Source organism: Streptomyces sp. NPDC029139, from assembly GCF_055564335.1.
Genome location: NZ_JBVHWN010000002.1, coordinates 1 through 54,015 on the forward strand (window position 1 = coordinate 1; position 54,015 = coordinate 54,015).

58 protein-coding genes (1 of these 58 only partly in view) are annotated in these 54,015 nt (G+C 71.5%); 25 read left to right on the plus strand and 33 right to left on the minus strand.

Annotation, left to right across the window (positions count from 1 at the left end):
• Positions 1-202 (plus strand): hypothetical protein (locus tag ACZ4VW_RS04085; protein ID WP_467958188.1); only part of this gene is annotated, 202 nt, incomplete at its 5' end.
• A 183-nt stretch (positions 203-385) separates the two neighbouring features.
• Here ACZ4VW_RS04085 and ACZ4VW_RS04090 read toward each other — a convergent pair.
• Entirely contained in the window at positions 386-1,027 is a 642-nt protein-coding gene (locus tag ACZ4VW_RS04090; protein WP_467958190.1) for a DNA-3-methyladenine glycosylase, read from the minus strand.
• A gap of 102 nt (positions 1,028-1,129) precedes the next feature.
• Between ACZ4VW_RS04090 and ACZ4VW_RS04095 the strand changes: the two genes are divergently transcribed.
• The 3 genes from ACZ4VW_RS04095 to ACZ4VW_RS04105 all read left to right on the plus strand — a co-directional run bounded on the left by ACZ4VW_RS04095 (position 1,130) and on the right by ACZ4VW_RS04105 (position 3,165).
• Complete coding sequence (locus ACZ4VW_RS04095; protein ID WP_467958192.1) at positions 1,130-1,912, plus strand: sporulation protein; 783 nt, start codon at positions 1,130-1,132, stop codon at positions 1,910-1,912.
• 42 nt (positions 1,913-1,954) lie between these two features.
• Entirely contained in the window at positions 1,955-2,494 is a 540-nt protein-coding gene (locus ACZ4VW_RS04100) for a YbhB/YbcL family Raf kinase inhibitor-like protein (protein ID WP_467958194.1), read from the plus strand.
• A gap of 164 nt (positions 2,495-2,658) precedes the next feature.
• On the plus strand, positions 2,659-3,165 hold the full coding sequence (locus tag ACZ4VW_RS04105) for an HNH endonuclease (RefSeq protein WP_467958196.1): 507 nt from the start codon (positions 2,659-2,661) through the stop codon (positions 3,163-3,165).
• A 61-nt stretch (positions 3,166-3,226) separates the two neighbouring features.
• On the opposite strand, the gene ACZ4VW_RS04110 is transcribed toward ACZ4VW_RS04105, so the two are convergent.
• The 4 genes from ACZ4VW_RS04110 to ACZ4VW_RS04125 all read right to left on the minus strand — a co-directional run bounded on the left by ACZ4VW_RS04110 (position 3,227) and on the right by ACZ4VW_RS04125 (position 6,475).
• Entirely contained in the window at positions 3,227-4,000 is a 774-nt protein-coding gene (locus ACZ4VW_RS04110) for a sulfite exporter TauE/SafE family protein (RefSeq protein ID WP_467958198.1), read from the minus strand.
• Between the two features lie 90 nt (positions 4,001-4,090).
• Positions 4,091-5,050 carry an SPFH domain-containing protein gene (locus ACZ4VW_RS04115; RefSeq protein ID WP_467958199.1) on the minus strand — a complete coding sequence of 320 codons (960 nt, stop codon included), beginning with the start codon at positions 5,048-5,050 and terminating at the stop codon, positions 4,091-4,093.
• A 103-nt stretch (positions 5,051-5,153) separates the two neighbouring features.
• Entirely contained in the window at positions 5,154-5,582 is a 429-nt protein-coding gene (locus tag ACZ4VW_RS04120) for an NfeD family protein (protein WP_467958201.1), read from the minus strand.
• Between the two features lie 95 nt (positions 5,583-5,677).
• Complete coding sequence (locus tag ACZ4VW_RS04125) at positions 5,678-6,475, minus strand: ABC transporter ATP-binding protein (protein WP_467958203.1); 798 nt, start codon at positions 6,473-6,475, stop codon at positions 5,678-5,680.
• 163 nt (positions 6,476-6,638) lie between these two features.
• Between ACZ4VW_RS04125 and ACZ4VW_RS04130 the strand changes: the two genes are divergently transcribed.
• A complete protein-coding gene (locus ACZ4VW_RS04130) occupies positions 6,639-7,424 on the plus strand; it encodes a hypothetical protein (protein ID WP_467958205.1) in 786 nt (261 codons plus the stop codon).
• A gap of 134 nt (positions 7,425-7,558) precedes the next feature.
• Here the strand turns inward: ACZ4VW_RS04130 and ACZ4VW_RS04135 are convergent, their stop codons facing one another.
• The 3 genes from ACZ4VW_RS04135 to ACZ4VW_RS04145 form a co-directional block, all read right to left on the minus strand.
• Entirely contained in the window at positions 7,559-7,801 is a 243-nt protein-coding gene (locus ACZ4VW_RS04135) for a chaplin (RefSeq protein ID WP_467958207.1), read from the minus strand.
• A gap of 148 nt (positions 7,802-7,949) precedes the next feature.
• Positions 7,950-8,594, minus strand: a complete 645-nt coding sequence (locus tag ACZ4VW_RS04140) for a response regulator (RefSeq protein WP_467958209.1) — start codon at positions 8,592-8,594, stop codon at positions 7,950-7,952.
• Positions 8,587-9,732: a GAF domain-containing sensor histidine kinase gene (locus ACZ4VW_RS04145; RefSeq protein WP_467958211.1), complete on the minus strand. Its 1,146-nt coding sequence runs from the start codon at positions 9,730-9,732 to the stop codon at positions 8,587-8,589. Before ACZ4VW_RS04145 ends, ACZ4VW_RS04140 begins: the two co-directional genes overlap by 8 nt.
• A gap of 172 nt (positions 9,733-9,904) precedes the next feature.
• Here ACZ4VW_RS04145 and ACZ4VW_RS04150 point away from each other — a divergent pair, with 172 nt between their 5' ends.
• From ACZ4VW_RS04150 to ACZ4VW_RS04160, 3 genes are all read left to right on the plus strand, one after another.
• The gene (locus ACZ4VW_RS04150; protein ID WP_467958213.1) at positions 9,905-10,603 is read left to right on the plus strand and encodes an SDR family NAD(P)-dependent oxidoreductase; all 699 of its coding nucleotides are present in this window, start codon (positions 9,905-9,907) and stop codon (positions 10,601-10,603) included.
• Complete coding sequence (locus tag ACZ4VW_RS04155) at positions 10,600-11,895, plus strand: S-adenosylmethionine:tRNA ribosyltransferase-isomerase (protein ID WP_467958215.1); 1,296 nt, start codon at positions 10,600-10,602, stop codon at positions 11,893-11,895. The genes ACZ4VW_RS04150 and ACZ4VW_RS04155 overlap by 4 nt, the downstream gene beginning before the upstream one ends.
• Positions 11,896-12,185: 290 nt before the next feature.
• Positions 12,186-12,935, plus strand: a complete 750-nt coding sequence (locus ACZ4VW_RS04160; RefSeq protein ID WP_467958217.1) for a transglycosylase SLT domain-containing protein — start codon at positions 12,186-12,188, stop codon at positions 12,933-12,935.
• Positions 12,936-13,008: 73 nt separating this feature from the next.
• Here ACZ4VW_RS04160 and ACZ4VW_RS04165 read toward each other — a convergent pair whose 3' ends face one another.
• Positions 13,009-15,600 carry an ABC transporter ATP-binding protein/permease gene (locus ACZ4VW_RS04165; RefSeq protein WP_467958219.1) on the minus strand — a complete coding sequence of 864 codons (2,592 nt, stop codon included), beginning with the start codon at positions 15,598-15,600 and terminating at the stop codon, positions 13,009-13,011.
• 506 nt (positions 15,601-16,106) lie between these two features.
• Between ACZ4VW_RS04165 and serB the strand changes: the two genes are divergently transcribed.
• On the plus strand, positions 16,107-17,321 hold the full coding sequence (serB, locus tag ACZ4VW_RS04170) for a phosphoserine phosphatase SerB (RefSeq protein ID WP_467958221.1): 1,215 nt from the start codon (positions 16,107-16,109) through the stop codon (positions 17,319-17,321).
• A 114-nt stretch (positions 17,322-17,435) separates the two neighbouring features.
• On the opposite strand, the gene ACZ4VW_RS04175 is transcribed toward serB, so the two are convergent.
• The 4 genes from ACZ4VW_RS04175 to ACZ4VW_RS04190 form a co-directional block, all read right to left on the minus strand.
• Positions 17,436-17,954 carry a SixA phosphatase family protein gene (locus ACZ4VW_RS04175; RefSeq protein WP_467958223.1) on the minus strand — a complete coding sequence of 173 codons (519 nt, stop codon included), beginning with the start codon at positions 17,952-17,954 and terminating at the stop codon, positions 17,436-17,438.
• Positions 17,955-18,001: 47 nt separating this feature from the next.
• Positions 18,002-18,226: a hypothetical protein gene (locus ACZ4VW_RS04180; RefSeq protein WP_467958225.1), complete on the minus strand. Its 225-nt coding sequence runs from the start codon at positions 18,224-18,226 to the stop codon at positions 18,002-18,004.
• 179 nt (positions 18,227-18,405) lie between these two features.
• On the minus strand, positions 18,406-18,522 hold the full coding sequence (locus tag ACZ4VW_RS04185; protein WP_261992078.1) for an SGM_5486 family transporter-associated protein: 117 nt from the start codon (positions 18,520-18,522) through the stop codon (positions 18,406-18,408).
• A gap of 17 nt (positions 18,523-18,539) precedes the next feature.
• Positions 18,540-19,862, minus strand: a complete 1,323-nt coding sequence (locus ACZ4VW_RS04190) for a CynX/NimT family MFS transporter (RefSeq protein ID WP_467958228.1) — start codon at positions 19,860-19,862, stop codon at positions 18,540-18,542.
• Between the two features lie 64 nt (positions 19,863-19,926).
• Between ACZ4VW_RS04190 and ACZ4VW_RS04195 the strand changes: the two genes are divergently transcribed.
• The gene (locus ACZ4VW_RS04195; RefSeq protein WP_467958230.1) at positions 19,927-20,631 is read left to right on the plus strand and encodes a FadR/GntR family transcriptional regulator; all 705 of its coding nucleotides are present in this window, start codon (positions 19,927-19,929) and stop codon (positions 20,629-20,631) included.
• Here ACZ4VW_RS04195 and ACZ4VW_RS04200 read toward each other — a convergent pair.
• From ACZ4VW_RS04200 to fabG, 3 genes are all read right to left on the minus strand, one after another.
• Positions 20,585-20,980, minus strand: coding sequence for a hypothetical protein (locus ACZ4VW_RS04200; RefSeq protein ID WP_467958232.1), 396 nt, complete (start codon positions 20,978-20,980; stop codon positions 20,585-20,587). The two genes, ACZ4VW_RS04195 and ACZ4VW_RS04200, sit on opposite strands and share 47 nt — an antisense overlap.
• A 207-nt stretch (positions 20,981-21,187) precedes the next feature.
• Entirely contained in the window at positions 21,188-21,973 is a 786-nt protein-coding gene (gene fabI / locus ACZ4VW_RS04205) for an enoyl-ACP reductase FabI (RefSeq protein WP_467958234.1), read from the minus strand.
• 4 nt (positions 21,974-21,977) lie between these two features.
• Complete coding sequence (gene fabG / locus ACZ4VW_RS04210; RefSeq protein WP_467958236.1) at positions 21,978-22,682, minus strand: 3-oxoacyl-[acyl-carrier-protein] reductase; 705 nt, start codon at positions 22,680-22,682, stop codon at positions 21,978-21,980.
• Between the two features lie 186 nt (positions 22,683-22,868).
• Between fabG and ACZ4VW_RS04215 the strand changes: the two genes are divergently transcribed.
• The 3 genes from ACZ4VW_RS04215 to tyrS are packed head-to-tail and all read left to right on the plus strand — an operon-like array spanning position 22,869 to position 27,115.
• Positions 22,869-24,401 (plus strand): TldD/PmbA family protein, encoded by a 1,533-nt coding sequence (locus ACZ4VW_RS04215; protein WP_467958238.1) that lies wholly within the window; start codon positions 22,869-22,871, stop codon positions 24,399-24,401.
• On the plus strand, positions 24,398-25,789 hold the full coding sequence (locus tag ACZ4VW_RS04220) for a metallopeptidase TldD-related protein (protein ID WP_467958240.1): 1,392 nt from the start codon (positions 24,398-24,400) through the stop codon (positions 25,787-25,789). Before ACZ4VW_RS04215 ends, ACZ4VW_RS04220 begins: the two co-directional genes overlap by 4 nt.
• 54 nt (positions 25,790-25,843) lie before the next feature.
• Positions 25,844-27,115 (plus strand): tyrosine--tRNA ligase, encoded by a 1,272-nt coding sequence (gene tyrS, locus ACZ4VW_RS04225; RefSeq protein WP_467958242.1) that lies wholly within the window; start codon positions 25,844-25,846, stop codon positions 27,113-27,115.
• Between the two features lie 120 nt (positions 27,116-27,235).
• Here the strand turns inward: tyrS and ACZ4VW_RS04230 are convergent, their stop codons facing one another.
• Positions 27,236-27,511, minus strand: coding sequence for a GlsB/YeaQ/YmgE family stress response membrane protein (locus ACZ4VW_RS04230; protein WP_467958244.1), 276 nt, complete (start codon positions 27,509-27,511; stop codon positions 27,236-27,238).
• 184 nt (positions 27,512-27,695) lie between these two features.
• Between ACZ4VW_RS04230 and ACZ4VW_RS04235 the strand changes: the two genes are divergently transcribed.
• Entirely contained in the window at positions 27,696-28,088 is a 393-nt protein-coding gene (locus ACZ4VW_RS04235; protein ID WP_467958246.1) for a DUF3099 domain-containing protein, read from the plus strand.
• 181 nt (positions 28,089-28,269) lie between these two features.
• Positions 28,270-28,512, plus strand: a complete 243-nt coding sequence (locus tag ACZ4VW_RS04240; protein WP_467958248.1) for a hypothetical protein — start codon at positions 28,270-28,272, stop codon at positions 28,510-28,512.
• Here the strand turns inward: ACZ4VW_RS04240 and moaA are convergent.
• The 3 genes from moaA to ACZ4VW_RS04255 form a co-directional block, all read right to left on the minus strand.
• On the minus strand, positions 28,495-29,493 hold the full coding sequence (gene moaA / locus ACZ4VW_RS04245; RefSeq protein ID WP_467958250.1) for a GTP 3',8-cyclase MoaA: 999 nt from the start codon (positions 29,491-29,493) through the stop codon (positions 28,495-28,497). The genes ACZ4VW_RS04240 and moaA overlap by 18 nt on opposite strands.
• A 163-nt stretch (positions 29,494-29,656) precedes the next feature.
• Positions 29,657-31,285: a solute symporter family protein gene (locus tag ACZ4VW_RS04250; protein WP_467958252.1), complete on the minus strand. Its 1,629-nt coding sequence runs from the start codon at positions 31,283-31,285 to the stop codon at positions 29,657-29,659.
• The gene (locus ACZ4VW_RS04255) at positions 31,282-31,668 is read right to left on the minus strand and encodes a DUF485 domain-containing protein (protein ID WP_467958254.1); all 387 of its coding nucleotides are present in this window, start codon (positions 31,666-31,668) and stop codon (positions 31,282-31,284) included. Before ACZ4VW_RS04255 ends, ACZ4VW_RS04250 begins: the two co-directional genes overlap by 4 nt.
• A 306-nt stretch (positions 31,669-31,974) precedes the next feature.
• Between ACZ4VW_RS04255 and ACZ4VW_RS04260 the strand changes: the two genes are divergently transcribed.
• Both ACZ4VW_RS04260 and ACZ4VW_RS04265 read left to right on the plus strand, forming a co-directional pair.
• Entirely contained in the window at positions 31,975-33,513 is a 1,539-nt protein-coding gene (locus ACZ4VW_RS04260) for a S8 family peptidase (protein ID WP_467958256.1), read from the plus strand.
• A gap of 79 nt (positions 33,514-33,592) precedes the next feature.
• Entirely contained in the window at positions 33,593-34,894 is a 1,302-nt protein-coding gene (locus ACZ4VW_RS04265) for a CoA transferase (protein ID WP_467958258.1), read from the plus strand.
• Between the two features lie 206 nt (positions 34,895-35,100).
• On the opposite strand, the gene ACZ4VW_RS04270 is transcribed toward ACZ4VW_RS04265, so the two are convergent.
• The 8 genes from ACZ4VW_RS04270 to ACZ4VW_RS04305 all read right to left on the minus strand — a co-directional run bounded on the left by ACZ4VW_RS04270 (position 35,101) and on the right by ACZ4VW_RS04305 (position 42,776).
• Positions 35,101-36,144 (minus strand): zinc-dependent alcohol dehydrogenase family protein, encoded by a 1,044-nt coding sequence (locus ACZ4VW_RS04270; protein WP_467958260.1) that lies wholly within the window; start codon positions 36,142-36,144, stop codon positions 35,101-35,103.
• Positions 36,145-36,162: 18 nt separating this feature from the next.
• Positions 36,163-36,795: a lysoplasmalogenase gene (locus ACZ4VW_RS04275; protein WP_467958262.1), complete on the minus strand. Its 633-nt coding sequence runs from the start codon at positions 36,793-36,795 to the stop codon at positions 36,163-36,165.
• Entirely contained in the window at positions 36,792-37,682 is an 891-nt protein-coding gene (locus ACZ4VW_RS04280) for a sterol desaturase family protein (protein ID WP_467958264.1), read from the minus strand. Before ACZ4VW_RS04280 ends, ACZ4VW_RS04275 begins: the two co-directional genes overlap by 4 nt.
• Positions 37,683-37,826: 144 nt before the next feature.
• On the minus strand, positions 37,827-38,540 hold the full coding sequence (locus ACZ4VW_RS04285) for a VIT1/CCC1 transporter family protein (RefSeq protein ID WP_467958266.1): 714 nt from the start codon (positions 38,538-38,540) through the stop codon (positions 37,827-37,829).
• Between the two features lie 24 nt (positions 38,541-38,564).
• The gene (locus tag ACZ4VW_RS04290; protein ID WP_467958268.1) at positions 38,565-39,791 is read right to left on the minus strand and encodes an amidohydrolase family protein; all 1,227 of its coding nucleotides are present in this window, start codon (positions 39,789-39,791) and stop codon (positions 38,565-38,567) included.
• Positions 39,788-41,071, minus strand: coding sequence for an amidohydrolase family protein (locus ACZ4VW_RS04295; RefSeq protein WP_467958270.1), 1,284 nt, complete (start codon positions 41,069-41,071; stop codon positions 39,788-39,790). The genes ACZ4VW_RS04290 and ACZ4VW_RS04295 overlap by 4 nt, the downstream gene beginning before the upstream one ends.
• A gap of 11 nt (positions 41,072-41,082) precedes the next feature.
• Positions 41,083-41,967: an SDR family NAD(P)-dependent oxidoreductase gene (locus tag ACZ4VW_RS04300; protein ID WP_467958272.1), complete on the minus strand. Its 885-nt coding sequence runs from the start codon at positions 41,965-41,967 to the stop codon at positions 41,083-41,085.
• Complete coding sequence (locus tag ACZ4VW_RS04305; RefSeq protein WP_467958274.1) at positions 41,967-42,776, minus strand: acetoacetate decarboxylase family protein; 810 nt, start codon at positions 42,774-42,776, stop codon at positions 41,967-41,969. The genes ACZ4VW_RS04300 and ACZ4VW_RS04305 overlap by 1 nt, the downstream gene beginning before the upstream one ends.
• A gap of 96 nt (positions 42,777-42,872) precedes the next feature.
• Between ACZ4VW_RS04305 and ACZ4VW_RS04310 the strand changes: the two genes are divergently transcribed.
• The 7 genes from ACZ4VW_RS04310 to ACZ4VW_RS04340 all read left to right on the plus strand — a co-directional run bounded on the left by ACZ4VW_RS04310 (position 42,873) and on the right by ACZ4VW_RS04340 (position 51,149).
• Positions 42,873-43,520, plus strand: a complete 648-nt coding sequence (locus tag ACZ4VW_RS04310) for a TetR/AcrR family transcriptional regulator (RefSeq protein WP_467958276.1) — start codon at positions 42,873-42,875, stop codon at positions 43,518-43,520.
• Positions 43,521-43,674: 154 nt separating this feature from the next.
• Positions 43,675-46,275 carry an MXAN_6230/SCO0854 family RING domain-containing protein gene (locus tag ACZ4VW_RS04315; protein WP_467958278.1) on the plus strand — a complete coding sequence of 867 codons (2,601 nt, stop codon included), beginning with the start codon at positions 43,675-43,677 and terminating at the stop codon, positions 46,273-46,275.
• A gap of 143 nt (positions 46,276-46,418) precedes the next feature.
• Positions 46,419-47,393 carry a DEDDh family exonuclease gene (locus ACZ4VW_RS04320; protein ID WP_467958280.1) on the plus strand — a complete coding sequence of 325 codons (975 nt, stop codon included), beginning with the start codon at positions 46,419-46,421 and terminating at the stop codon, positions 47,391-47,393.
• 54 nt (positions 47,394-47,447) lie between these two features.
• Positions 47,448-47,681, plus strand: coding sequence for a hypothetical protein (locus ACZ4VW_RS04325; protein ID WP_355111499.1), 234 nt, complete (start codon positions 47,448-47,450; stop codon positions 47,679-47,681).
• Positions 47,682-47,751: 70 nt separating this feature from the next.
• On the plus strand, positions 47,752-48,570 hold the full coding sequence (locus ACZ4VW_RS04330) for an SURF1 family cytochrome oxidase biogenesis protein (RefSeq protein WP_467958282.1): 819 nt from the start codon (positions 47,752-47,754) through the stop codon (positions 48,568-48,570).
• A gap of 34 nt (positions 48,571-48,604) precedes the next feature.
• Positions 48,605-50,389, plus strand: a complete 1,785-nt coding sequence (locus tag ACZ4VW_RS04335; RefSeq protein ID WP_467958285.1) for a glycoside hydrolase family 15 protein — start codon at positions 48,605-48,607, stop codon at positions 50,387-50,389.
• A gap of 4 nt (positions 50,390-50,393) precedes the next feature.
• The gene (locus tag ACZ4VW_RS04340) at positions 50,394-51,149 is read left to right on the plus strand and encodes an SDR family oxidoreductase (protein ID WP_467958287.1); all 756 of its coding nucleotides are present in this window, start codon (positions 50,394-50,396) and stop codon (positions 51,147-51,149) included.
• 63 nt (positions 51,150-51,212) lie between these two features.
• Here the strand turns inward: ACZ4VW_RS04340 and amaP are convergent, their stop codons facing one another.
• Genes amaP through ACZ4VW_RS04365 form a run of 5 tightly spaced genes read right to left on the minus strand, consistent with a single transcriptional unit; the run spans position 51,213 to position 53,448 of the window.
• Positions 51,213-51,800 carry an alkaline shock response membrane anchor protein AmaP gene (amaP, locus tag ACZ4VW_RS04345; protein ID WP_467958289.1) on the minus strand — a complete coding sequence of 196 codons (588 nt, stop codon included), beginning with the start codon at positions 51,798-51,800 and terminating at the stop codon, positions 51,213-51,215.
• A gap of 4 nt (positions 51,801-51,804) precedes the next feature.
• Positions 51,805-52,410, minus strand: a complete 606-nt coding sequence (locus ACZ4VW_RS04350; RefSeq protein ID WP_467958291.1) for a DUF6286 domain-containing protein — start codon at positions 52,408-52,410, stop codon at positions 51,805-51,807.
• Complete coding sequence (locus ACZ4VW_RS04355) at positions 52,407-52,757, minus strand: Asp23/Gls24 family envelope stress response protein (protein WP_467958293.1); 351 nt, start codon at positions 52,755-52,757, stop codon at positions 52,407-52,409. The genes ACZ4VW_RS04350 and ACZ4VW_RS04355 overlap by 4 nt, the downstream gene beginning before the upstream one ends.
• A gap of 6 nt (positions 52,758-52,763) precedes the next feature.
• Positions 52,764-52,955, minus strand: coding sequence for a hypothetical protein (locus tag ACZ4VW_RS04360; RefSeq protein WP_467958295.1), 192 nt, complete (start codon positions 52,953-52,955; stop codon positions 52,764-52,766).
• 37 nt (positions 52,956-52,992) lie between these two features.
• Positions 52,993-53,448 (minus strand): Asp23/Gls24 family envelope stress response protein, encoded by a 456-nt coding sequence (locus ACZ4VW_RS04365; RefSeq protein WP_467958297.1) that lies wholly within the window; start codon positions 53,446-53,448, stop codon positions 52,993-52,995.
• Between the two features lie 92 nt (positions 53,449-53,540).
• Here ACZ4VW_RS04365 and ACZ4VW_RS04370 point away from each other — a divergent pair, with 92 nt between their 5' ends.
• A protein-coding gene (locus ACZ4VW_RS04370; RefSeq protein WP_467958299.1) for a hypothetical protein crosses the window boundary here: on the plus strand, positions 53,541-54,015 show its 5' portion. Its footprint extends 221 nt past the window's final position; 475 of the gene's 696 nt are visible here — the first part of the coding sequence; it begins with the start codon at positions 53,541-53,543; the stop codon falls past the right edge of the window.

Here is a 54,015-nt window from a genome sequence, read left to right on the forward strand (position 1 = left end):
GTTGATTTTTGGCACGCTGTTGAGTTCTCAAGGAACGGACGCTTCCTTCGTACTCACCCTCTCGGGCTTTCCTCCGGGCTTTTCCCTTCGGTCTTTCGTGTTTCCAACCTTACCAGATCCGTTTTCCGTTCCGTTTCCGGTTCGGATTTTGTTTCCGGCGGCCGATTGGGGCCTTTGCCTTTCGGCGTGTTCACTACTTTAGCCGAATTCCCCGGCGGCTCATAATCGAGCCATTCGGATCAGCTTTCGGCATGCCGAAAGCCGCACCCTGTGGGGGTTCGTTGTGGGTAGTTTTGGTGGCCGCCCCGGGGTGCTCCAACAAGCACTGCCCGTCTCAAGCGGCTCGGACTACATTAGGCGCCCCCAGCATCTGGGTCAAGTCCCGTCAAGAGGTCCTCCTGCGGGGCACGTGGGCGCGGTACGGGCTCACCGTCGGGTCGGCGTCGATCCAGAAGCGCCAGGGGTGCGGAGCCCCCTCGCCGCCCACGCCCGTGCGTGGACCGCTGCGCACCTGGTCGGACGGGGGCGGGGTGCCGGTGAGGACGGACAGCGGGGCGTCCCCGTCCCCGCAGGTGTCGGTGCCGTTCATGGAGAGGGTGACGTCGAGGGCGGTGGCGAGGCGGGCCGGGCCTTTGGCCAGTTCTGTGTCGTACCGGGCCGAGAGTCGACGGGGACGTGCCTGTTCCGCGCCCACCAGGATCTCCCCCGCGCGCAGCAGGACCCCGCTCGCGTGCCCCTCCGGGCCGCACACCAGGTTGAGGCAGTGCCACATCCCGTAGGTGAAGTAGACGTACGCGTGTCCGGGCGGGCCGAACATCACGGCGTTGCGTGCGGTGCGGCCGCGGAAGGCGTGGGAGCCCGGGTCGATCGCGCCGGCGTACGCCTCCACCTCCGTGAGGCGGAGTTCCATGCGGCCCTCCTTCGAGGTCCGCACGAGCGTGCGGCCGAGCAGATCGGGCGCGACCTCCAGGACGGGGCGGTCGAAGAAGGCCCGCGGGAGCGGCGTACGGTCGGGGCTCTCGCTCATGGCGTCCGAGCGTACTGGGAGCCCCGGGAAGCAAGGGGAACCGGCTACGGTCGTCGCGCGTATGTAGGGGTCGAGATCAAGCGGGATCAAGAGGGAGTGTTCATGGGGTTCAAGAAGCTGCTCGCGAGCCTGGGTGCCGGCGGCGCGTCCGTCGAGACGGTGCTCACCGAGGAGAACGTCGTCCCGGGCGGCGTCGTGCAGGGTGAGGTGCGGATCCAGGGCGGTTCGGTCGACCAGCAGATCGAGGGGCTGTCCGTAGGACTGCAGGCCCGGGTCGAGGTCGAGGGAGCGGACCAGGAGACGAAGCAGGACATCGAGTTCGTCAAGGTCCGGCTCGGCGGCGCCTTCACCGTGCAGGCCGGTGCGGTGCACGTCGTACCGTTCGGGCTCGAGATTCCCTGGGAGACGCCCGTCACCGCCATCGCGGGTCAGCAGCTGCACGGGATGAACATCGGTGTGACCACCGAGCTGGAGATCGCCCGTGCGGTCGACTCCGGCGACCTGGACCCGATCAACGTCCACCCCCTGCCGGCGCAGCAGGCGATCCTGGACGCCTTCCTCCAGCTGGGCTTCCGCTTCAAGAACGCGGACATGGAGCGCGGTCACATCCGGGGCACCCGGCAGAAGCTGCCGTTCTACCAGGAGATCGAGTTCTTCCCGCCGCAGCAGTACCGCGGCCTGAACCAGGTCGAGGTCAGCTTCGTCGCGGACGACCGGGAGATGGACGTCGTCCTGGAGATGGACAAGAAGCCGGGTCTGTTCAGCGAGAGCAGCGACTCGTTCCGCGCGTTCAAGGTCGGTCTGAACGACTTCCACACGACCGACTGGGCGGCTTACCTCAACCAGTGGCTCGCCGACGTCGGTGGCAAGCGCAACTGGCTCTAGGCTCGGCCTCGTACAGCAAGGCAGCGATACGGAGGTACGGACGTGGCCGAGGGGAAGAGGGCACCGCTCCCTCACGACTTCCATCCGCCGGTGCCGGCGTTCACCGTGGTGAGCGACGACATCGTGCCGGACGGTGTGCTGAAGGAAGCGCAGGTGTACGCGGCGGGGAACACCTCGCCCCAGCTGAGCTGGGAGGGTTTCCCGGCGGAGACGAAGAGCTTCGCCGTCACCTGCTTCGACCCCGACGCGCCGACGGGCAGCGGATTCTGGCACTGGGTGCTGTTCGACATCCCGGCGTCGGTGACGGAACTGCCGGTGGGCGCGGGCTCGGGGTCCTTCGAAGGGCTGCCGGCCGGCGCCGTGCACGCGCGGAACGACTACGGGTCCCGGGACTTCGGCGGTGCCGCTCCCCCGGCCGGAGACGGTCCCCACCGCTATGTGTTCACGGTGTACGCCTTGGACCGCGAGAAGCTGGGACCGGATGCCGACGCCTCGCCCGCGGCCGTCGGTTTCCATCTGCGCTTCCACGCGCTGGCGCGTGCCCAGCTGATCGGCGAGTACGAGGTTCCCGCGGACAGCTGAGCGTTCGTTTGTTGTTTGCCCGCTTCTGGTCTTGGAGAGATCAGAAGCGGGCATCTTTCGTTGCGCACGGATATTGCGTTGTCCAACCCGGCGCGCCCGGCCAGAGTTGATCCCAGCCCGGAGCCCTGCCACGGGGCTGGGCCGGCACACGGGAGGTGGGCACAATGCGGGACACGCTGGTACTGAACGCGAGCTTCGAGCCGCTTTCGACGGTCACACTCAACCGTGCGGTGGTGCTTGTCCTGCAGGACAAGGCCGTCGTGGAGCAGGAGCATCCCGATCTTCGCATGCGTGCCGCCGCGGTGGACATTCCGGTGCCCCGGGTGATCAGGCTCTGCCGCTACGTACGGGTGCCGTTCCGAAGACAGGCTCCTTGGTCGAGGCGGGGGGTGCTGATCCGGGACCAGCACCGGTGCGCGTACTGCGGGAGACGCGCGACGACCGTGGACCATGTGGTGCCGCGGGCGCAGGGTGGCGGGGACACCTGGCTGAACACGGTGGCGTCGTGTGCCGAGGACAATCACCGCAAGGCGGACCGTACGCCGGAGCAGGCGGGGATGCCGCTGCTGCGCGAGCCGTTCGTGCCGACGCCGGCGGACGCGATGCTGCTGGCGATGCGGGCCGGTGAGCGGTCCGAGCTGCCGCAGTGGCTGGCCGACTCGGCGGCGTAGGAACGGATTTCGTCGACGGATGCGGGCCCGCCTCCCCGGTCGGGAGGCGGGCCCTGGTCGTTCAGCGGAGCAGCAGTTGCACGATGGCCGCGGTGCCGACCGCCACGATGAAGCCGCGCAGGACGGGTGGCGGAAGGCGGCGGCCGACCTTGGCGCCGATCTGGCCGCCGATCGCCGAGCCGACGGCGATGAGCAGGACGGCCGTCCAGTCGAAGTCGGCGACGAACAGGAAGAAGAGCGCGGCGATGCTGTTGACGATCGCGGCGAGGACGTTCTTGACGGCGTTGAGGCGCTGGAGGGTGTCGGCGAGGAGCACGCCCATGAGGGAGAGGTAGATGATCCCCTGGGCGGCGGTGAAGTAGCCGCCGTAGACGCTGGCGAGGAGCAGTCCGGTCAGGAGGAGGGGGCCGCCGTCGGGGTCTCCGTGCGTGCCGTTGCGGTCGCGGCGGGCCTGGACCGCCTTGGAGAGCCGGGGCTGGAGGACGACCAGGACCAGCGCGAGGGCGACGAGGACGGGGACGATCGTCTCGAACGCCCGGGCCGGGAGCATCAACAGCAGGACGGCTCCGCAGAGTCCGCCGATCGCGGCGACGGTGCCGAGACGCAGGATGCGGCGGCGCTGGCCCCTGAGTTCCTCGCGGTAGCCGATGGCTCCGCTGATGGAGCCGGGGATGAGGCCGAGCGCGTTGGAGACGGTGGCCGTGACCGGGGGCAGTCCGGTCAGGAGGAGGACGGGGAACGTGATCAGCGTTCCCGATCCGACGATGGTGTTGATGGTGCCGGCTCCGACGCCGGCCGCGAAGACGGCCAGGACTTCCCAGATGGACAACGCCATCTCCTCACAGGATCAGTGGCTCGCCTCCCCGCCCTGACGTCCGTCGGGGTCGAGGGGCTCGCACCGATCATGCACGACCGCGTGGATGTGTCAGTCGACCGGGGGCGCTTCGCGGCGCTCGGTCTCGTTGCCCGTACGGCTGCCGGGCACCGCGCCGGTGTTGAAGCCGGGGGCTCCGTTGCCCAGGTTGCCGAAGGCGCCGGAGAGGCCCTTGAGGGCGTCGCCGATCTCGCTGGGCACGATCCAGAGCTTGTTGGCGTCGCCCTCGGCGATCTTCGGGAGCATCTGGAGGTACTGGTACGAGAGGAGCTTCTGGTCCGGGTCTCCGGCGTGGATGGCCTCGAAGACCGTGCGGACGGCCTGGGCCTCGCCCTCGGCCCGCAGGGCGGCGGCCTTGGCCTCACCCTCGGCGCGGAGGATCGCGGACTGCTTCTCGCCCTCGGCGGTGAGGATCTGCGACTGGCGGATGCCCTCGGCGGTGAGGATCGCGGCGCGCTTGTCGCGGTCGGCGCGCATCTGCTTCTCCATCGAGTCCTGGATGGAGGTCGGCGGCTCGATCGCCTTGAGCTCGACGCGGTTGACGCGGATGCCCCACTTGCCGGTGGCCTCGTCGAGGACGCCGCGCAGGGCGGCGTTGATCTCCTCGCGGGAGGTGAGGGTCCGCTCCAGGTCCATGCCGCCGATGATGTTGCGCAGGGTGGTGACGGTGAGCTGCTCGATCGCCTGGATGTAGCTGGCGACTTCGTAGGTCGCGGCCCTGGCGTCGGTCACCTGGTAGTAGATGACGGTGTCGATGTTGACGACCAGGTTGTCCTGGGTGATCACCGGCTGAGGCGGGAACGGGACGACCTGTTCGCGGAGGTCGATACGGTTGCGGATGGAGTCGATGAAGGGGACGACGATGTTCAGACCGGCGTTGAGCGTGCGGGTGTAGCGGCCGAAGCGCTCCACGATCGCGGCGCTCGCCTGCGGGATGACCTGGATCGTCTTGATCAGGGCGATGAAGACAAGCACCACCAGAATGATCAGGACGATGATGACTGCTGACATCGTGTTTCCCCGTGCCCTTCGCTACCGGTTGACTGCCGGGTTGTTTTCGATGATCGAGTTTCCCAGACGGCACGCCGTCGTGTGGGGGGTTCGGGGGGTTCGGTCACATGACCACGGCGGTCGCGCCGTCGATCTCGACGACGTCGACCTGTTCGCCCGGCTCGAAGGACTGCCCGGAGTCGAGCGTACGGGCGGACCAGATCTCCCCGGCGAGCTTGATGCGGCCGCCGGTGCCGTCGACCCGTTCCAGGACGACGGCTTGACGGCCCCTCAGGGCGTCGATCCCGCTGGCGTGCTGGGGCGGGCCGCTGCGGTGGCGGGCCGCGATGGGGCGTACCACCGCGAGGAGCGCGACCGAGACGACGACGAAGACGACCACCTGCGCGACGATGCCGAAGCCGAGACCTGCGGTCACGGCTCCGGCTATCGCGCCGACGGAGAACATGCCGAATTCGGGCATCGCGGTCAGAACCAGCGGAATGCCCAGTCCTACCGCGCCGATCAGCCACCAGACCCATGCGTCGATGTCCACATGGTCATGGTAGGGCGGCGGGGTGGGTCGGGGACAGGGCGCGACTCTGTGCGGAGAAGCGACGCCCGGTGTTCCCGGTTTCCGTACGCCCGCGGCTACTTGAGCGGGAGGCCCTGGGCGGTGTAGCGGTCGCCGACGTGCTCGACGACGAGCGGCAGGCCGAAGCAGAGGGAGAGGTTACGAGAGGTCAGCTCGGTCTCCATCGGGCCGGCCGCGAGCACCTTGCCCTGGCGGATCATCAGGACGTGGGTGAAGCCCGGGGCGATCTCCTCGACATGGTGGGTGACCATGATCATGGAGGGCGCGTACGGGTCACGGGCGAGGCGGCCGAGGCGGCGGACGAGGTCCTCGCGGCCACCGAGGTCGAGTCCGGCGGCGGGCTCGTCGAGGAGGAGGAGCTCGGGGTCGGTCATCATCGCGCGGGCGATCAGGGTGCGCTTGCGCTCGCCCTCGGAGAGGGTGCCGAACCTGCGGTCCAGGTATTCGGTCATGCCGAGGCGGTCGAGGAAGGCGCGGGCGCGCTGCTCGTCGACCTCGTCGTAGTCCTCGTGCCAGGTGGCGGTCATGCCGTACGCGGCGGTGAGGACGGTCTGCAGGACGGTCTGCTTCTTGGGGAGCTTCTCCGCCATGGCGATGCCGGCCATGCCGATGCGGGGGCGGAGGTCGAAGACGTCCGTGCCGACGCCGCCGAGCTGCTCGCCGAGGACGCGGGCGGTGCCGCCGGACGGGAAGAGGTAGCTGGAGGCGATGTTGAGGAGGGTGGTCTTGCCGGCGCCGTTGGGGCCGAGGATCACCCAGCGCTCGCCCTCCTTGACCGACCACGAGACATCGTCCACCAGAGCCCGTCCGTCGCGGACCACGGATACGTCCACCAGCTCCAGTACATCGCTCATGAGCGCGTTGTCTCCCCTTGCGGTCGAGTCGAGTCGTCGCCGTGCGCCTGTGGGCGCGGCGTCCAGGGAAAACCTACGCCACTGTCGGAGCGGGCCGGTCCTTAGGTGGGTCCTTAGTCCGGTGGTTCCCCGCTCGGGTGCGGGGAGTCCCTAGGCTGGGGGCATGCTTTCGGAACCACGCTCAGGACGCCTGGCCGCTTGGGGCAATGCCCTGTTGGCCGGATCGGTATCGCCGGACGACGCGGTGTCGGCCATCGTCGGGGAGGACGCGGCGCACCGCGTCGAGGGACTGCCGGGCGAGGCCGGGCAGGTCGGCCTCACCCTGGCGCTGGGCCGGCTGCGGCGGCTCGGGGTGTCCGGGTGGCGGGTGGCGCTTCCGGCGCCGGGGCATCCGCTGGGTCTGAGCGGGCCGCCGGACTTCAACGCGCGGGCGCTGGAGGCGGAGGAGGCGGTGGTCGGGTTCGGCGCTCCGTACGGTCTGGTGCCGGAGGTCACGGAGGTGGGTCCGCCGGGTGATGTGCACGTGGAGGTCATCTGGCACTGCCTGACGGTGCGGGAGGCACCGCCGGCGGACGTGCCGTCGCTCGGTGAGGCGGAGCGGGAGCTGACGGAGGCGCTGCGCGAGGCGACGGCCGTGCTGACGAGGCTGGACGTGGCGGCTTCGGGGCCGGTGGCGGACGCGGCGCGCGAGGCGTACCGGGCGCGGGCGGAGGTGGGTCGCGAGGTGCTGGCCCCGGGTTACCCGGCGCGGGCGGTGCGGGTGCTGGAGCTGGCCCAGCGGGTGGGGCTGCTGGTCGACCTCGCCTACGACCACGGTCATGGCGGCGCGGTCAGCGCCTCGGAGATGGCGGCGCGAGGCAGTGCGTTGCGGCCGGTGGAGCGGGTGGCCCGGCGGGCGCAGGTGGCGGCGTACAACGCGTATGTGGAGGAGCGCGAACGGGATCGCTGAGTGGCTGGGCGCCGAGCCGTGGGACCGCTCGTTCGTCCCGGCTCGCGGCGGGTGTCGGCCGTCGTGGCGGTGGGAGAAGGGGAAAGCCCGGCCCCCGGGGGTCGTCCGGGGGCCGGGCTGGTCGCGCGGGGGCGTCAGTGGTTGACGGCGTCGTTCCCGAAGGCCGGGTTGAGCAGGCCGATGACGTTGACCGTGTTGCCGGAGACGTTCACGGGGACGTGGACCGGGGCCTGCACCAGGTTGCCGGACACGATGCCCGGCGAACCGATGGCCTTGCCGTGCGCCTCCGCGCCGTGGGCGGAGGCGACACCCGCACCGGCGGCGACGATGCCACCGGCGACCATGGTGAGGGCAGCGGCCTTCTTGAGGTTCTTCACGTTCGGGTTCCTCCTGGTATTCGCCGCGGCCGGCCGCCGCAGCACGCCCTGAAGAACGCCGCCGCACCCGCTGGGTTGCGCCAAATGGGGGACATCCACCCGACGGTATGAAGAAGGGAACGGAGGTGCCCCTTCCGTCTCACGCGTTTCAGGAGGTCAGGCCGTGCCGCACCGCCCAGAGCGCCGCCTGCGTCCGGTCCGCCAGGTCGAGCTTCATCAGGATGTTCGAGACGTGCGTCTTGACCGTCTTCTCCGAGAGGACGAGCGCCCGGGCGATCTCCCGGTTGGACCGGCCGTCCGCGATCAGGCCGAGGACCTCGCGCTCCCGCTCGGTGAGCGTCGAGCCGCGGCCGGTGCCGCCGTGTCCCTCCTCCTGGGAGAGCAGCGCCCCGGCCACCTCCGGCTGGAGCAGCACGTGCCCCGCGTGGACGGAGCGGATGGCGCCGGCCAGGGCGTCCGGGTCGATGTCCTTGTAGACGTACCCCGAGGCGCCCGCGCGCAGGGCGGGGACGACCGTGCGCTGCTCGGTGAAGCTGGTGACGATCAGCACCTTCGCCGGGTTGGCCAGCTCGCGCAGCTTCCGCAGTGCCTCGATGCCGTCCGTGCCGGGCATCTTGACGTCCATCAGCACGACGTCGGGCCGCAGCTCCTCGGCGCGTGCGATGCCCTCGGCGCCGTCGGCCGCCTCCCCCACGACCTCTATGTCGTCCTGGACCTCCAGGAAGGTCCGCAGGCCGCGCCGGACCACCTGGTGGTCGTCGACCAGCAGGACGCGGATGACCTTGTCAGCCACCGGGGACCTCCATCTCGATCGTGGTGCCTCGGCCCGGTGCCGATGTCACGGTGAGTGTGCCGCCGACCCCGCCGGCCCGGTCCCGCATGGAGACGAGGCCGAGGTGCCGGCCCGCCCTGCGGACCGTGCGGGGGTCGAACCCCTTGCCGTCGTCGGTGACGGTCAGCAGCGCGCCCTGACCGCTGCGGACCAGGGAGACGGAGACGAGCTTCGGTTCCGCGTGCCGCAGGGCGTTGTGCAGAGCCTCCTGGGCGACCCGGAGCATGGCCTCCTCCTGCGCGGCGGGCAGCGCGCGGACGCCCGAGCTCTCGAACGTGACCCGGGCGCTGTGGGCCCGGTCGAGGACCTGCACCTGCGTACGGAGGGTGTGGACGAGCCCGTCCTCGTCGAGCGCGGCCGGCCGCAGCTCCACGACGGCGGCGCGCAGCTCGTCCGCGGCCTCGGCGGCGAGGGCCGCGACCTGCTGGAGCTCGCCCTTGGCGCGGGCGGGGTCCCGGTCGACGAGGGCGGCCGCGGCCTGGGCGGTGAGCCGCAGCGAGAAGAGCTTCTGGCTGACGGCGTCGTGCAGCTCGTGGGCGAGGCGCGAGCGCTCCTCGGCGATGGTGAGCTCGCGGCTGCGCTCGTACAGCCTGGCGTTGGTCAGGGCGATGGCGGCGTGCTGGGCGAGGATCGACAGCAGCTCCTCGTCCTCGGCGGTGAAGCCGCAGCCGCCGTCCGGCCTGGGGCAGCGTTTGTTGGCGAGGAAGAGGGCGCCGATGGTCTCCTCGCCGTCCTGGATGGGCAGGCCGAGGAAGTCGGACATCTCCGGGTGGGCGGCGGGCCAGCCCTCGAAGCGGGGGTCCTTGCGGACGTCCGCGAGGCGCTCGGGCTCCGCCTTGTGGAGCATGGCCGCGAGGATGCCGTGCTGGCGTGGCAGGGGGCCGATGGCCCGCCACTGCTCGTCGCTGACGCCGTCGACGACGAACTGGGCGAAGCCGCCGTGGTCGTCGGGGACGCCCAGGGCCGCGTACTCGGCGTCGAGGAGCTCACGGGCGGAGGCCACGATCGTCTTGAGGACGTCGCGCACCTCCAGGTGGCGGCTCATCGCCAGCAGCGCGGTGCTCACGGCGGCCAGCCCCGAGCTCGGTCGATGACTCATGAATTCACCGTACCGGTGGCCGGTGACGGTGCGTATCCGCCTGTGGACGGCCACCGACCGGGACCGCGGGACTAGGTCGAAGTGCCTTGTGCGGTCGGGGCCCGCGGACGAGGCGGCGGGACGGGCCGCGGCCGGAGGGTGGATCCATCGTCAGGAGAAGGGGATGGATGTCATGCCGGTTGCGATCATCACGGGCGCGTCGAAGGGGCTGGGCCGGGCGCTGGCGAGTGCGCTGGCCGGGCGGGGCTGGGATCTGGTGCTGGACGCCCGGACGGCGAAGGTGCTCGAGGAGAGTGCGGAGGCGGCACGCGCGCGTGGCGCACGGGTGGTGGCGCTGCCCGGGGACGTGACGGACGCGGCGCACCGCCGGGAGCTGGTGGCGGCCGCGCGAAAGCTCGGCGGGCTCGATCTGCTGGTGAGCAATGCGAGCGCCCTGGGCGCCGAGCCGCTGGTGCGTGTGGACGCGCTGCCGCTGGACGGTCTGCGGGCGGCGCTGGAGACGAACGTGGTGGCCGCCCTGGGTCTCGTACAGGAGGGGCTGCCGCTGCTCAGAAAGAGCGGGGCGGGGGCGGTTGTCGCGGTGAGCTCGGACGCGGCGGTCGAGGCGTACGAGACGTGGGGCGGCTACGGGGCGTCGAAGGCGGCGCTCGACCTGCTGGCGGCGGTCCTGGCGGTGGAGGAGCCGGGGCTGCGGGTGTGGGCGGTGGATCCGGGTGACATGGCGACGGACCTGTACGCGGCGGCCGTCCCCGAGGACGGCGGTCCGCGGCCGGAGCCGGAGTCGGTGGTGCCGGGGTTCCTCTCGCTGCTCGACCGCAGGCCGGCGAGCGGCCGGTACGCGGCGGCGGAGCTGGTGGAGGCGGCCCGATGAGCGCGGCGACCACCCGGTGGCGGGAGGCCGGGCCCGAGCCTGGGGCCGAGAGGGAGCCGGGAGCCGGGGGTACGGGTCCCCTGGGGGCGTCGGTGGCCGTGGGGGTGCCGGAGGAGCTGTCGGCGCGTGTCCCGGCCGAGCAGCGTGGGCCGGGTCGCGGGCGGGACGACGTGCGGTTGATGGTGTCCCGCGGGTCCGAGGTGTCGCACCACGCGTTCCGGGAGCTGCCGGGGCAGCTGCGGGCCGGAGACGTGCTCGTCGTGAACACGAGTACGACGCTCGCCGCGGCGGTGACCGGGCGGCTGGGGGCGGAGGCCGGCGGGGAGGCGGTCGTCGTGCACTTCTCGACGTGCGGGGACGACGGGCGGTGGGTGGTGGAGCTGCGGGAGCCGGACGGGGCGGGCAGCACCCGCGCGCGGCCGGGCGGTCCGGAGGGCGGGGTGGTCCGGCTGCCCGGAGGGGCCCGTCTCGTGCTGGAGGAGCCTTTGACCGCGCCCCGGGGGCCGGGGGCGTCCCGGCTGTGGTGGGCGCGGGTGGACACCTCCGTACCGGCGCTGCTCGCGCGGCACGGGAGGCCGATCCGGTACGGGTACACGGAGCGGGACCAGCCGCTGGCCGCGTATCAGACGGTCTTCGCGCTGCCCTCCCCCGACGGCGCGGGGTCGGCGGAGATGCCGAGCGCGGGGCGGCCCTTCACGGCGGCGCTCGTGGCGGAGCTGGTGAGCCGGGGTGTGCAGTTCGCTCCCCTCACCCTTCATACGGGAGTGGCGTCGGCGGAGGCCCATGAGCCTCCGTACCCGGAGCGCTTCGAGGTTCCGGCGTCGACGGCATGGCTGGTGAACGCGGCGAGGGCGGGCGGGGGCAGGGTGATCGCCGTCGGGACGACGGCCGTCCGGGCGCTCGAGTCGGCGGTCGTGCCGCGCGGTCCGGGGGCGGACGCGGCGGGCGTGGGTGCTGTGGGGGCGGACGCGGCGGGCGTGGGTGCTGTGGGGGCGGGTGCTGTGGGGGCGGTCCGAGGGGCGGCGCCGGACGCGGCGGGGGTGGTCCGGGCGGCGTCGGGGTGGACCGATCTGGTGGTGACGCCGGCGCGGGGGGTGCGGGTGGTCGACGGGCTGCTGACCGGGCTGCACGAGCCCGAGGCCTCGCATCTGCTGATGCTGGAGGCGATCGCCGGAGGGCCCGCCCTGCGCCGTGCCTATGCCGAAGCCGTACGGGAGCTCTACCTCTGGCACGAGTTCGGCGACGTCCACCTCCTCCTGCCGGACGAAGCCCCTCACCGTGCGCATTGCTGACGCAACTCCTGGTGAGTCGGCCCCGGGGCCGATGTGAGCCCGCGCATAGGACCCACGTCACTTACGAATCCCCCTAGTGGAGGGATAAAGGGCAGATGAGGACGGTGTGAGCGGGTCTCGGGCGGGTGTCCGTGCCTCGTGCACGGGCCCCTGATCCACTACCCGGGGTCGTACGTCACACCTTTGCCACAGCATTTTGCTGCCGCTAAGAATTGCAGCCGTCGCCGCCGAAAGGGCGCAGCGCCGCCCGGCCTGAGCGACCCCCCTGCTATTCGAAGAGGTAGTCCTGCATGTCTGCGAACACTTCTGGTCACAGTCGTCTGAACAAGACCCACAAGGCTTCCATCGCCGGTGTCGCCATGATCGGCGCCGCAGCCCTCGGCTTCACCCTCGTGCCCGCCAACGCCGCCACCGAGACCGAGCCGCAGGCGCTGGCCAACACGCAGCAGGTCGCCTGGGCCTACAACGCGGACAGCGCGCAGGCCAAGGCGCTGCACGCCAGTCTCACCGACCAGCACACGAGCATCGGCCTGAAGGCCAAGCAGGAGGCCGAGGCCAAGGCCAAGGCCGCCGCCGAGGCCGCCGCCAAGGCGAAGGCCGCCGCGAAGGCCAAGGCTGACGCCAAGGCGAAGGCCGAGGCCAAGGTCAAGGCCGAGGCGAAGAAGCGCGCCGAGGCGAAGGCCGCCGCGAGCCGCGCCGCCGCCCGCAAGCCGGTCTTCGCGAACAACCTCGACGGCTGGATCCGCGAGGCGCTGTTCATCATGGACAAGCACAACATCCCGGGCAGCTACGAGGGCATCCACCGCAACATCATGCGGGAGTCCAGCGGTAACCCGCGGGCCATCAACAACTGGGACATCAACGCCATCAACGGTGTCCCGTCGAAGGGCCTGCTCCAGGTCATCTACCCGACCTTCAAGACGTACCACGTGCCGGGCACCAAGTTCGACCAGTACGACCCGGTCGCGAACATCGTCGCGGCGTGCAACTACGCCGCCGACCGCTACGGCTCGATGGACAACGTGAACAGCGCCTACTGACCGTAGGCAGACGCAGACGCCGAAAGGGCGGCACCCGTGCTGGGGTGCCGCCCTTCGGCGCGTCCGGTCGGGCCTACTTGCGCATGACCTCGGGCTCGTGGCGGCGCAGCAGGCGCGCCACCGCGACACCGCAGGCGATGCCGATGAGCAGCAGGATCGTGAGGTTGAAGCCCCACTGGCCGACCGTGTGGTCCCACAGCGGGTCCAGGTTGGTCGGGTCCTTGTGGTCCCACGGGGGCATCAGGTGCGCGAGGTCGAGGGTCGAGCCCGCGGCGGCGATGGCCCAGCGGGACGGCATCAGCCAGGCGAACTGCTCCAGGCCGGGCGATCCGTACACCTGGAAGAGGATGCCGGTGAAGACGACCTGGACGATCGCGAACATGACGAGCAGCGGCATGGTCTTCTCGGCGGTCTTCACCAGCGAGGAGATGACCAGACCGAACATCATCGAGGTGAAGCCGAGCGCGATGATCGTGACGCAGAGCTCGACGGCCGGCGGCATGACCAGGCCCTCCGCGGGCAGCTCGCGGGTGGCGAAGCCGATGCCGCAGATGATCACGCCCTGCAGGGCGGTGATCAGGCCGAGGACGATGACCTTGGACATCAGGTACGCCGAGCGGGACAGGCCGGTGGCCCGCTCCCGTTCGTAGATGACCCGTTCCTTGATCAGCTCTCGTACGGAGTTGGCGGCGCCGGAGAAGCACATGCCGACCGCGAGGATCAGCATGATCGTGCCGGCGTCACCGTTGAAGCGGGACGGAGGCTTCGGCGCCGCGAGGCCGAAGTCGGCCGGGATGACGACCGAGACCAGTCCGAGGACGGCCGGCAGGATCACCATCAGGCCGATGAAGCCCTTGTCGGAGGCGATGACCGAGGAGTAGCGGCGGATCAGGGTCCACAGCTGGGAGCCCCAGCCCTGCGGCTTGGGCTGCCTGGCCATCGCCTGCTGCGGCATGTGGACCGGCTGCGCGGCGACGGCGTCGATGTCCGCGGCGTACATCTGGTAGTGCTGCGAGCCCTTCCAGCGGCCCGCCCAGTCGTAGTCGCGGTAGTTCTCGAAGGCGGAGAACACGTCGGCCCAGGTGCTGTAGCCGAAGAAGTTCAGCGCCTCCTCCGGCGGACCGAAGTAGGCCACGGAGCCACCGGGCGCCATGACGAGCAGCTTGTCGCAGAGGCCCAGCTCGGCCACCGAGTGGGTGACGACGAGGACCGTGCGGCCGTCGTCGGCCAGGCCGCGGAGCAGCTGCATGACGTCGCGGTCCATGCCCGGGTCGAGGCCGGAGGTCGGCTCGTCCAGGAAGATCAGCGAGGGCTTGGTGAGGAGCTCCAGGGCGACGGAGACGCGCTTGCGCTGGCCACCGGAGAGGGAGGTGACCTTCTTCTCCTTGTGGATGTCCAGCTTGAGCTCGCGCAGCACCTCGTCGATGCGGGCCTCGCGCTCGGCCGGGGCGGTGTCGCCGGGGAAGCGGAGCTTGGCGGCGTAGCGGAGAGCCTTCTGGACGGTCAGCTCCTTGTGCAGGATGTCGTCCTGCGGGACCAGACCGATGCGCTGGCGCAGCTCGGCGAACTGCTTGTAGAGGCTCCGGTTGTCGTAGAGGACGTCGCCCTCGTTGGCCGGGCGGTAGCCGGTCAGCGCCTTGAGCAGGGTGGACTTGCCGGAGCCGGAGGGGCCGATGACCCCGATCAGCGACTTCTCGGGGACGCCGAAGGAGACGTCCTTGAGGATCTGCTTGCCGCCGTCGACCGTGACGGTGAGGTGGCGGGCCGAGAAGGAGACCTCACCGGTGTCGACGAACTCCTCGAGCTGGCCGCCGACCATCCGGAAGGTCGAGTGACCGACACCGACGATGTCGTTGGGGCCGATGAGGACGGAGCCGCCCTTGGCGATCGGCTGACCGTTGACGTACGTGCCGTTGTGGGAGCCGAGGTCACGGATCTCGAAGCGGCCGTCGGGCGTGGCGTGGAACTCGGCGTGGTGGCGCGAGACCTGGAGGTCGGAGACGACCAGTTCGTTCTCGAGCGCACGACCGATGCGCATCACGTGGCCGAGGGACAGCTGGTGGAACATCGTCGGGCTGCGGTCGCCGTAGACCGGCGGTGCCCCCGCGGCGCCGCCGCCCTGGCCGGGCACCTTCTGCGCCAACTGCTCGACGGGACCGCCCTGTTGGTGCGGGAACTGCGGCTGACCGTGCCCCTGGGCCTGGGCCGGCTGCTGCCAGCCCTGCTGCGGGGCCTGGTGCTGCGGCGGTGCCTGGTGGGTGGCCCAGTCGGCCTGCACCGCGCCCTGCTGCGCGTTCGGGGCGGCGTGGGCCGCCTGCGCGGCGTGCGGCGCCTGGGCCGGGGCCTGCTGCTGGGCCGGGGCGCCGGCGGCGAGATTCAGCCGCGGGCCGTCGGTGGCGTTGCCGAGGTGCACGGCGGTGCCGGGGCCGATCTCCAACTGGTGGATCCGCTGCCCCTGCACGAAGGTGCCGTTGGTCGAGCCGTGGTCCTCGATGACCCAACTCCGGCCACCCCAGCTGATGGTGGCGTGTCGCCACGAGACCCTGGCGTCGTCGATCACGAGGTCGCCCTGCGGATCACGTCCCAGGGTGTATGACCTGGACGGATCGAGAGTCCAGGTCCTTCCGTTCAATTCCAGTACGAGTTCTGGCACTCCATGCCCCACTACTTGTCCCCCGATGTACCCCCGTCGCAGGGAGTCTAGGGATGGCGAACATCGGGGGGAACTATTTCAGGCCCTGCCCGTACTCCGAAAGTCGGGCGGTGTGAAGACCCCGCAGAGGCGCACGTCGGCTGCCCTGGAAGTGCCTCCGTGTGAACTGTGGAAGCAAGGAGAAACCAGCCTGGAGAGGAGTAAGCACCCATGAGCGCTGACGATCATGTTCTTATCGGGCAACTCGGCACGAACCGGAGGGTTCTGGCGCGCGCGGGCGGCCGGCACGGCCGGACCGTCCCCGTCGATGTGATTCTGGCCTCGATCGCCGGCGCGAGCGGGCGCCGGGCCCGGTCGGGGCCCAGTCGGGGCCCAGTCGGGGCCTCGGCCGGCGCCGGGCGGGCGCCGGGCGGGCGCGTCCGCGGAAGGCTACGGTGGCAGGAGTGCGACCAGTCGGGTGTCCGGTACGCGGGACGGGGGGACTGGTGGCACCCAGTGCCCGATACGGTGGAAGCACCATGAGCGCATCGCAGACCTCAGACGTTCCCACCCTTCTCGTCAAGATCTTCGGGAAGGACCGTCCCGGGATCACCGCCGGGCTCTTCGACACCCTCGCCGCCTACTCCGTCGACGTCGTGGACATCGAGCAGGTCGTGTCCCGCGGCCGTCTCGTCCTGTGCGCGCTCGTCACCGAGCCGACCGTCGCCTCCCAGGGCGAGCTGCGGGCGACCGTCCACAGCTGGGCCGAGTCGCTGAAGCTGCAGGCGGAGATCATCTCCGGCACCGGCGACAATCGTCCGCGCGGCAGTGGCCGCTCGCACGTCACCGTGCTCGGTCACCCGCTGACCGCCGAGCAGACCGCCGCCATAACGGCCAGGATCGCCGAGAACGGCGGCAACATCGACCGCATCTTCCGCCTGGCGAAGTACCCGGTGACGGCGGTCGAGTTCGCCGTGTCCGGCTGCGAGACGGAGCCGCTGCGGACCGCCCTGGCCACCCAGGCGCACGACATCGGTGTGGACGTGGCCGTCGTCTCGGCGGGGCTGCACCGCCGCGCCCAGCGGCTGGTCGTCATGGACGTGGACTCGACGCTGATCCAGGACGAGGTGATCGAGCTCTTCGCGGCGCACGCGGGCTGCGAGGACAAGGTCGCCGAGGTCACGGCGGCGGCGATGCGGGGCGAGCTGGACTTCGAGCAGTCCCTCCACGCGCGCGTGGAGCTGCTGGCCGGGCTCGACGCCTCGGTGGTGGACAAGGTCCGTGCCGAGGTACGGCTCACCCCGGGGGCCCGCACCCTCATCCGTACGCTGAAGCGGCTCGGCTACCAGGTCGGTGTGGTCTCGGGTGGGTTCACGCAGGTCACGGACGATCTCAAGGAGCGGCTGGGGCTGGACTTCGCCTCGGCGAACACCCTGGAGATCGTGGACGGGAAGCTGACCGGCCGGGTCACCGGTGAGATCGTGGACCGGGCGGGCAAGGCGCGGCTGCTGCGCCGGTTCGCGGCGGAGGCCGGGGTGCCGCTCTCCCAGACCGTGGCGATCGGCGACGGCGCCAACGACCTCGACATGCTGAACGCGGCCGGTCTCGGCGTGGCGTTCAACGCCAAACCGGTGGTGCGCAAGGCCGCCCACACCGCCGTCAACGTCCCCTTCCTCGACACCGTCCTCTACCTGCTGGGGATCACCCGCGAGGAGGTCGAGGCGGCGGACGGCGACGAGGAACTGCTGCACTGACGCGCGGCGCCCCTCCGGGCACGGAGCGTCACCGCCACCGCCCGCCGCCCCGGCCGTACGGAGAAGGGCCCGGTCGCCGCACGGCGACCGGGCCCTTCTCCGTAGGAGTACGGATCAGCCGTTCGGGGCCCAGTAGTCGAGCAGCTTGCCCACGCCGTGCTCGACGGACTTCCACGAGCCGTTGAAGCCGACCACGGCGAACGCGGAGGTCGGGAAGCCGGCGCGGTTCATCCGGGTCAGCGCGTCGCCGTCGGCCGAACCCGAAAGGGCGTCGGCGAGTGCGTGCATCCCGGGGTTGTGACCGATGACGAGGAGGTTCTCGACGTCGTCCGAGACCTCGTTCAGCAGGGCGATCAGTTCGCCGAGCGAGGCCTCGTACAGCCGCTCCTCGTAGACGGTCTTGGGCCGGTGCGGCAGCTCCGCGACGGCCAGCTTCCAGGTCTCGCGGGTTCTGACGGCGGACGAGCAGAGGGCCAGGTCGAAGGAGATTCCGGTGTCGGCGAGACGGCGGCCGGCCACGGGGGCGTCGGTGCGCCCTCGCTCGGCGAGCGGTCGCTCGTGGTCGGACACCTGGGGCCAGTCGGCCTTGGCATGCCGGAGCAGCACAATCCTGCGGGGTGTATCGACGCTCATGGGCTCCAGCTTCGCACGAAACGGGCCACCGGGCGCAGGGTGTTGGGTCAGCGGGGCAGCGTCTGCCGGATCTGCTCCAGGAGATGCCCGACCGACGCCTGGCCGCCGGCCGCGTGAGCCCCGCCCTGCCCCGCCATGAGCAGGAAGAGGGCGACGAAGGCGGCCACCGGGAGGACGAGCGCCCACCAGGGAAGCCGGGTGTCGACGCCGTCGGCGGACGGGACGGACGAGGCGGACGGGGTGAGGGTCCGGGTGTGCGTACGGGCCGACATGGCCGCCTCCGTGGGTCGGGGACCTCCGCGGCGGGGCCTGCCGCGATGTCCCCCACGCTACGGAGCGCGGTCCGCCGGTCCCATCCGGTGATCCACCCACTTCACCCTGACACCCGCCCCCTAGGGGACAGGGGGGCAAACCCCACCACGGGGTCGCCGCGCGGGCGGTGCGAGGCGGGTCAGGGTGAGGCGATCGTGGCGATGACGGCGATCACGACCGAGATCCCGAGCATCGCGCCGAGCACGAGCAGGAGCTTCTTCTGGCCGTTCTGGGGGTTCGGGTCGAGCACTGGCATGGGGACAGTCTCGCATCTCAGCATTCGTCCTCGACCGTCCGGTCCCTTCCGGCGAGGCTTCCGACGATCATCTGCGGGATCATCAGCCCGGCCATCAGGGCGATGGGGAGGCCCCAGCCGCCGCTGTGCTGGTAGAGGACGCCCACCAGGAGCGGGCCGGGGATGGAGATGAGGTAGCCGACGCTCTGCGAGAAGGCGGAGAGCCGGACGACACCGGCGGCGCTGCGTGAGCGCATGCCGATCATGGTGAGGGCGAGCGGGAACGCGCAGTTGGAGACGCCGAGGAGCAGGGCCCAGGCCCAGGCTCCGGCGGCGGGCGCGAGGTACAGGCCGGTGTAGCCGGCAAGGCCGCACAGGGCGAGGGCGACGGCGATCGGCCCCTGGTTCGTGAGCCGGGTCGCGAGGCGCGGGATGACGAAGGCGAGCGGCACGCCCATCACCATGGTGACGGCGAGCAGCACACCGGCCGTGCCGGCCGGGACGCCGGCGTCGCGGAAGATCTGCGGCATCCAGCCCATCGTGATGTACGCGCCCGTGGCCTGGAGGCCGAAGAAGACGCCGAGGGCCCAGGCGGTACGGCTGCGGGTGATCCGGAGCGGAGCGGCCGGGGAACCGGCCGAGGGGGCCGTCGCCTGGGCCGGCACGTCGGCGGTGACGGCGGCGCCGCCGGCCGGTCCCGTACCGCGGTCGCGCAGCAGCGGGATCCAGGGCAGGACGGCGAGGGCGGCGAGGATCGCCCAGACGCCGAGGCCGGTGCGCCAGCTGCCGCCGAGGGCGTCCGTCATGGGCACGGTCGCGGCGGCCGCGAGGGAGGTGCCGAGGGCGAGTGCCATGGAGTACAGGCCGGTCACGGAGCCGACGCGGTCGGGGAAGTACCGCTTGACGATGACGGGCATGAGGACGTTGCTCACGGCGATGCCCATGAGGGCGAGGGCGCTGGCGGCGAGGAAGGCGGCGGTGCCCGAGGCGAAGGGGCGGACGGCGAGGCCCGCGAAGATCGCGGCCATTCCGGCGCAGACGACGGCGGCGGGGCCGAAGCGGCGCGCGAGGCGGGGCGCGGTGATGCCGAAGACGGCGAAGCAGAGCGGGGGCACGGAGGTGAGGACGCCGGCGACGCTGCCGCTCATGTGGAGCCCGTCGCGGACCTCCTCGAGGAGGGCGCCGAGGCTGGTGATGGCGGGGCGGAGGTTGAGCGCGGCGAGAACGAGTCCGACGAGGACGACCCGGACGATCCAGGGGGCGGACCGGGCCGGTGCGGAAGACTCTCCCGCAGGGGTGGTCGGCGAGGCGGTACGGGCCGGGGGTGCGGCGGTCTCGAGGGTCTGCGGCTCGTCATGCATGAGGGCCATCATAGAATCATGGGATGATTGATTGTCCAATCCGGAACGAACTGGAAGGTGCACCATGGCGCTCGGCTCTCCCCGGCGTTCCGGGCTCTCCGATCAGGTGATCATCGAGCTGCGGAACCAGATCACCTCCGGCGAGTGGCCGGTCGGGTCGCGGATCCCGACCGAGCCGGAACTGGTCGAGCAGCTGGGCGTGGCCCGCAACACGGTGCGAGAGGCGGTCCGCGCGCTCGCGCACAACGGGCTGCTCGACATCCGGCAGGGCTCGGGCACCTACGTCGTCGCGACCAGCGAGCTCGCCGGCGTCATGCACCGGCGGTTCGCCGGGTCGGACCCTCTCGACATCGCCGAACTGCGCTCGACGCTGGAGTCCTCGGCGGCGCGGCTCGCGGCGCGGCGGCGCACGGAGCGCGATCTGAAGCAGCTCGACGCGCTGCTGGCCGGGCGCGAGGAGGCGTGGGCGTCGGGCGACGCCGAGCGGTTCGTAACGGCGGACGGCGCGTTCCACCACGCGGTGGTGGTCGCCTCACACAACGATGTGCTGACCGAGCTCTACGCCGACCTCGGGCACGTCCTGCGGCAGTGGCTGCGGGACGACGTGGGCCGGGAGCTGCGGCCGGAACACCACATGGACCACGCGCGCCTGGTGGAGGCGATCCGGGCCGGTGACGCGGAGACGGCGGCGGCCGAGGCGGCCGGCTACCCGTTCACGTGTCTCAGGAAGCTGGGGCCGGGGGAGCCGGCTCGACCGGCTGGTGCGTGAGCCAGGCGGAGCGGACCTCCTTCCAGCAGCGGCCGGTCAGCCGGGCGTAGACGGTCGGGCCCACGTCGACGGGGGCGCTGTCGGTGTCCAGGTCCCACCAGCGGTCGCACTCGACGTGCAGCCGGACGCGGTCGGTGCGGAGATAGGGGTTGTGACAGTACGCGGTGACCCGGGAGCCCTCGACGACCGTGCGGCAGGAGGCCCCGAAGTCCTCGGGCTCCTGGGCGGTGGCGGGCGGCGGGTCCTCGGCGGGAGGGGGAGCCGCCCGCACCTCGGCGGCGACGGCGAGCCCGACGAGTAGTGCGGCGGCCGAGGCTAGAGCGGCGGCCCTGCGGTGCGGCGCGCGCATGTCCCCACCTCCTCCCCGCCAGTAGCTGGAATGTCACGCTCCGGTCCAGTGTGAGGTGGTTCGCCCGACTTTTCGACTCGGGAGCGGGCGCGGTACGGCGAAGGCCGGGCGGCCCCTCCGTGGAGGGGCCGCCCGGCCTTCGCCGTGCAAGCCACGAGCTACGAATCACGAGCTGCGAGTTCCGCGCCGCGTGCTTCGTACGAGCGCCTACGCGCCGATCGCGTGCAGACCGCCGTCGACGTGCACGATCTCGCCCGTCGTCTTCGGGAACCAGTCGGACAGCAGCGCCACGATGGCGCGGCCGGCCGGCTCGGGGTCCGCGAGGTCCCACGCGAGCGGGGAACGGTTGTCCCACACACTGGCCAGCTCGGAGAAGCCCGGGATGGACTTGGCGGCCATCGAACCGAGCGGTCCGGCCGAGACCAGGTTGCAGCGGATGTTCTGCTTGCCCAGGTCACGCGCCATGTAGCGGCTCGTGGCCTCCAGTGCCGCCTTGGTCGGGCCCATCCAGTCGTACTGCGGCCAGGCGAACTGCGCGTCGAAGGTGAGGCCGACGACCGAGCCGCCCTCGTTCATCAGCGGCAGCAGCGCCATCGTCAGGGACTTCAGGGAGAAGGCCGAGACGTGCATGGCGGTGGCGACCGACTCGAACGGCGTGTTCAGGAAGTTGCCGCCGAGCGCGTCCTGCGGGGCGAAGCCGATGGAGTGCACGACGCCGTCGATGCGGTCGCCCAGGTGCTCACGGACCTGGCCCTCCAGGCGCGCGAGGTGCTCGTCGTTGGAGACGTCGAGCTCCAGGACCTTCACGTTCTCGGGCTTGGGGAGCTTCTTCGCGATGCGCTCGGTCAGCGTCGGCCGCGGCCAGGCGGTGAGGATGATCTCCGCACCCTGTTCCTGGGCCAGCTTCGCGGCGTGGAAGGCGATGGAGGACTCCATCAGCACACCGGTGATGAGGATGCGCTTGCCCTCGAGGATTCCGCCAGTGTTCGTCATGGTGTCAGTGCCCCATGCCCAATCCGCCGTCAACCGGGATGACGGCTCCAGTGATGTACGAAGCGTCGTCGGAGGCGAGGAAGGTCACCGCGGCGGCGATCTCCTCGGGCTGCGCGTAGCGGCCCAGCGGCACCTGGGACACGATGCCCTTGCGCTGCTCCTCGGTGAGCACCTTGGTCATGTCGGTGTCGACAAACCCGGGCGCGACGACATTGAACGTGATGTTGCGCGAGCCGAGCTCGCGGGCGAGGGACCGGGCGAAGCCGACCAGGCCGGCCTTGGACGCGGCGTAGTTCGCCTGCCCGGCCGAGCCCAGGAGTCCGACGACCGAGGAGATCAGGACGACGCGGCCCTTCTTGGCCCGCAGCATGCCGCGGTTGGCGCGCTTGACGACCCGGAAGGTGCCCGTGAGGTTGGTGTCCAGGACGGAGGTGAAGTCCTCCTCGGACATCCGCATGAGCAGCTGGTCCTTGGTGACGCCGGCGTTGGCCACCAGCACCTCCACCGGACCGTGCTTCTCCTCGATCTCCTTGTACGCCTGCTCCACCTGCTCGGCGTCGGTGATGTCGCACTTGACGGCGAGGAAGCCGGCCGGCGGCTCTCCGGAGCGGTACGTGATCGCGACCTTGTCGCCGGCATCGGCGAACGCGCGGGCGATGGCGAGGCCGATGCCCCGGTTGCCTCCGGTGACGAGAACCGAGCGGCTCAACGGATCACCCTTTCGATAGCGGTCTGATGTACCGAAAACCTATCGGTCCGGCGCCTCCCCCGAGGAATCGACCCCTGACAGTGGCGTACGGATGTCACTGTCGGGTCCCTACATAAAGCTCTGGGCGCGGCGGCCGAAAGCGCGACATGATCGGAGGCGACCGGTCTCACACGACAGGAGACGACTGTGCCCTCTGGGTCTCATTCACTCGACGAAGCCTTCACGGCGCTGCCGCTGCGGGCGCTCGCCGACGCCGCGCTCGCACGCGCGCGTGCCCTCGGCTCCGACCATGCCGACTTCCGTCTGGAGCGGGTGCGCAGCGCCTCATGGCGGCTGCGGGACGCCAAGCCCTCCGGCTCCTCGGACACCACGGACCTCGGGTACGCGGTCCGGGTGGTGCACGGCGGGGCCTGGGGGTTCGCCTCCGGGGTCGATCTGACCATGGACGGGGCCGCCCGAGTCGCCTCCCAGGCGGTCGCGATGGCCAAGCTCTCCGCGAAGGTGATCGCGGCGGCCGGGTCGGACGAGAGGGTGGAGCTGGCCGACGAGCCGGTGCACGCGGAGCGGACCTGGATCTCCTCGTACGAGATCAACCCCTTCGACATCCCCGCCGCGCAGAAGAGCGCGCTGCTCGCCGAGTGGAGCGCGCAGCTGCTGCGGGCGGAGGGCGTGGCGCACGTGGACGCCTCGCTGATGACCGTCCAGGAGAACAAGTTCTACGCGGACACGGCGGGCACCGTCACCACCCAGCAGCGGGTCCGGCTGCACCCGCAGCTCACCGCGGTGGCCGTGGACGAGACGACCGGTGAGTTCGACTCGATGCGGACGATCGCGCCGCCGGTCGGGCGGGGCTGGGAGTATCTGACCGGCACCGGCTGGGACTGGGACGCGGAGCTGGAGCAGATTCCCGGCTTGCTCGCCGAGAAGATGCGGGCGCCGAGCGTGGAGGCGGGGACGTACGACCTGGTGGTCGACCCGTCGAACCTCTGGCTGACGATCCACGAGTCGATCGGTCACGCCACCGAGCTGGACCGGGCGCTGGGGTACGAGGCGGCGTACGCCGGGACCTCCTTCGCCACCTTCGACCAGCTGGGGAAGCTGGCGTACGGGTCGTCGATCATGAACGTGACCGGTGACCGCACCGCCGAGCACGGGCTCGCGACCGTCGGGTACGACGACGAGGGCGTCGAGGCGCAGTCGTGGGACCTGGTCAAGGACGGCACGCTCGTCGGCTACCAGCTGGACCGGCGGATCGCGAAGCTCACGGGCCTGGGCCGGTCGAACGGCTGCGCCTTCGCGGACTCGCCCTCGCACGTTCCGGTGCAGCGGATGGCGAACGTCTCGCTGCAGCCGGATCCGGGCGGTCTCTCCACCGAGGATCTGATCGGCGGGGTCGAGCGGGGCATCTACGTGGTCGGCGACCGGTCCTGGTCGATCGACATGCAGCGCTACAACTTCCAGTTCACCGGGCAGCGCTTCTTCCGCATCGAGAACGGCAAGCTGGCCGGTCAGCTGCGGGACGTCGCGTACCAGGCGACGACGACGGACTTCTGGGGCTCGATGGAGAAGGTCGGCGGCCCGCAGACGTACGTCCTGGGTGGCGCGTTCAACTGCGGCAAGGCCCAGCCCGGCCAGGTCGCGGCGGTCTCCCACGGCTGCCCCTCCGCCCTCTTCAGGGGCGTCAACATTCTGAACACCACGCAGGAGGCCGGTCGATGAGCCGCGTCAGCAAGCCGTACGAGATCGTCGAGCGGGCCCTGGAGCTGTCCCGCGCGGACGGGTGTGTGGTCATCGCGGACGAGGAGTCCTCCGCCAATCTGCGCTGGGCGGGCAACGCGCTGACCACCAACGGCGTCACCCGGGGCAGGACGCTGACCGTCATCGCGACCGTCGACGGCTCGGAGGGCACCGCCACCGGTGTCGTCTCGCGCTCGGCGGTGACCGTGGACGAACTGGAGCCGCTGGTGCGGGCCGCGGAGGCCGCCGCCCGGGCCGCGGGGCCCGCGGAGGACGCGCAGCCGCTGGTCGAAGGCGTCGACGTCTCCCCCGACTTCACGGACGCGCCGGCCGAGACCAGCTCCGCGGTCTTCGCGGACTTCGCGCCCGCGCTCGGTGAGGCATTCGCCCGGGCCCGGGCCGGCGGGCGCGAGCTGTACGGCTTCGCCCACCATGAGCTGACCTCGACGTACCTGGGCACGTCGACGGGGCTGCGGCTGCGGCACGACCAGCCGAACGGCACCCTGGAGCTCAACGCCAAGTCCCCCGACCGTTCGCGCTCCGCGTGGGCCGGGCACTCCACCCGCGACTTCAAGGACGTCGATCCGGCGGCGGTGGACGCCGACCTGGCGCGGCGGCTGGGCTGGGCGGAGCGCCGGATCGAGCTGCCGGCCGGCCGGTACGAGACGCTGCTTCCGCCGACCGCCGTGGCCGACCTGCTGATCTACCAGCTGTGGTCCTCGGCGGCCCGGGACGCGGTGGAGGGCCGCACGGTCTTCTCGAAGCCCGGTGGGGGGACCCGGATCGGCGAGAGGCTGTCCCCGCTGCCGCTGACCCTGCGCAGCGACCCGAACGAGCCCGGCCTGGAGTCCGCGCCGTTCGTGATCGCGCACTCCTCGGGCGACGACTCCTCCGTCTTCGACAACGGTCTGCCGCTGGCGCAGACGGACTGGATGCGCGAGGGGAAGCTGGAGCATCTGATCACGACCCGGCACACGGCGGCGCTCACTCGCCTGCCCGTGGCGCCCGGGGCCGGGAACCTGATCCTGGACGGCGGCGGCGAGCGCTCGCTGGAGGAGATGGTGGCCTCCACGGAACGCGGGCTGCTGCTGACCTGCCTCTGGTACATCCGCGAGGTCGACCCGGCCACCCTGCTGCTGACGGGGCTGACGCGGGACGGCGTCTACCTCGTCGAGAACGGCGAGGTGGTCGGCGAGGTGAACAACTTCCGGTTCAACGAGTCGCCGGTGGATCTGCTGTCGCGGGCCTCGGAGGCGGGACGGACCGAGAAGACGCTGCCGCGCGAGTGGAGCGACTGGTTCACCCGGGCGGCGATGCCGGCTCTGCGGGTGCCGGACTTCAACATGAGCTCGGTCAGCAAGGGTGTCTGACCCCCATAGACTGACTCACGGCGTGACGACCATCAACCAAGGAGACCGAGAATCGTGACGGACATCGTCGACGAGCTCAAGTGGCGCGGGCTGTTCGCCCAGTCCACCGACGAGGACGCACTGCGCAAGGCTCTCGCGGACGGTCCCGTCACGTTCTATTGCGGTTTCGACCCGACCGCGGCCAGTCTCCACGTCGGTCACCTGGTCCAGGTGCTCACGGTCCGCCGGCTCCAGCAGGCCGGTCACCGGCCGCTGGCGCTGGTCGGTGGGGCCACCGGTCAGATCGGTGACCCCCGGCCGACCGCCGAGCGCACCCTGAACGATCCCGAGACGGTCGCGAACTGGGTGAACCGGCTGCGGACGCAGATCGAGCCGTTCCTCTCCTTCGAGGGGGAGAACGCGGCGATCATGGTGAACAACCTGGACTGGACCGCCGGCATGTCGGCGATCGAGTTCCTGCGGGACATCGGCAAGCACTTCCGGGTCAACAAGATGCTGACCAAGGACTCCGTCGCCCGGCGCCTGGAGTCCGAGCAGGGCATCAGCTACACCGAGTTCAGCTACCAGCTGCTCCAGGGCATGGACTTCCTGGAGCTGTACCGCCGCTACGGCTGCACGCTGCAGCAGGGCGGGTCCGACCAGTGGGGCAACCTGGTGGCGGGCCTCGACCTGATCCACAAGCTGGAGCCCGGGGCGGAGGTGCACGCGCTGGCGACCCCGCTGATGGTGAAGGCGGACGGCACCAAGTTCGGCAAGACCGAGAGCGGGGCCGTGTGGCTCGACCCGGAGATGACCACGCCGTACGCGTTCTACCAGTTCTGGCTGAACGTGGACGACCGGGACGTCTCCACGTACATGCGGATCCTGTCCTTCAAGTCCCGTGAGGAGCTCGAGGAGCTGGAGCGGCAGACCGCCGAGCGGCCTCAGGCCCGGGCCGCACAGCGGGCGCTCGCGGAGGAGCTGACGACGCTGGTGCACGGCGCCGAGCAGTGCGCGGCCGTCATCAACGCCTCGAAGGCGCTGTTCGGGCAGGGCGACCTGACCGAGCTGGACGCGCCGACGCTGGCCGCCGCGCTGTCCGAGCTGCCGCACGCACGCGTGGCGGAGCTCGGGCAGGTCGTGGACCTGTTCACCGAGGTCGGTCTGGCGCCGAGCAAGTCGGCGGCGCGCCGGACGGTGAAGGAGGGCGGGGCGTACGTGAACAACGTGAAGGTCACCGCCGAGGACGCCGAGGTGTCGGCGGACGAGCTGCTGCACGGCCGCTGGCTGGTGCTGCGCCGGGGCAAGAAGAACCTGGCGGCGATCGAGGTCGCTTCGGCGGGCTGACGCAGAGCTCGTGGCACCGTCGCCCGGAGTTCGAGACGACGGAGGCCGGTACGCGCTCGACGCGCGTACCGGCCTTCGCCGTGTCCGAGCGCCCTGCGGGCCGTCATGCCCGTCGCCCGGTCACGCCCTGCTTCTGTTGCCCCTGATCGAGGCCCACAGCATGTCGCCCACACCGACCACGGCGACCGCTCCGATGAGTTGGAGCAGGTGGCGGGTCCAGTCGATCCCCTTGGTGTCGTCGACCCCGATCCAGCTCGCGACGGAATTGCCGAGAACGCTGCCGATGATGCCGAACACGGTCGTCAGCCACAGCGGGATCTGCTGCTTTCCCGGAATGATCGCCTTCGCGATCAGACCGAGCACCAAGCCCACGATGATTGCCCACAACCAACTCATGGTCGCCTCGCCTCCTCATGCGGCGCAATCTGCGCATGTGGGCCCAGTCTCGGCCTCCTGGCCATACGGCGCATGTCGGGTGGAGCCATACGGGACCCGGCCTTCGCGGCCTCGATCGTCGGGCGTACCGTGGAGAGAGGTCCGGACCGGGGAGCGTCCGGCGTGACGGTGGCGGTGGAATGCGATGCGGAAGCGCGGCGGAACAGAGGTCTTCCGAATCACCGGAGCTCGTCAGGGCCTGGCCGACGATGTCCGTGGCCGGGAGCGACGCTATGTGATCTCGATGTCGGTGCGGACGCTGTCCGTCATCGCCGCGATCGTGCTGTGGGGCGTCGAGCGGCATGTCGCCATCGCGGCTCTCGTCCTCGGCGCCCTGCTGCCCTACGTCGCGGTGGTCATCGCGAACGCGGGCCGGGAGAAGCCGCCGTCCCTTCCCTCCACGTTCGTGCCGACGCCGTACCGGCCGGAGCTCCCCGTCGGGCACGCCTCCGCGGACGGGTCGGGGGACGATGCGCCCGACGCTTCGGCCGACGATGCGGCGCAGGGGCGTACGGACCGTTCGTTCGGTCAGAGTTGATCAGTACAGCGATTCAAAAGCTCAAGAAAAGCTCAGATCAATCATGAAGTTCCGGTGCACCACACCCCGGTCCCCATGACATACTTCCTACGCGCTCCGCATCCCCCGTCGGAGCGACGGACCGATGCCGGGCAGCTCCCCCCGTGGCTGCTCGGCATCGCCATTGCTGGACAATGATCGTGTGAGTGACGAAACCCCGATCTGTTCCGCCAAGGGCTGCCGCGTCGACGCGGTATGGGTGCTGGCCTGGAACAATCCCAAGCTGCACACGCCCGAGCGCCGCAAGACCTGGCTCGCCTGCGAGGACCACCGCGAGCACCTCTCCCAGTTCCTGGGCGTGCGGGGCTTCCTCAAGGACGTCGTGCCGCTGACGGAGTGGGAACCGCCGGCCGGGGGCCCGGGCGAATCAGCCGCCGATCGCTGACATCGGGCGCTCCGGCTGGAGGAAGCTCGGGTCGTCCAGGCCCGAACCGGCCTTCTTGCCCCACATCGCCAGCTTCCAGATGCGCGCGATCTCGGCGTCCGATCCGTCCTCGCCCTCGGAACGCAGAGCCGCCCGCAGGTCGGTCTCCTCGGTGGCGAACAGGCAGGTGCGCACCTGACCGTCGGCGGTGAGCCGGGTCCGGTCGCAGGCCCGGCAGAACGGGCGGGTGACGGAGGCGATGACGCCGACCGTGTGCGGCCCGCCGTCCACGACCCAGCGCTCGGCGGGGGCCGAGCCCCGCTCGTCCGCGCCTTCGGGGGTCAGGGTGAAGCGGGTGCGCAGGGACTGCAGGATGTCCCCCGCGGTGATCATGCCGTCGCGCTTCCAGCCGTGCTGGGCGTCGAGCGGCATCTGCTCGATGAAGCGCAGCTCGTACTCGTTCTCCATCGCCCAGGCCAGCAGGTCGGGGGCCTCGTCGTCGTTGAGGCCGGGCATCAGGACGGCGTTGACCTTGACCGGGGTGAGACCGGCGTCGCGGGCGGCGGCCATGCCGTCGAGCACGTCGTGGTGGCGGTCGCGGCGCGTGAGGGTCTTGAAGACCTCGGGCCGCAGGGTGTCGAGGGAGACGTTGACCCGGTCCAGGCCCGCGGCCTTCAGGGCGGCGGCCGTGCGCTTGAGCCCGATGCCGTTCGTCGTCAGGGACATCTTGGGGCGGGGCTCCAGGGCCGCGCACCGCTCGACGATGCCGACGAGGCCGGGGCGGAGCAGGGGTTCGCCGCCGGTGAAGCGGACCTCGGTGACGCCGAGATCGGTGACCGCGATCCGTATCAGCCGGACGATCTCGTCGTCGGTCAGCAGGTCGGGCTTGGCCAGCCACTGCAGGCCCTCTTCCGGCATACAGTACGTACACCGCAGATTGCACCTGTCGGTGAGCGAGACACGCAGGTCAGTGGCCACACGGCCGTAGGTGTCGATGAGCACTGTGGGCCCCCTCCCCATCTTTCGGCGATGTATGTCGGCGATATACAGCGAGCCTACGCGAGAGGACCGACAAGCAGCAGGGGCCGATTGGAACGAGGTGCGGAGCGGCCGCGTCGTAGGACTCTACGACGCGGCCGCTCCGTGGTCGCGTACCGTGTGCGGATCAGTGCGCTCCGACACCGGTGAGCGACTTGACCTCCAGTTCCGCGTACTTGCCCTTGTCCGGCTCCTCCTTCGAGAGGAGGGAGCCGAGCCAGCCGAGCAGGAAGCCCAGCGGGATCGAGACGAGGCCCGGGTTCTCGAGCGGGAACCAGTAGAAGTCCACGGTCTTGAACATCGAGGTGGGCTTGCCGGAGACGACCGGCGAGAACAGCACCAGGACGACCGAGGAGATCAGGCCGCCGTAGATCGACCAGAGCGCGCCCTGGGTCGTGAACCGCTTCCAGAAGAGGCTGTAGAGGATCGTCGGCAGGTTGGCGGAGGCCGCCACCGCGAAGGCGAGGGCGACCAGGCCGGCGACGTTGAGGTCGCGGGCGAGCGCGCCGAGCGCGATCGAGACGACACCGATGAGCACGGTCGCCCAGCGGGCGGCGCGGACCTCCTCCTTCTCGGTGGCCTTTCCGCGCCGGATGACGTTGGCGTAGATGTCGTGCGCGAAGGAGGAGGACGAGGCCAGGGTCAGGCCGGCGACGACGGCGAGGATGGTGGCGAAGGCGACGGCGGAGATCACGGCGAGCAGGATCGCGCCGCCGGTGGAACCGGCGCCGCCGCCGATCTCCAGGGCGGCCAGCGGGGCGGCCGTGTTGCCCGCCTTGTTCGAGGCGATGATGTCGCTGTTCTTCAGCAGGGCAGCGGCACCGAAGCCGAGGACGATCGTCATCAGGTAGAAGGCGCCGATGATGCCGATGGCCCAGTTGACCGACTTACGGGCGGCCTGGGCGGTCGGCACCGTGTAGAAGCGGATCAGGATGTGCGGCAGGCCGGCCGTGCCCAGCACGAGCGCGATGCCGAGCGAGATGAAGTCCAGCTTCGAGATGCCGCTGACGCCGTACTTCAGCCCCGGCTCCAGGAAGGCCGATCCCTTGCCGCTGTTGGTGGCGGCCGCCCCCAGCAGGTCGGAGAGGTTGAAGTCGAACTTCAGCAGGATGAGGAAGGTGATCAGGAGTGTGCCGGCGATGAGCAGGACGGCCTTGACCATCTGCACCCAGGTGGTGCCCTTCATGCCGCCGATGGTGACGTACACGATCATCAGCACGCCGACCAGGGCGACGATGGCGACCTTGCCGCCGTCGCTGGTGATGCCGAGGAGCAGCGAGACGAGGACGCCGGCGCCGGCCATCTGGGCGAGCAGGTAGAAGATCGAGACGACGATGGTGGAGGTGCCGGCGGCGGTCCGGACGGGGCGCTGGCGCATCCGGTAGGCGAGGACGTCGCCCATGGTGAACCGGCCGGAGTTGCGCAGCGGCTCGGCGACCAGGAGCAGGGCGACCAGCCAGGCGACCAGGAAGCCGATCGAGTACAGGAAGCCGTCGTAGCCGAAGAGCGCGATGGCGCCGGCGATGCCGAGGAAGGACGCCGCGGACATGTAGTCGCCGGAGATCGCGAGGCCGTTCTGGAAGCCGGTGAACTGGCGGCCGCCCGCGTAGAAGTCGGCGGCGCTCTTGGTCTGGCGGCCGGCCCAGACCGTGATGAAGAGCGTGGCGACGACGAAGGCGCCGAAGAGCGCGATGATCAGCGGCCGGTGCTCGCTGGTGGCGTTGCCCGCCGCGAGGAGAAGAGGGGTGCTGCTCACGCGTCGGCCTCCGTGCGCTCCATACGGGACTTGATGGCCCCGGCCTTCGGGTCGAGGCGGTTCGCCGCGTGCCGCGAGTAGAGCCAGGCGATGAGGAAGGTGGTGGCGAACTGGCCGAGGCCGAGGACGAGCGCCACGTTGATGTTGCCGAAGAGCTTGGTCCCCATGAAGCCGCCCGCGTAGTTGGAGAGCAGCACGTACAGCAGGTACCAGGCGATGAAGGCGATCGTCAGGGGGAAGGCGAAGGAGCGGTACGTGCGGCGCAGCTCGCCGAATTCCGCACTCTCCTGCACCTCGAGGAAGGCCTCGGTCGTGGGCTGGACAGGGCCGTTGGGATCGGCGTCCGTGCCGCCTCGGGGCGGCGGTGGTGCTTCGGTGGCCACGGATTCTCCTCGGGACGCGGGTGCGGTGGGCATGGACAAAGGGGCCTCGCTGGGGGGTGGGGGACGGCGCTCCGCTGCGGAGCTCCTCCCCTGCACAACGGCACGGAGCGCGGGACGACGCGGTTCACCGCGGATTTTTTCCGCCCGGAAGCCTCACCGACCGGCCCTGGATCTTCCTCCGGATCTGTATCAACTCGTCTCAACTCATTGAAGCCGCGGGAAGATCAGCGATAACTTCACTCGTCATGCACCTGCCCGCCCGCAAATCCGCGCGCGGGCAGTACATACGGATGATGTGGAGAACCCATGGCTCATCTGGGATCGAGACGCGGCCGAGTACTCGCTCTGCCTGCCGGTCTCGCGCTCACGGCCTCGCTCGGCTTCCTTCCGACCGGCGTATCCGCCGCGGAGCTGAACGACGCCCCGGCGACGACCGCCGTCTCGACGGACGGTCCCAAGCTGTCGTACGTCGTGAACATCGAGGGGGGTCGCTGGACGGCCGACTCGGTGAAGAAGGCGATAGCCGCGGCCGGTGGCACGGTGGTCATCTCCTACGACCGGATCGGCGTCATCGTCGTCCACTCGCAGAACCCCGAGTTCGCGAAGACGATCCGCCAGGCCCGTGGCGTGGTGTCCGCCGGTTCGACGCGCACCGCGCCGCTCTCCGTCCAGACCGACACCTCGGTCGGCGAAGGCGGCCAGGCGCTGACCGCGGCCGAGGCGACGGCAGCCGCGGCCGGTGCGACGGACGCGCAGGACCCGCTCGAGCCGCTGCAGTGGGACCTGCCCGCCATCAAGGCGGACAAGGCCCACCAGAAGACGCTCGGCAGCAGCAAGGTGACGGTCGGTGTCATCGACACGGGTGTCGACGACACCCACCCCGACCTGGCGCCGAACTTCGACGCCGCCGCCTCCGCCAACTGCGTGACCGGTGCCCCGGACACGACGCCGGGCTCGTGGCGTCCGAACCCGGGCGAGAGCGACCACGGCACGCACGTGGCGGGCACGATCGCCGCCGCCAAGAACGGTGTCGGCGTCACCGGCGTCGCGCCGGGCGTGAAGGTCTCGGGCATCAAGGTGTCCACGCCTGACGGCTTCTTCTACACCGAGGCCGTCGTCTGCGGCTTCATGTGGGCGGCCGAGCGCGGTATCGAGATCACCAACAACAGCTACTACACGGACCCGTGGCTGTTCGCGTGCAAGAACGACGCCGACCAGAAGGCGCTGATCGAGGCCGTCACCCGTGCGACCCGCTACGCGGAGCGCAAGGGCACGGTCAACGTCGCGGCGGCCGGCAACTCCAAGATGGACCTGGCGGCGGACGAGCTCACGGACGTCACCAGCCCGAACGACACCACGCCGGTGACCCGCGTCATCGACCCGCAGGAGTGCCTCGACTACCCGGCCATGCTGCCGGGCGTGGTCACGGTCTCCGCGACGGGTGCCAAGGACCTGAAGTCCTCGTACTCGAACTACGGTGACGGCGTCATCGACATCGCGGCGCCCGGTGGCGACCGTACCGAGTACCAGACCCCGGACGCGCCGGCGGTCAACGGCCGCATCCTGTCGACCACGGTCAACGGCGGCTACAACTACAAGGCCGGTACGTCGATGGCCGCGCCGCACGCCGCCGGTGTGCTCGCGCTGCTGAAGTCGACGCACCCGCACGCGAGCCCGGCCGCGCTCAAGGCCCTGCTCTACGCGCAGGCCGACGACCGCGCCTGCACGAACCCGTACGACATCGACGGCAACGGCACCGTCGACGCCGTCTGCGAGGGCGGTGTGAACAAGAACGGCTTCTACGGAGCCGGCATGGTCGACGCGCTCGACGCCGTGCGCCGCTGACCGGCACGCACGAGGGAGGGGCCCCGGTGTGGTTCACCACACCGGGGCCCCTTCGTGGCACTGAGTGCCATCATGAGCCATGGTCACCACGGTGCGTACGGGTACGGAGTTGTTGTGGTCGGCTCTCGGCGGCGATCCCGCCCTGGTCGACCGGGTGTCGTACGGCGGGCCCTCCGGGCTGCTGGCGGCGCGGCTGCCGGTGATGGACCTGGCCCGGGCGACGGTCGCGGTCGCGGGCCTGGCGGCGGTGGAGCGGGCGGGCCTGCGGGGTCCGGTCCGGGTCGACGACGGGGCGGTCGCCACGGCGTTCGTGAGCGAGCGTCACCTTCGGGTGGACGGGCGGGCCCCGGTGAACTTCGCGCCGCTGTCCGGCTTCTTCCGCGCCGCCGACGGCTGGATCCGCACCCACGCCAACTATCCGCACCACCGGACGGCGCTGCTGCGCGCGCTGGAGGTACGGGAGGCGTCGCCGGAGGCCGTCGGCGCGGCGATCGGGCAGCGTGGCGCGCAGGAGCTGGAGGCGGCCGTGTACGCGGCCGGGGGCCTCGCCGTCGCCCTGCGCACCCCGCGGGAGTGGGCGGCGTCCGAGCAGGGCCGGGAGGTGGCGAGGCGCCCGCTGCTGACGCGTGAGCGGCTGGACGACGCGGCGCCGAGGCGGCGTTCGGGACCCCTGCGGGTGCTGGACCTCACCCGGGTCATCGCCGGTCCCGTCGCGACGAGGACGCTGGCCCTGCTCGGGGCCGACGTCCTGCGGATCGACCCGCCGGGGAACCCCGAACTGCCCGACCAGCACGCGGACACGGACATCGGCAAGCGGACGGCGGCTCTCGATCTCGACCGCCCTGCGGACCGCCGCACCTTCGACGAGCTGCTGGACGCGGCCGACGTCCTGGTGACCGGGTACCGCCCCGGCGCGCTGGAGCGCTTCGGTCTCCACCGGCCGGGTCTGGTGGTCGCGCGGCTCTCGGCCTGGGGCGACTACGGCCCCTGGGCCGAGCGGCGCGGCTTCGACAGTCTGGTGCAGGTGGCGACCGGTGTCGCCGTGACCGAGGGCTCCGAGGAGAAGCCGGGCGTGCTCCCGGCCCAGGCCCTGGACCACGGCTCCGGGTATCTGCTCGCGGCGGCCGTGCTGCGGTCCCTGACCGAGCAGGAGCGGGACGGCGGCACGCGTCTCGTACGTCTCGCGCTGGCGCAGACGGGGCACTGGCTGACGCACACGCTCCCCCGCTACGAGCCGGAGCGGTACCTGACCGAGACGGACGGGCCGCTGGGCCGGCTGCGGCACGCGCTCTCGCCCGTCTCGTACGAGGGCGGCCCGGCGGGCTGGTCGCGCCCGCCGGGCCGTCAGGGCGGGGACGACCCCGCGTGGCTCACGGCGTGACCCCATCGCCGGAGGGCCCAGCAGGGCGCACGGCGTGACGAGGACCCTAGGCGCAGGACGGCCTCGCATGGCCCACGGCATGACGAGGACCCTCGGCGCCGGAGGGCCCAGCAGGGCTCACGACGTGACGAGGACCTCGGCGCCGGAGGGCCCAGCAGGGCGCACGGCGTGACGAGGACCCTCGGCGCCGGACGGCCCAGCAGGGCTCACGGCGTGACGAGGACCTTCAGCGCGGTGCGCTCGTCCATGGCCTTGTAGCCGGCCGGGACGCCGTCGAGGCCGACCCTCAGGTCGAAGACCGGGGAGGGGTCGATGCGGCCTTCGAGGACGTCCGGCAGCAGCTCGGGGATGTAGGCGCGGACCGGCGCGACGCCGCCGCGCAGCGCGATGTTCCGGTCGAACATGACGGAGAGGTCGAGTCCGGTGCCGCTGCCGTGCGGGACGCCGACGTAGCCGATGGAGCCGCCGTCGCGGGCGATGGCGACGGCGGTGCGCATCGACTGCTCGGTGCCGACGGCCTCGATGACGGCATGGGCGCCCTGGCCGCCGGTGAGTTCGCGGACGGCGGCCTCGGCCGCCTCGCCGCGTTCGGCGACGACGTCGGTGGCGCCGAAGGTCCGGGCGATGTCGGTACGGGCGGTGTGGCGGCCCAGCGCGATGATCCGCTCGGCTCCGAGGCGCTTGGCGGCGAGGACGCCGCAGAGGCCGACGGCGCCGTCGCCGACGACCGCGACGGTCGAGCCCTTGCGCACTCCCGCCCCGAGGGCGGCGTGGTGGCCGGTGCCCATGACGTCGGAGAGGGCGAGAAGCGCGGTCAGCAGGTGGTCGTCGGAAGCCGCGTCGGCGGGGAGCTTGACGAGGGTGCCGTCGGCGAAGGGGACGCGGACGGCCTCGCCCTGGCCGCCGTCGGAGCCCACCGAACCCCAGAAGCCACCGCGCGGGCAGGAGGTCTGCAGGCCCTCGGCGCAGTAGTCGCAGGTGCCGTCGGACCAGACGAAGGGGGCGACGACGAGATCGCCGGCGGAGAAGCCGGAGACGTCCTTGCCGGCCGCCTCGACGACGCCGAGGAACTCGTGGCCGATCCGCTGGCCGGGCCGCCGGGCGGACTCGCCCCGGTAGGCCCACAGGTCGCTGCCGCAGACGCAGGCGCGCAGGACGCGGACGACGACGTCCGTGGAGTCCTGGATCACAGGGTCGGGCACGTCCTCCACGCGCAGGTCGAACGGGGCGTGGATGGTGGTGGCGCGCATGGCGGGCGGTCCTCGCTGTCAGTCGGTTGTACGACGTTCACCGTACTCCGCTGCGAGGGCGCCCGTGGTCAGCAGGTACTGGGCGGCGATGTAGGTCAGCATGACCCAGAAGTCGGGCGCGGGGAGCTGGGGCCAGTCGGCGACGCCGGTCGCGATGAGGGTGTCGGAGACCAGGAAGAGCGCGCCGCCCGCGCCGGCGGCGAGACCCAGAGCGCTTGATCTGTAGGCCATGGCGGTGAGCAGGAGCGAGTAGCCGGCGACGGGGATCCGCAGCTCGGCGGGGAGGTCGGGCCACAGGAGCGCGACGGTGCCGACGAGGGCGGCGCCGTACGCGATCCCGAGGGGGACGGACGTACGCCGTCGTCCGAAGAGCATCAGATAGCAGACGTGACCGGCGGCGAAGGAGCCCATGCCGACGAGGAACGCCCAGTCGGCGTCGGAGAGCAGGAAGACGTCCCCGCCCCAGCCGAAGAGGAGCGCGGCGAGCAGGAGCTTCGGGGCGCCCCGGGTGGCGGCGTACGCGGCGAGCAGGGGCATCAGCAGCGGCTTGGCGATCCGGTGCCCGAGTTCGGCGCCCGCGAGGAGGGAGACCAGGTCGACGGCGACGGCGAGCGCGAAGGCGGCGAGGAGGACTCGGGACGACCGCCTCACGCGGCCGGCTCCGCGGCGGGCTCCGCTGTGGCCGGGCCGGGGTTCTTGCCGACAACGGGGCCGGGTTGCCAGCCGGGCCCCCGGAAGACCCGCCCGGCGCGCTCGCGCCAGCTGGTGGCGGCCCGCACGTCGCGGGCGATGGCGGCGTACTCGTGGGTGGCGACGCGCAACGGGTTGTAGGTCTCGATGTTCTTGGTGAGGCCGAAGACGGGCTTGGCGGTCTCCCCCACCCAGGAACCGAACATCCGGTCCCAGACGATCAGGATGCCGCCGAAGTTGCGGTCCAGGTAGCCGCCCTGGGAGGCGTGGTGGACGCGGTGGTGGGAGGGCGTGTTGAGGACGTACTCGAAGGGGCGCGGCAGCTTGTCGATGCGCTCGGTGTGGATCCAGAACTGGTAGACGAGATTGACCGAGTAGCAGAAGGCGACGGCGGCCGGATGGACGCCGAGCGCGATCATCGGGAGGTAGAACGGCCACGAGGTGAGGCTGGTCCAGGGCTGGCGCAGCGCGGTGGTGAGGTTGAACTTGCGGCTGCTGTGGTGGACGACGTGGCAGGCCCACAGGATGCGGATGACGTGGTGGCCGCGGTGCTGCCAGTAGTAGAAGAAGTCCTGGGCGAGCAGCATCAGGGGGATCGTCCACCACAGGACGGGCACGCGAAGCGGGGTGAGCTCGTAGACCGCGGTGTAGATCGCGACGATCGGGATCTTCCAGAGGAAGTCGAAGGCGAGACTGCCGATCCCCATGCCGAGGCTGGTGGCGGCGTCCTTGGTCTCGTATCCGGCGGCGTCCTCGTCGGGATGGAGCCGGTAGCTGACCATCTCGAGGACGGTGAGCAGGACGAACGCCGGTATGGACCAGAGCACGACATCGGGCAGGTTCGGCATGCCGACGACGGTAGAGGTGGGGGTCGGGGCGCGGCTAGACGTTGTTACCAACAAGTATGCGAGACGACTTGTCAGCAGGCTTTGGCACCTTCCCACAAGCCGGATCGGCGTACGGGTGCGGAGAGGGCAGGGCAGCCGGGCGCTCTACACCCCCGCCGCGCCCAGCAGCGACCCCGCCCCGTAGGTCACCGCCATCGCCAGTGCCCCGCCCGCCATGTTGCGCACCACGGCCGGGCGGCTCGGGGCCGCGCCCAGGCGGGCGCTCCACCAGCCGGTGAGCGCGAGGGCGGCGAGGACGGACAGGACGGTGACCCAGAGACGGATGGAGAGGGGTGGGAGGACGATCGCGAGGAGCGGGAGCAGGGCGCCGACCGTGAAGGCGAGGAAGCTGGCGGCGGCCGCGTGCCAGGGGTTGGTGAGGTCGTCGGGGTCGATGCCGAGCTCCACGCGCGCGTGGGCGCGCAGCGCGTCGCGTTCGGTGAGCTGTTCCGCGGCCTCGCGGGCGACGTCCCGGGTGAGGCCGCGGGAGGACAGGATGTCCGTCAGCTCGTCGAGTTCGGCCTCCGGCCGCTCCCGCAGTTCGCGCTTCTCCACCGCCAGGGCCGCCTTCTCCGAGTCGCGCTGGGTGGAGACCGAGACGTACTCCCCCGCCGCCATCGACATCGAGCCGGCGAGCAGGCCGGCCAGGCCGGCGGTCAGGAGCGCGGACCGGGACTCGGTCGCACCGGCGACGCCCACGACGAGGCCCGCGGTGGAGACGACCCCGTCGTTGGCTCCGAGCACCGCGGCCCGGAGCCAGTTGAGACGGGCGCCCAGACCGGCGTCGTGGGCCGAGTCGTCGAGGGGTGCGTCAGTCACCCCGGGAGGGTCTCACCCGGTCCCTCACCAGACGCGGACCGACCCGCCCGGGGCGAAGGCGGGACTCGTGGCCTCCGGCGGGACCTCCTTCAGGGGCTCGGCGATCTCCTCGACGGTCGGGCCGTGCACGGCCGCCAGGGAGTCCAGGAACCGCAGGTCGAAGCCGTAGACACGGGCCGCGTTGCCGCCGACCATCGCCGCGACCTCCTCCCTCGGCAGCCCCGCGTAGGCGATGCGGAGACCTTCGCGGGAGTACGGGGTCGTGCCCTCGTCGTGCGGGTAGTCGCTGCCCCACATGATCTTGTCGAGGCCGATCCGGTCACGCAGCGGCACCTCGTGGGGGCGCATGAAGCTGGCGCCGACGAAGCAGTTGTCCCGCCAGACCTCGCTGGGGCCCTTGCCCATCGACTCCGCGAGGCCGGCTCCGAACTTGGACTCGGCGGTGGCGGCCCGCGAGGCCGCCGCGACCAGGCGCGCGTGGTAGTAGTCCAGCATCTCCATGACCCCGGGGATCCAGCCCGAGCCCTGCTCGGTCAGGACCAGCTTGAGGGCGGGGTGGCGGCGGAAGGCTCCGCCGAACACCAGGTGCCACAGCGCGCGGTGGGAGAACCACGTCGTCTCCACCATGAAGACCGCGCGCGCGGCCGGTTCGTCGCCGAGCGGCGGCGAGGCGGAGCCGCCGTGGTGGTTGACGGGGACGTCCAGCTCCGCGCAGACCGCCCAGATCGGGTCGTACGTACGTGAGTACAGCTCCGGGACGCCGCTGCCGGGCGGTGCGCCGGGCAGCAGGACGCCGCCGGTCAGGCCCGCCTCCTTGGTGCGGCGGATCTCCCGTACCGCCTCGTCGACGTCGTTGAGGAGGATCTGCGCCACGCCCGCCCTGCGGCCGGGCGCGTCCGCGCAGAAATCGGCCAGCCACCGGTTGTGGGCGCGCAGCCCGGCCCAGCGCTGTTCGAACTCCGCCCGGGTCGGGGCCGGTGCCATCAGTGAGGCGGAGGGGAAGAACGGCGGGATGGTGTTGGGGAAGACGACCTCCGCGACGATCCCGTCCGCCTCCAGCTCGCGCAGCCGCCGCTCGGAGTTCCAGTTGCGGTCGGCGGTGTCGGCGAGCAGGTCCTCGTACGGGTTGACGTAGCCGGCCGCCCACGCGTCGAAGTCCTCGTGGTGCTTCTTCTCCAGGTACGGCTTGTAGTCGAGCAGGTCCGCGCCGGCGTGGCAGTCCGCCGAGACGACGGTGTAGCGGTCGGTCATGGCGTCACTCCCAGGGCCGGGAAGTCGTGGTCGGTCAGCCAGTGGCGGCCGACCTCGCGGGAGCGTGCCCAGGACGCCTCCACCGCCGCCTGGTCCGGCGACTGGCCCAGCTCGGCGGGGGTCGGGCCGATGCGGCGGGCGATCGGATCCAATATTCGGATATCGAATCCGAAGACCTCCGCCGCGGCCAGGCCCAGCATCCGGCGCGTCTCCTCCACCGGGATGTCGTGGAAGGTGTTCCGCAGCCACGCGCGCGTGGCGGGCCAGGTTCCCTCCGGGTGCGGGAAGTCGGAGCCCCACAGGATGTTGTCCACGCCGATCTCGTACCGCTGGGCCAGCTCGCGCCGCTTGGTGTTGGTGGCGCAGACGAAGACCTGGCGGTCCAGGTACTCGCTCGGCGGCCGCTTCAGCTCCGCGAACGGGGAGAGCTTCTTCCCGCCGTGCGCGCCCAGGTAGAGCCGGTCCATGAACCACAGCAGGTTCGGCAGCCACCAGCAGCCGGACTCGGCGACGCCGAACTTGAGGCCCGGGTGGCGCTCGAAGACGCCGGACCAGAGCAGGAACCACAGCGGCCTGGCCGGCCACCAGGTCACCTCGCTGACGTAGATCCCGAGATGGTCGCCGTACTCCTCGCGCGGCGCGGCGCCGGAGTGGGTGACGAGCGGCATCCCGGTCTCGGCGGCGGCCGCCCAGACCGGGTCGTAGCACCGGTCGTGGTACGGCTCCTTGTCCACCCACATGGAGGGGATCATCAGCGCCCCGAGCCCGGACTCCTTGGCCCGGTGGATCTCGGCGACGACCTTCGACGGCTCGGCCGTGATCGGCAGCAGCGCCACCCCGCAGTGCCGCTCGGGATTCTGTCCGACGAACTCGGCGAGCCAGCGGTTGTGCGCCTGCGCGCCCGCCATGCCGAGCTCGGGGTCCTGGTCGCCGGAGAGCCCGAGGCCGACCCCGAACGGCGCGGCGGTCCCGCTGTCCACGGCGTCCGCGTCGGGGAAGACGACTTCGGCGGCCACTCCGTCCCCGTCGAGCTCCTTGAGCCGCTGGGCGGCGTCCCAGCCGCCTCGCAGCCCTTCCTCGTTGTCGCTGAACCACTTGTTCGCGAAGTTCTCGTTGCGCACCCCGAGCCGGGTCATGGCCTCACGGCGGGCGTCGCGCCCGGCGAGGAACTCGTCGAAGGCGCGGTGGAAGCGGGAGTCGAGATAGGGCCGGTACAGCTCGGTGGGCAGACCGGCGTGGCAGTCGGAGGAGATGATCAGATACGGGTCCTCATAGCTCATGGCGAAGCCCCTCAGTCGAGGATGAAGCTCTCCAGATAGGACGGGTCGGCGCGGTCGAGCATCGACTGCGAGCGCGCCCGGATCTGCCGGTCGCTGTGCTCGCTGGCCGGGAGCATCCAGAACCGGTCGGCGCGGATGCCGTCGACGACGTGTTCGGCGACCTCCTCCACGGGGGTGAAGGCGACCTCGTGGCCGGCTTCCTTCATGGCCGCCTCCCACTGGTCGAGGCTGCGGTAAGGGGTCCTGCGCGGCCGCTCCTTGGCGTACCGCTCGGGCCGGTTGCGGTGGGACTCCCACAGGCCGGTGCGCAGCATGTGGGGGCCGGGGAAGAGCACGGAGGCCCCCACGCGCGCGTGCTCGGCCTTCAGGTGCGCGTACAGCGACTCGGTCATCGTCACCACGGCCGCCTTGGTGACGGCGTACACGGAGGCGGTGGGCAGCGGGGCGATCCCGCCGTCGCCGGACGAGGTGTTGACGACGTGTCCGGGCTCGCCGCCGGCGAGCATGCGCGGGACGAACGCCTGGATGCCGTGGAAGACGCCCCAGACGTTGACGGCGAAGGCCCATTTCCAGTCGTTGGGCTCGTGCTCCCACATACGGCCCTCCGCGCCCGAGCCGACGCCCGCGTTGTTGCAGAGGACATGGACGGCGCCGAAGGTGTCGTACGCCGCGTCGGCGAAGGCCCGTACGGAAGCGGCCTCGCTGACGTCGACGGTACGGACGAGGATCCGCGCGCCGCCCTCCATCAGTTCCCCGGCCGCCTCGGTGAGCGCGGCCTCCTCCACGTCGCCGAGGACGACGGCGAGCCCCTCGGCGGCGAAGCGGCGCGCCATGGCGAGCCCGATGCCGCTCGCCGCGCCGGTGACGACGGCGACCTGTCCTTCGCGCAGCTCCATCAGGCACTCCCTCCCGTCGAACCGTCCGGGGGCGCGTCGAGGATCTGCAGGGGGTCGTCGTACCGCTGGTGGACGTACGGCAGAAGGCTCCGGGCGCTCACCCGTTCCACGACCCGGCCCTTCTGGTCGGTGGTCTTCTCGCCGAGGGTGATCTCGACGATCCGGCGGACGGGGAGGTCGGCGACGGGGTCGTACATGGACTCACGCAGCACGACATCGCCGGTGATCCGTTCCAGCTTCCGGACCTTTTCGTTCCGGACGCAGTGGACGAGGACGGGGTCGGCGTCGAAGCCGGTGCCGTCCACGCCCGGCAGGAACTTGAAGTAGAAGTCGGTCTTCTCTGTGGGCTCCGGCAGGGGCAGCGCGCCGGAGACCGCGCCGCGCACCTCGACGAAGGCGATGCCGTGGCGGGCGAGCGAGGCGCGGACGACGAGGCCGTCGCGTTCGACGGTGACCTCGCCGAGCTTCTTCGGTTCGCCGAAGACCTCACGGCCGCCGACGAGGGCGCGCTCCAGGGTCATCGGCATGACGAGCGGGTACCAGCCCTCCTGGTCGCCGTGGGTGGCGGCGACGGCGACCGAGCCCGCGCCGAGGGGGTAGCCGGGCAGGTCGACCTGGGAGACGGTGGCCCGTACGAGGGGCCGCTCGGTGGGTTTCAGCGGGGGCGGCAGGACGGCCGCCACCACGTCCGGATCGGTCTCCCAGACGGCCACCACTCCGGTGGACCAGATGTCGGGAAGCTTCGCGCTCTTCGTGCGGGCCGCCGTGATCTCGGCTTCGGTGCGGGCCCCGTACCGTACTCGTGCCATGCCGTACCACCCTTCGAGGGGTCGGGTCTGTAACACAGTTACACCGATGCCGGAGAAGGGTAAAGAGCCGTGCACGTAAGAGAACTGGGGGACTCGATGGCTCGCACCGCACTCACCCGCGAGGAGGTCCTGGACGCCGCGGCGGCCCTGGTGAAGCAGCACGGCCCGGCCGCCCTCACCATGCGCAAGCTCGCGGCGGAGCTCGGCACGGCGGTCACCTCGATCTACTGGCACGTCGGCAACCGCGAGTCCCTGCTCGACGCGCTGGTGGAACGAACGGTCGACGATCTGTCCGCGATCACCCCGCGCGGCCGCACGCCCGCCGCGCGGATCGTCTCGGTGGCCCGGGCGCTCCGTCGCGAGCTGCGCGAGCGCCCGCATCTGGTGGCGATGGTCCACGAACGGGGCCTGACGGAGCGGATGTTCCTGCCCGCCCAGCGCGCCCTGGCCCACGAGGTGCACGCGGCCGGCCTGCGCGGCGCGCGGGCGGCGGAGGTGGTCCGGGCGGTGCAGTTCCAGGTGGTCGGCTTCGTCCTGGTCGAACGCAACCGTGAGCGGGCGCCGGTCCAGTCCCCCGCCGAGGTGGAGCTCTGGGAGACGGGGACGGCGGATTCAGCCGACCCCGCTCTCGCACGCGCCCTGGCCACTCCGATCGACACGGAGGGCCTCTTCACCGCCTCCGTACGAGCCCTGGTGGACGGCCTGTTGGCGCCCCGGGGCGGGAGTTCCGGGCCCGCGCGTTAATTCGGTGGCACGCGCGCGTGGGGCCGTCCTAGGGTGAGCGCACGCGGGGACGGCTCCGCAAGCGTGCTTCCTTCTCCCTTTTCTACGAACTCCGTAGCGCGCTCACTCTCCGTCTCCCGCCTCACCTCTCCCCCTCCCTCCTGGAGATCCCTTTTTGTCTGTGGTGTCGTCCGTCCTGCTCCGCCGTCTCCGTACGGTCCACGTCGATCAGGCCGGGCCCCGCCCCGGCGACCCCTCCACCGCCGAGGGCCTCATCGCCCTGGAGGCCGAGCTCCTGGACCGGGGTTTCGCCCTCACCGCCGAGCTGCGGGCCGCCTTCGCCTGGCTCGGGCCCGCCGGGCTCGCGGACGCCGGTCACGCGCTCCTCCGCCGCCTGGACGCCGAACTGGGCGCGGACCGCCCGCACATGCCGCTGTTCCGGTCCTTCCCGGTCTCCGTTCCCGACGACACGCTCGCGCTGTACGTCGAGCGGGTGTGCGCGCTGCTGCTGCAGTGGCCGAACCAGCCGTGCGTCCTGTGCGGCACCGCGAGCACCGTCCATCCGGTCTCGCCCTGCGCCCACCTGGTGTGCCGGGTCTGCTGGGACGGCGCCGCGTACACGGGCTGCCCGATCTGCCACCGGCGCCTCGACCAGGCCGACCCGTTCCTGCAGCCCACGGCCGCGGCCGCCCCCTCCACCGGCGACGAGGACGCCTCCGTCGGTCCGCTGCGGCTGCTGGCACTCGGCCGGGACCTGTCCGCCGACGTGGTCAAGGCCCTGCTCACCCTGTTGGCCCGGCGCACTCCGCTGTCCCCGAGCGACCGCGACGACCTCAAGGTGCTGCTCGCCCACGCGCCCGCCACCCTCGACTGGCTGCCCGCCGACATTCCCGTACGGGAGACCAAGGCGCTGCTCCTGGGGACCCTGCTGCTCGACCGGTCCACCCGGGCGGCGGCGGAGGCCGAGCTCGACACCCGGCTCACCACCGCCACCGACGTCCTGCGGCTGCTGGCAGTCCGCTCGGGCGGGGAGGCGGACCTGCTGGAGCCGCGACGCTTCCGGTCAGTGCCCCGCCCCTTGCGCCGCCGGCTGCTCGCCGTGCTGGACGGGCTCGACGCCACGTCGCTGGTCGAGGATCTGCTGCGCCACCCCGGGTTGTGGAAGAAGGCGGCCGAGGTCCTTCATCCGTACGAGCGGCATGCCCGGCACCCCCGGGCGGCGATGGCCTTCGCGGTGCTGCGCGGCACCTGCCTCGACACCGGGGACGACCCGCTCGGCGCGGCCCTGCTGCGCACCGCCGCCGAGCACCCCCGCGCCGTCCGGGTCGACGGCCTCCGCCTCAAGCCGCACACCTGGTCGGGCCGCGTCGAGACCGCCCTCGCCGCGGGGGATCCGGACGCCGCGCTCGCGCTTCTCGCCCAGCGGCCCGGCGAACTCGTGCGGCGCCTCGACCATCTGCTGCGGCTGTACGGCGCCGACACGCTGCACGCGCGCGTGGCCGAGACGCTGCGCCGCGCCCTGCCCGGAGCGGGTCCCGGCCCCCTGCTCTCGGCGCTGGGACGGCTGAGGATCCGCCACCTCCCGGGTGACCGGCGGGTGTTCTTCCCGCGCGGCCGGGTGACGCACGCGTACACGACGGACGACCGTCGCCCGCCCCTGCCGGCCGGACTCACCGAGGAGGTCTGCGCCCTCCTGGAGAGCGAGATGCTGCGCCGGCTCGGCGCCGCGCCCCGCTTCGACGTCGCCGTCCTGGACGGCGCGCTCTCCGGCCTCGCCGTGCCCTCCGCGGAGGGCGCCGCGGCCAAGGCGCTGGTGTCGGTGCCGCGCGGCTCGACGCAGCCGCTGCCCCGCGGCGAGGTGTTGCGGATGTTCCTGCACTGGACGCAGCCGACGAAGACCCGGGTCGACCTGGACCTGTCGGTCGCGCTCTTCGACGCGGACTGGTCGTACGTCGGACTGTGCGACTACACGAACCTCGTCTTCGGGCGGCGCGCCGTCGTCCACTCCGGTGATCTGACGTCCGCGCCCGCGCCGAAGGGCGCGACCGAATACGCCGACCTCGATCTGACGGCGCTCGCGGACGCCGGTGTGCGGTTCGCGATGCCGATCGTCTTCAGCTACAACAACGTGCCGTTCGAGCAGCTCCTGGACGCGTTCGCGGGTTTCATGGCCCTCCCTTCCAGGGAGGGGAGGAACGCGGAGTACGACCCGAGAACCGTGCGCCAGCGGTACGACCTCGTGGGTGACGCCCGGATCCACGTGCCGATGCTGGTCGACCTGGAACACCGCACCTTCCTCTGGACGGACCTGCATCTGCCGCCGTCCGAGGGCTTCCAGAGCGTGTACGCGCACAGCGGCGACCTGGGGAGGGTCGGCAAGGACCTGTACCAGTACTTCACCGCCGGCCGGACGACCCTCTGGGACCTGGCCGTGTGGCACGCGGCCGCGCGCTCCGACCGGGTCGCCGTGCTGCGGCGCGGGCACGAGCGCGCCGACGAGGTGTGGGAGTACGAGCGGCGGCCCGGCGAGCGGGCCACCTCCTTCGCGGACCGGGTCCGCACGTCCGGGGTACCGGAGACGCGGCGTACGGCCATGGACGGACGGGCCGTGGCGGCGCGGGCGGCGAGCGGCCGGAACGCCTTCCTCGCCCTGCTGGACGGCGACGTCGTGCCGGAGGGGGCGACGGGTACGGTCTACCGTCTGCTGCCCGGACCGGTGGACGGCTGCGGGCTCGAACAGGCGGCGGCCGGAGACCTGGTGGCCCTGTTGGGATGAGCGGGCCGGCCCGTGCGGGTGAACTCCCCCACGAGCGTGGCGTCATGGCGCGGGGAGCGGCGCGGCGCGTCGACGGGGTGACCGGATCACGTCGCCCGAGCGGACACCGGGGGCCGCGTTGTCGGCGGCGGCCCGTATTCTCAGTGACCATGCTCGACGACCGTACGACAGCAGCGACGTGGCCGGCCGCCTACCCACAGGGGTACGCGGTCGTCGACGTGGAGACCACCGGACTCGCCCGCGACGACCGGATAGTGTCCGCTGCCGTCTACCGCCTCGACGCCCAGGGCAACGTCGAGGACCACTGGTACACCCTCGTCAATCCGGAGCGGGACCCGGGGCCGGTCTGGATCCACGGACTGACGACCGACGTCCTGGAAGGCGCGCCGCTCTTCCCGGAGATCGCCGCCGAGTTCTCCTCCCGGCTCGACGGCCGGGTGCTGGTCGCGCACAACGCGATCTTCGACTGGCAGATGATCGCCCGGGAGTACGCGCGGGCCGAGCGCACGGCGCCGGTGCGGCAGCGGCTGTGCACCATCGCCCTGTCCAAGGAGCTGTCGCTTCCGCTGCCCAACCACAAGCTGGAGTCGCTTGCCGCGCACTTCGGCGTCGTCCAGCAGCGGGCGCACCACGCGCTGGACGACGCGCGCGTGCTCGCCGAGGCGTTCCGGCCGAGTCTGCACACCGCGGCGGAGCGGAACGTACGGCTGCCGCTGCTCGAGTGCCGGCCGCTGACGGAGTGGGTGTCCACCCCGCCCGCCCCGCGGATCGGCTACCAGGCGTCGTACCACGGGAACAGCTGGCGCCCTTCGCGGAAGCGGCCGCCGTGCCCGCATCCCAACCCCGGACGTTACGAAACAGACAAACCGCTCAAGCAGGGCATGCGGGTGGCCTTTTCGGGCGACACCTCCATCGACCGCGAGCTGCTGGAGGACCGCGCGGTCGAGGCCGGGCTCCATGTGGCCACGAGCGTCTCCCGGCTGACGAGCCTGCTGGTGACGAACGACCCGGACGCGGCCACGTCCAAGACGGTCAAGGCGAAGTCCTTCGGCACCCCGATCGTCGACGAGGCGGCCTTCACCCAGCTGCTGCGGGACGTGGCCCCGGCAGACGGGTGACGCACCGGGCGTGCCGCCCACGCTTCGCCCGGCGCGCGCCGCACCCTGTGGCGCATGGCACGTTGTGAGGTCTGCGGAAACGATTACGGCATGTCCTTCGAGGTGCACGCGCAGGGCGCGGTGCACGTCTTCGACTGCTTCTCCTGCGCCATTCACCGCATGGCGCCCATCTGTGAGCACTGCAAGGTGCAGATCATCGGCCAGGGCGTCGAGGTCGAGGGCAGCTGGTACTGCGGCGGCCACTGCGCCCGCGCGGAGGGAAAGGCGGGGATCGTCGACCACGTATGAGGCCCGGTCCGGCTCCCCTGACCGGAGCCCCCGTGCGTGCACCCCATGACCACAGTTGTACGGTCATGGGGTGTACCGCTTCCTGTTGTCCCGGCAATGGGTGATCCTCACCCTCGTCGCCCTCGCCCTCGTCCCGACGATGGTCGAGCTGGGCTTCTGGCAGTTCCACCGGCACGAGCGCCGTGTCGCGCAGAACGCCCTGATCGCGGAGAACCTGAAGGCGAAGCCGCGCCCGGTCGAGGAGCTGACCTCCCCCGGTCACACCGTTCCGCGCGCCGACTACTGGCGGCAGGCGACCGCCACCGGCACCTTCGACACCGCGCACGAGGTCGTCGTCCGGCGCCGCACCAACGCCGACGACCGCCAGGGTGTGATGGTGCTCACCCCGCTGGTCCTGAAGGACGGCCGGGTCGTCCTGGTGAACCGCGGCTGGGTCCCGGCCGCCCCCGACCAGAAGGCGTACCCCGAGGTGCCGCCCGCCCCCGAGGGCGAGATCACCATCACCGGCCGCCTCAAGGCCGACGAGACGACCGACGCCAGCGGCATCAAGGACCTGCGTGGCCTGCCGGACCGTCAGGTCATGCTGATCAACAGCGCGCAGCAGGCCGAGCTGCTCGGACGCGAGGTCCTCGGCGGCTACCTGGAGCAGACCGCGCCCGAGCCCACGGGCAAGACCCCCGAGCTGGTCCCCGAGCCGGACCACGACTCGATCGGCGCGCACATGGCGTACGCCGTGCAGTGGTGGCTCTTCACGGCCGGCGTGCCCGTCGGCTGGGTCGTCCTGGTACGCCGCGAGAAGCGCGATCGCGAAGCGGCGGCCCGCACCGGTGACGGCGCGCGGAGCCCCGGACCGGAGCCTGCCGCCGTCCAACCCACCGCGCCCCGTTGATTGACCGTCGTCGCTTTCGGGAACACGCCAGAGCGTGACGCAACGTATCGACGACTACGCCCTCATCGGTGATCTGCAGACCGCCGCGCTCGTCGGCCGCGACGGATCGATCGACTGGCTGTGCCTGCCGCGCTTCGACTCGGCCGCCTGCTTCGCCGCGCTGCTCGGCGACGAGGACAACGGTCACTGGCGGATCGCGCCCAAGGACGCCACGACATGCACCCGGCGGGGCTACGCCGGCGACTCCCTCGTCCTGGAGACGTACTGGGAGACCCGCACCGGCGTCGTGAAGGTCGTCGACTTCATGCCGCAGCGCGACAAGGCACCCGACCTGATGCGGATCGTGGAAGGCGTCAGCGGCAGCGTCGAGATGAGCTCGGTGCTGCGGCTGCGCTTCGACTACGGCTCGGTCGTGCCGTGGGTCCGGCGCACCGACGGTCATCGGGTGGCCGTGGCCGGGCCCGACTCGGTGTGGCTGCGCAGCGAGCCGCCGGTGAAGACCTGGGGCCAGCAGTACGCCACCTGCTCCTCGTTCACGGTCCGCGAGGGCGAGAAGGTGGCGTTCGTGCTCACCTGGCATCCGTCGCACGAGCCGCGTCCGGAGCTGATCGAGCCCTTCGGGGCGCTGGAGGACTGTCTGACGGACTGGCGCGACTGGGCCGCGCGCTGTACGTACGAGGGGCCGTACCGGGAGGCGGTGCTGCGCTCGCTGATCACGCTCAAGGCGCTCACCTACGCGCCGACGGGCGGCATCGTGGCCGCGCCCACCACCTCGCTCCCGGAGGAGCTGGGCGGCGTACGGAACTGGGACTACCGCTCCTGCTGGCTGCGCGACTCGACCCTCACGCTCGGCGCGCTGCTGTCGGCCGGCTATGTCGAGGAGGCGGTGGCGTGGCGCGACTGGCTGCTGCGCGCGGTGGCGGGCGATCCGGCCGACCTGCAGATCATGTACGGGCCGGCCGGCGAGCGGCGGCTGCCGGAGATGTCGCTGCCCTGGCTGCGCGGCTACGCGGACTCGGCGCCGGTACGGATCGGGAACGCGGCGGTGGATCAGTTCCAGCTCGATGTGTACGGCGAGGTGATGGACTCGCTCGACATGGCACGGGCGGCGGGGATCCCGGCCGAGCGCCATTCCTGGAACCTGCAGTTGAGCCTGCTGGGCTTCCTGGAGTCGACCTGGCGGGAGCCGGACGAGGGTCTGTGGGAAGTGCGCGGGCCGCGCCGCCACTTCGTGCACTCGAAGGTGATGGCCTGGGTCGCCGCCGACCGCGCGGTGCGCGCCCTCGAGACGGATCCCTCGCTGCGCGGGGAGGCGGCGCGGTGGCGGGCGCTGCGGGACGAGATCCACGCGGACGTGTGCGCCAAGGGGTACGACCCGGAGCGGAACACCTTCACCCAGGCGTACGGCTCGCGGGAGCTGGACGCGGCGACGCTGCTGATACCCCGCGTCGGGTTCCTGCCGCCGGACGATCCGCGGGTGGTGGGGACGGTCGACGCGGTACGCAAGGAGCTGACGCAGGACGGGTTCCTGCGCCGCTACAGCACCGAGGGGGTCTCGGTGGACGGTCTGCCCGGAGGGGAGGGGACGTTTCTCGTCTGTTCCTTCTGGCTCGCGGACGCGCTGCGGATGATCGGGCGGGAGGAGGAGGCGCGGGAGCTCTTCGAGCGTCTGCTCGGCCTCCGCAACGACGTGGGGCTGCTTGCGGAGGAGTACGACCCGGTGGCGCGGCGGCAGCTGGGCAACTTCCCGCAGGCGTTCAGCCATGTCGGACTGGTGGGGACCGCCGTCGCACTGCCCTGGCAGGAGACGGCAGGATAGGTCCATGGATCTTGGACTGAAGGACCGTGTGTACGTGGTGACCGGCGCGACGCGCGGGCTCGGCCGTGCGTCGGCCGAGGCGCTGCTCGCCGAGGGCGCGAAGGTGCTGATCACCGGGCGCGAGGAGAAGTCGGTCGCCGAGGCGGCCGGGGAGCTCGGCCCGGGCGCGGCCGGTCTCGCGGCGGACAACGCCGATCCCGCGACGCCCGGCCGGCTGATCGCCGAGGCGCGCTCCCGCTTCGGGCGCTTCGACGGCGTCCTGGTCAGCGTGGGCGGCCCGGCGCCGGGGTTCGGTGCGGACAACAGCGACGAGCAGTGGGCGTCGGCGTTCGACACGGTCTTCCTGGGGGCGGTACGGATGGCCCGGGCGGCGGCCGAGACCCTGTCCGAGGGCGGCGTCATCGGTTTCGTGCTCTCCGGCTCCGTCCACGAGCCGATCCCCGGCCTGACGATCTCGAACGGGCTGCGCCCCGGCCTCGCCGGCTTCGCGAAGTCCCTCGCGGGAGACCTCGGGCCGCGCGGCATCCGGGTCGTGGGCGTCCTGCCGGGGCGCATCGACACGGACCGGGTGCGCGCGCTGGACGCGATGTCGGGCGACGCGGACGCGGCGCGGGCGGCGAGCGAGTCCCGCATCCCCCTGCGCCGGTACGGCACGCCGGAGGAGTTCGGCCGTACGGCGGCGTTCCTGCTGTCGCCGGCGGCCTCGTACGTGACGGGCGTGATGGTCTCGGTGGACGGCGGCGCGCGGCACGGATTCTGACGGACGGACGGCGCCGGGCGGCATCACGCCACCCGGCGCCCCGTCACGCCGACCGGTGCCGTGTCAGGTGACCCGGCGGGCGCGGTGCTTGACCGCGCGGAGACGGGCCTCCGTCGGCAGGGACGACAGACCGGTCGAGGTACGGGCGTTGGCCAGGGCCTCGGTGGTCAGGGAGGTCAGGGCGTCCCCCGGGGAGGCGTGTGGCTCCAGGCGCAGGGCCACCCGGGTACGGGGGGCCGTACGGCGGCCCGTCAGGGCGATCCGGGCCCGGGACACTCCGTCCTGAGCCAACGCGTCCGCCTCCATGACGGCCTCCAGCGCCCGGCCGCGCACCGTGGCGCCCTCCCCGTCGCCGGTCTCGATCATGACCTCCGCGAGCCGGGCCCGGCGGAACTGCGCGAGCAGCCACCACAGGGCCAGCAGCACCAGGATCCCGAGAACGGCGATGACCACCGGCCACCACCAGCCCTCGTCGCGCCATCGTCGGCGGTCCGCCGCGCTCAGCAGGACGTCGGAGGGCCCCGACCAGGGCCACCAGGAGGGCACCGACAGGTCGAGCGCGGCCGCGAGGACCGCCCCGCCGAGGACGAGCAGCAGCAGGCCCACCAGTCCGATCAGGACCCGGTTGACGCGCCTCAGGATGACGGTCACCCCTTCACCCCTTCCTCGGTGGACGGGCCACCCGTACGACCGGCGCGGGCGGGCGCGCGAGTCCCAGTTGGTCGATGCCGGTGGCGACGACGCTCTCCACGTCGGCGCGCACCTCGTCGAGTCCGCGGAAGTGCGAGACCGCCCGCACCTTCACCTTCCGGCGCCCCATCCGTACGCGTACCGACTGCACGCCGGAGACCTCCATGGCCCGGTCCCGCAGGGCCTGCGCCGCCGCCTCGCGGTCGAGTCCGGCCCGTACGTCGGCGTGGTCGCGCCGCATCGGGAGGACGGACCGCAGCCCGGGAGTTGCCGCGAGCAGCAGCAGCCAGGCGCCGAGCAGGACGGCGAGGGCGGCGCCGACCACGGCCCAGGCGTCGTCGAGGGGCCGGCGGGCGAGGCCGTCGGCGAGCTCGCGGCGCCAGGTCATGGCGTTGTGGCCGGCTCGTACGGCCGCCACGTCGTAGAGCAGCAGGCCGGTGCCGCCGAGGAGGACGAGGGCGACGATCGCCGCCGGGATCCGCCGCACCGACCAGAAGCGGCGTGCCGGGGCGGTGGCCGGCGGCTCGTCCTTCAGCACGGGTACGGTCGCGGTGTCGCTGACCGTGCTCATCGCAGCCTCCGTCCGGCCGACTCGCGCGCCGTGCGTGGTGAGTGCAGCCGCTCGACATGGACCGCCACCTCGGGCACGTCCAGACCCGCCAGCTCCCGCACCCGGCGTGTCACCTGCCTGCGGACCGCGCCGCACTGCCGGCCGAGGTCCGTGGGGTGTCCGAGCTCCAGACTGACGGAGACGCGCGCCGTGTCACGCTGCACGGCGACCGACGCGTGCGGTTTCGAGGCGCCGGGGGGCAGGTCGTCGAGGGCCTCCCGCGCGGCCCGCGCGGCGATCTTCGCGACGACCCGGTCGGCGATGGTCGTCGCCCCACGGCCGGACGGGTGTACCGGGTCTGCTGCCACCCCCCGTCACCGCCGCCGCTCGCCGCGCTCGCGACCCCGGAAGAAGTCACCGGGTTCGAGGTCCCCCTCGAGGAACCGTCCGACGATGAATCCGACCGCGCCCAAGGCCGCGACCAGGAGAAACGCCCCGAAGCCGCCGAAGTACCCGGCGAAACCGAGGGCCATTCCGGCCACCAGGCCGACCACCGACATGCTCATGCTGTGCCCCTTTCCGCCGGGCTGTCCACGGACACGGCTACTGGAGCCGCTGCTCCGACTCGTCCTCTTCCTCTTCGTCGGGGAGCTTCACATCGCTGACCGCGATGTTGACCTCGACGACCTCCAGGCCCGTCATCCGCTCCACGGCCGAGATGACGTTCTCACGCACGGCTCCGGCCACATCGGAGATCGAGACGCCGTAGTCGACGACGATCTCCAGGTCGAGCGCGGTCTGCACCTCGCCGACCTCGGCCTTCACGCCCCGGGTGGCGCTCGACTTCGCTCCGCCGCCGCCCGGTACCCGTTCACGCACGGCACCGAGGGTGCGGGAGAGTCCACTGCCCATGGCGTGGACGCCGACCACGTCGCGGGCGGCGAGGCCGGCGATCTTCTCCACGACCCCGTCGGCGATGGTGGTCCGGCCGCGGGTGGCGGGGTCACCACCGCCGCGCTTGGTCACGTTCGGTTCCTTCGGGTGCGCGGGATCGTTCATGATCCTCATCCCTTCCCTGCGGATATGTACTCCTTCGCCCACATTAAGTGCGCTTGCCCCATCTCGCGCCAGGGATGCGGCAGTCTGGGTACATGACGACGACAGCGGGGACGGGATGGGCGACGGCGGTACGCGAGCGGCTCGGGCCGGGCAGGCTGCTGCCGCTCGGTGAGGCGGCGGACGGCGCGTGGCTGACGGAGCGGGCGGCTCGGGCCGTGCTGCTGAGGGCGGTGGGAACCGTGCGAGGAGTGGTGCCCGGGGTGCTCCGGGTGGGGCTCCTGGAGGCGAGCGGCGAGGAGCCGTTCCCCGTACCGCCGGGCGGACTGCCGCCGGGGACGCTGGCGGTCTCGGCCGAGTTCGCGGCCGCCTACGGGGCGGAGGGGAGCCGACCGCTGCCGGCGCTCGCCACGGAGGTGCGCGAGGCCCTCTTCGCCGCGGCCACGGGAGAGTTGGGGCTGAACGTCGCGGCGGTGGACCTACGGGTGACGGGCATCGCCGAGAGCGGGCAGGAGGCCCCGGAGGCATCGGCCACCACTCCCCCGCCAGGGCGGACCTCGCCGCCGTCGG

Excerpts from the sequence above, each read along its gene's own strand:
- ACZ4VW_RS04090 (WP_467958190.1), bottom strand. The coding sequence starts at position 1,027 with ATGAGCGAGAGCCCCGACCGTACGCCGCTCCCGCGGGCCTTCTTCGAC.
- ACZ4VW_RS04095 (WP_467958192.1), top strand. The coding sequence starts at position 1,130 with ATGGGGTTCAAGAAGCTGCTCGCGAGCCTGGGTGCCGGCGGCGCGTCC.
- ACZ4VW_RS04105 (WP_467958196.1), top strand. The coding sequence starts at position 2,659 with ATGCGGGACACGCTGGTACTGAACGCGAGCTTCGAGCCGCTTTCGACG.
- ACZ4VW_RS04110 (WP_467958198.1), bottom strand. The coding sequence starts at position 4,000 with ATGGCGTTGTCCATCTGGGAAGTCCTGGCCGTCTTCGCGGCCGGCGTC.
- ACZ4VW_RS04115 (WP_467958199.1), bottom strand. The coding sequence starts at position 5,050 with ATGTCAGCAGTCATCATCGTCCTGATCATTCTGGTGGTGCTTGTCTTC.
- ACZ4VW_RS04125 (WP_467958203.1), bottom strand. The coding sequence starts at position 6,475 with ATGAGCGATGTACTGGAGCTGGTGGACGTATCCGTGGTCCGCGACGGA.
- ACZ4VW_RS04130 (WP_467958205.1), top strand. The coding sequence starts at position 6,639 with ATGCTTTCGGAACCACGCTCAGGACGCCTGGCCGCTTGGGGCAATGCC.
- ACZ4VW_RS04145 (WP_467958211.1), bottom strand. The coding sequence starts at position 9,732 with ATGAGTCATCGACCGAGCTCGGGGCTGGCCGCCGTGAGCACCGCGCTG.
- ACZ4VW_RS04150 (WP_467958213.1), top strand. The coding sequence starts at position 9,905 with ATGCCGGTTGCGATCATCACGGGCGCGTCGAAGGGGCTGGGCCGGGCG.
- ACZ4VW_RS04155 (WP_467958215.1), top strand. The coding sequence starts at position 10,600 with ATGAGCGCGGCGACCACCCGGTGGCGGGAGGCCGGGCCCGAGCCTGGG.
- ACZ4VW_RS04160 (WP_467958217.1), top strand. The coding sequence starts at position 12,186 with ATGTCTGCGAACACTTCTGGTCACAGTCGTCTGAACAAGACCCACAAG.
- serB (WP_467958221.1), top strand. The coding sequence starts at position 16,107 with ATGAGCGCATCGCAGACCTCAGACGTTCCCACCCTTCTCGTCAAGATC.
- ACZ4VW_RS04175 (WP_467958223.1), bottom strand. The coding sequence starts at position 17,954 with ATGAGCGTCGATACACCCCGCAGGATTGTGCTGCTCCGGCATGCCAAG.
- ACZ4VW_RS04180 (WP_467958225.1), bottom strand. The coding sequence starts at position 18,226 with ATGTCGGCCCGTACGCACACCCGGACCCTCACCCCGTCCGCCTCGTCC.
- ACZ4VW_RS04185 (WP_261992078.1), bottom strand. The coding sequence starts at position 18,522 with ATGCCAGTGCTCGACCCGAACCCCCAGAACGGCCAGAAGAAGCTCCTG.
- ACZ4VW_RS04190 (WP_467958228.1), bottom strand. The coding sequence starts at position 19,862 with ATGCATGACGAGCCGCAGACCCTCGAGACCGCCGCACCCCCGGCCCGT.
- ACZ4VW_RS04195 (WP_467958230.1), top strand. The coding sequence starts at position 19,927 with ATGGCGCTCGGCTCTCCCCGGCGTTCCGGGCTCTCCGATCAGGTGATC.
- ACZ4VW_RS04200 (WP_467958232.1), bottom strand. The coding sequence starts at position 20,980 with ATGCGCGCGCCGCACCGCAGGGCCGCCGCTCTAGCCTCGGCCGCCGCA.
- fabI (WP_467958234.1), bottom strand. The coding sequence starts at position 21,973 with ATGACGAACACTGGCGGAATCCTCGAGGGCAAGCGCATCCTCATCACC.
- ACZ4VW_RS04220 (WP_467958240.1), top strand. The coding sequence starts at position 24,398 with ATGAGCCGCGTCAGCAAGCCGTACGAGATCGTCGAGCGGGCCCTGGAG.
- ACZ4VW_RS04230 (WP_467958244.1), bottom strand. The coding sequence starts at position 27,511 with ATGAGTTGGTTGTGGGCAATCATCGTGGGCTTGGTGCTCGGTCTGATC.
- ACZ4VW_RS04235 (WP_467958246.1), top strand. The coding sequence starts at position 27,696 with ATGCGGAAGCGCGGCGGAACAGAGGTCTTCCGAATCACCGGAGCTCGT.
- ACZ4VW_RS04260 (WP_467958256.1), top strand. The coding sequence starts at position 31,975 with ATGGCTCATCTGGGATCGAGACGCGGCCGAGTACTCGCTCTGCCTGCC.
- ACZ4VW_RS04265 (WP_467958258.1), top strand. The coding sequence starts at position 33,593 with ATGGTCACCACGGTGCGTACGGGTACGGAGTTGTTGTGGTCGGCTCTC.
- ACZ4VW_RS04270 (WP_467958260.1), bottom strand. The coding sequence starts at position 36,144 with ATGCGCGCCACCACCATCCACGCCCCGTTCGACCTGCGCGTGGAGGAC.
- ACZ4VW_RS04280 (WP_467958264.1), bottom strand. The coding sequence starts at position 37,682 with ATGCCGAACCTGCCCGATGTCGTGCTCTGGTCCATACCGGCGTTCGTC.
- ACZ4VW_RS04290 (WP_467958268.1), bottom strand. The coding sequence starts at position 39,791 with ATGACCGACCGCTACACCGTCGTCTCGGCGGACTGCCACGCCGGCGCG.
- ACZ4VW_RS04295 (WP_467958270.1), bottom strand. The coding sequence starts at position 41,071 with ATGAGCTATGAGGACCCGTATCTGATCATCTCCTCCGACTGCCACGCC.
- ACZ4VW_RS04300 (WP_467958272.1), bottom strand. The coding sequence starts at position 41,967 with ATGGAGCTGCGCGAAGGACAGGTCGCCGTCGTCACCGGCGCGGCGAGC.
- ACZ4VW_RS04305 (WP_467958274.1), bottom strand. The coding sequence starts at position 42,776 with ATGGCACGAGTACGGTACGGGGCCCGCACCGAAGCCGAGATCACGGCG.
- ACZ4VW_RS04310 (WP_467958276.1), top strand. The coding sequence starts at position 42,873 with ATGGCTCGCACCGCACTCACCCGCGAGGAGGTCCTGGACGCCGCGGCG.
- ACZ4VW_RS04325 (WP_355111499.1), top strand. The coding sequence starts at position 47,448 with ATGGCACGTTGTGAGGTCTGCGGAAACGATTACGGCATGTCCTTCGAG.
- ACZ4VW_RS04340 (WP_467958287.1), top strand. The coding sequence starts at position 50,394 with ATGGATCTTGGACTGAAGGACCGTGTGTACGTGGTGACCGGCGCGACG.
- ACZ4VW_RS04350 (WP_467958291.1), bottom strand. The coding sequence starts at position 52,410 with ATGAGCACGGTCAGCGACACCGCGACCGTACCCGTGCTGAAGGACGAG.
- ACZ4VW_RS04360 (WP_467958295.1), bottom strand. The coding sequence starts at position 52,955 with ATGAGCATGTCGGTGGTCGGCCTGGTGGCCGGAATGGCCCTCGGTTTC.
- ACZ4VW_RS04365 (WP_467958297.1), bottom strand. The coding sequence starts at position 53,448 with ATGAACGATCCCGCGCACCCGAAGGAACCGAACGTGACCAAGCGCGGC.